Source organism: Burkholderia diffusa (assembly GCF_902499115.1).
Lineage (GTDB): Bacteria > Pseudomonadota > Gammaproteobacteria > Burkholderiales > Burkholderiaceae > Burkholderia > Burkholderia diffusa.
This window is the reverse complement of sequence record NZ_CABVPN010000035.1, coordinates 1-56,558: the sequence shown is the minus strand read 5'-3', so window position 1 is coordinate 56,558 and position 56,558 is coordinate 1. Positions and strand designations below refer to the sequence as shown.

Genomic DNA, 56,558 nt, shown 5'->3' with positions numbered 1-56,558 from the left:
GCCGCCCTTCTTCACGAGACGCGCGGCGCTCGCGAGGATCGACGCCTGCTTCGGCGTGAGTTCCTCGATCGACGTGCGCGTCTGGCGCCACTTGAGGTCGGGGTTGCGGCGCAGCGTGCCGAGACCGCTGCACGGCGCGTCGACCAGCACGCGGTCGATCTTGCCGGCGAGCCGCTTGATCTTCGCGTCGTGCTCGCTGTCGATCAGCACCGGATTCACGTTCGATAGCCCGCTGCGCGCGAGGCGCGGCTTCAGCTTCGTGAGGCGCTTTTCCGACACGTCGAATGCATACAGGCGCCCGGTCGAGCGCATCATCGCGCCGAGCGCGAGCGTCTTGCCGCCGGCGCCCGCGCAGAAATCGACGACCATCTCGCCGCGTCGCGGCGCGACCAGCGAGCACAGCAGCTGGCTGCCCTCGTCCTGCACCTCGATCTGACCTTCCTCGAACAGCTTCAGGCGCGTGAGCGCCGGCTTGCCGACGACGCGCACGCCGTGCGGCGCAAACGGCGTCTCGCCCGCGTCGATGCCGTTCGCGCGCAGCGCGTCGATCACCTGATCGCGCGTCGCCTTCTGCGCGTTGGCGCGCAGGTCCAGCGGCGCCGGGTAGTTCAGCGCCGCGGCGAGCTGCGCGAGTTCCTCGGCATCGAAACGGGCCGACAGCGCCTGGTAGATCCAGTCCGGCAGGTTCGTGCGCACGCGCACCGGCAGGCTCGCCGGATCGATCTTCGACACGTGCTCGAGCCACGCGGCCTCGGTGTCGGACACGAACGGCTTCAGCGCATTGCGGCCGAGGGTCTGCATCAGGCCGAGCAGCGTCAGGCGCCGCGCGGGGCTGCCCGTGCCACTCTCGGCCAGGTGCGAAAACTCCATCTTCCGGCGCAGCACCGCGAACACCGCCTCGGCGATCACGCCGCGCTCGGCGTGGCCGAGCTTCGGGTGCGCGCGGAAGAACCGGCTCGTGGTCGCGTCGGCCGGGCCGGTGAACTTCAGCACCTCGGCCAGCAAGGTCTCGGTCTGGCCAATCAGGAATCCGTGCAGCTTCATACGCCCTCGCTCGTTTCGGTATGCGGTTGATCCGCGAAAATCCAGCGCGCCTCATCCGGCGGCACCACTGCCCGGCCGTTCTCGAGGCGCAGGCGCCCCTCGACGAACCAGCGCACGGCACGCGGATACAGCACGTGCTCGACCGTCAGCACGCGCTGCGCGAGCGCGGCCGCGTCGTCGCCCGCGCGCACGGGCACCGCGCCCTGCGCGACGATCGCGCCGCTGTCGAGTTCGGGAATCACGAAATGCACGCTCGCGCCATGCAGCGCGACGCCGGCATCCAGCGCCTGCTGGTGCGTGTGGATGCCCTTGAAGCTCGGCAGCAACGACGGATGGATGTTCAGCAGCCGGCCCTCATATCGTCTGACGAAATCAGGCGTGAGGATGCGCATGAAGCCGGCGAGCACGACGAGATCGGGCGCGAAACGGTCAATCTCGGCGGCGAGCGCCGCGTCAAAGCTGTCGCGGCCGTCGAACGAGCGATGGTCGACCACCGCGGTCGCCACCCCGTGCGACGCGGCAAAAGCCAGGCCGGCCGCGTCGGGCCGGTTGGCGATCACGGCAGCGACCTCGGCCGGCCAGCGTTCCTGCGCGCACGCGCGGACGATGGCCTCCATGTTGCTGCCGCGACCGGAAATCAGGATCACGAGTTTTTTCATCCGCGAATTTTACCATTCGCCCCCGCGTTTCCCCCCTTCTCGGCCGCCGGGCCGCCCGAACGTTTATAATCTTCTGCTTTGCGGCATCCCACCGCCCATTCCCCGACCGCTGCATCCGCTATCGTGAAAGTCTTCCGCGGCCTGCCCAACGCCGAGAGCCGTGCCCCGTGCGCGCTGACGATCGGCAACTTCGACGGTGTCCATCGCGGCCACCAGGCCCTGCTCGCGCGCGTGCGCGCGGCAGCGGACGCGCGCGGCCTGCCCGTGTGCGTGATGACGTTCGAGCCGCACCCGCGCGAATTCTTCAATCCGGCCGGCGCGCCGCCGCGCATCGCGATGCTGCGCGACAAGCTCGAGGCGCTGCGCGATCACGGTGTCGACCGCGTCGTCGTCGAGCACTTCAACCACACCTTCGCGAGCCAGTCGCCGCAGGCGTTCGTCGAACGCACGCTGGTGAACGGGCTGCACACGCGCTGGATGATGGTCGGCGACGATTTCTGCTACGGCGCGAAGCGCGCGGGCACCTTCGACACGCTGAAGGCGGCCGGCGAACAGTACGGCTTCGAGGTCGAGCAGATGGGCACGGTCGCCGGCAGCGACGGCACGCGCATCTCGAGCTCGGGCGTGCGCGCCGCGCTCGCCGCGGGCGATCTCGGCGCGGCTGCGCAGGCGCTGGGCCACGGCTATGCGATCAGCGGCCACGTCGCGCACGGGCTGAAGCTCGGCCGCGACCTCGGTTTCCCGACGCTGAACCTGCCGATCGCGCACAAGCGGCCGGCGCTCGCGGGCATCTTCGTCGTGCAGGTGCACGGCCTCGGCCCCGACCCGCTGCCGGGCGTCGCGAGCCTCGGGCTGCGCCCGACCGTCGACGATTCCGGCCGCGTGCTGCTCGAAGTCCACCTGCTCGACTGGCACGGCGACGCGTACGGCAAGCTGATCCGCGTTGAATTCCTGAAGAAGCTGCGTGACGAGGCGAAGTACGACGATCTCGAGGCGCTGTCGCGCGCGATCGCACTGGACGTCGCGAACGCGCGCGCGTACTTCATCGAGCGCGACCGTGCGCCGGGCAGCCGCGCGACCGGCTTCTCGACGTCGGCAACCGACCGAATTAGCTGATCCGGACGGCGGCGCCTGGCGCCGCACCCTCGCGCCGCCCACTCGCGCGCATCCCCGATTCACGACGCCCGAGCGTCCCCCGATTTAGATAGCGATCCCATCATGAGCAACAAGAAAGCCGATTCGAAACCGCAGGCCAAGTATCCGGTCAACCTGCTCGACACGCCGTTCCCGATGCGCGGCGACCTGCCCAAGCGCGAGCCGCAGTGGGTCAAGGAATGGGAAGAGCGCGGCATCTACGAGAAGATCCGCGCGGCCAGCCAGGGCCGGCCGAAGTTCATCCTGCACGACGGCCCCCCGTATGCGAACGGCGACATCCACCTCGGTCACGCGGTCAACAAGATCCTGAAGGACATCGTCGTCAAGTCGCGCAACATGGCCGGCTTCGACGCGCCGTACGTGCCGGGCTGGGATTGCCACGGGATGCCGATCGAGATCCAGATCGAAAAGCAGTTCGGCAAGTCGCTGCCGGCGGCCGAAGTGATGAGCAAGGCGCGCGCGTACGCGACCGAGCAGATCGAGAAGCAGAAGGTCGGCTTCAAGCGCCTCGGCGTGCTCGGCGACTGGGCGAATCCGTACAAGACGATGAACTTCGTCAACGAGGCGGAAGAGATCCGCGCGCTCGGCAAGATCATCGAGAAGGGCTATGTGTATCGCGGGCTGAAGCCGGTGAACTGGTGCTTCGACTGCGGCTCGGCACTCGCCGAGGCGGAGGTCGAGTACAAGGACCGCACCGACCCGACGATCGACGTGATGTTCGCATTCGCGGAACCGGAAAAGACCGCGCAGGCGTTCGGCCTGCCGGCGCTGCCGCGCGCCGAGGGCGGCATCGTGATCTGGACCACCACGCCGTGGACGATCCCCGCCAACCAGGCGCTGAACCTCCATCCGGAAATCGTCTATGCGCTGGTCGACACCGAGCGCGGGCTGCTGATCATCGCGCAAGAACGCGTCGAAGCCTGCATGACCGACTTCAAGCTGACCGGCCGCGTCGTCGCGACCACCCCCGGCGTGAAGCTCGCGAACCTGCGCTTCCACCACCCGCTCGCATCGGCCCACCCCGGCTACAAGCGCACCGCGCCCGTCTACCTCGGCGACTACGTGACGACCGATACCGGTACCGGCGTCGTGCACTCGTCGCCCGCGTACGGCATCGAGGACTTCCAGTCGTGCAAGGCGCACGGGATGACCGACTCGGACATCATCAACCCGGTGATGGGCGACGGCCGCTACATCGAATCGCTGCCGCTGTTCGGCGGCCTGTCGATCTGGGACGCGAACCCGAAGATCGTCGACGCACTGAACGCGGCCGGCTCGCTGCTGCGCAGCGAGAAGTACACGCACAGCTACATGCACTGCTGGCGCCACAAGACGCCGATCATCTACCGCGCGACGTCGCAGTGGTTCGCCGGCATGGACGTCACCCCGCGCGACGACGGCAAGACGCTGCGCGAAACCGCGCTCGAGGGCATCGAGGCGACCGCGTTCTACCCGTCGTGGGGCAAGCAGCGCCTGTTCAGCATGATCGCGAACCGTCCCGACTGGACACTGTCGCGCCAGCGCCAGTGGGGCGTGCCGATGGCGTTCTTCGTGCACAAGGAAACCGGCGAGCTGCACCCGCGCACGCTGGAGCTGCTCGAGGAAGTCGCGAAACGTGTCGAGCAGTCGGGCATCGAGGCGTGGCAGACGCTCGACCCGCGCGAGCTGATCGGCGACGACGCGAACCTGTACGAAAAGAACCGCGACACGCTCGACGTGTGGTTCGATTCGGGCACGACGCACTGGCACGTGCTGCGCGGCTCGCACAAGGATCAACTGCAGTTCCCGGCCGACCTGTACCTCGAAGGCTCCGACCAGCACCGCGGCTGGTTCCACTCGTCGCTGCTGACCGCGTCGATGATCGACGGCCGCGCGCCGTACAAGGGCCTGCTCACGCACGGCTTCACGGTCGACGGCGAAGGCCGCAAGATGAGCAAGTCGCTCGGCAACGGCATCGACCCGCATGAGGTCGCGAACCGTCTCGGCGCGGAAATCATCCGCCTGTGGATCGCGTCGACCGACTATTCGGGCGAGCTCGCGATCTCCGAGGAAATCCTGAAGCGCGTGACGGAAGGCTATCGCCGCATCCGCAACACGCTGCGCTTCCTGCTCGCGAACCTGTCGGACTTCGACTATGCGCAGCACGCGGTGCCGGTCGACGAATGGCTCGAGATCGACCGCTACGCGGTCGCGTTCTCCGCGCAACTGCAGACGGAACTGCTCGGCCACTACGAGAAGTACGAGTTCCACCCGGTCGTCGCGAAGCTGCAGACGTACTGCTCGGAAGACCTCGGCGGCTTCTACCTCGACGTGCTGAAGGACCGCCTGTACACGAGCGCGGCCGATTCGCGCGCACGCCGCTCCGCGCAGACCGCGCTGTACCACCTCACGCACGGCCTGCTGCGCGTGCTCGCGCCGTTCCTGTCGTTCACGGCGGAAGAAGCGTGGAAGGTGTTCCAGCCGGCCAGCGACACCGTATTCACGGAAACCTACTACGCGTATCCGGAAGTTGCCGGCTCGGCCGCGCTGATCGAGAAGTGGGCGCTGCTGCGCGACGTACGCGGCAACGTGACGAAGGCGCTCGAGGAGGCACGCACCGCGAACCGCATCGGTTCGTCGCTGCAGGCGGAAGTGGCCGTGCATGCGAGCGGCGCGCGCTACGACGCACTCGCGAGCCTCGGCGAAGACCTGAAGTTCGTGCTGATCACGTCGGCGGCAACGGTCGTGAAGGTCGACGACGAAGCGCAGGAAAGCGTCGACGTTGCGGCGTCGAAGTACCAGAAGTGCGAACGCTGCTGGCACTATCGCGAGGACGTCGGCGCGCACGCCGATCATCCGACGCTGTGCGGCCGCTGCTTCTCGAACCTGTTTGAAAACGGCGAAACCCGGAGCGCTGCTTGAATATGGCGAAGACTGTGTCGAAACCGGCCAGCGGCGCGCTCGCGCCCTGGCTCGGCATTTCGCTGATCGTGATCCTGTTCGATCAGCTGTCGAAGATCGCGATCCTGAAAACGTTCGCATACGGCGCGCAGCATGCGCTGACGTCGTTCTTCAACCTCGTGCTGGTGTACAACCGCGGCGCCGCGTTCGGCTTCCTGTCGACCGCGAGCGGCTGGCAGCGCTGGGCGTTCACCGCGCTCGGCATCGGCGCCACGCTCGTGATCTGCTTCCTGCTGCGCCGTCACGGCCAGCAGCGGCTGTTCAGCCTGTCGCTCGCGCTGATCCTCGGCGGCGCGCTCGGCAACGTGATCGACCGGCTGATCTACGGCCACGTGATCGACTTTCTCGATTTCCACGTCGGCGCCTGGCACTTCCCGGCGTTCAACCTCGCCGATTCCGCGATCACGATCGGTGCGGTGCTGCTGATCTACGACGAACTGCGTCGCGTGCGCGGCTCGCGCTGAGCGCGCATACTCGGTGTCGACGGCCGGCTTCGCGCCGGCCGTTCCGTTTGACCCTTGGAGGCCTGAGTTGGCACACGCAGAACTCGCAGGAAAACACCTCGTTCTCGGCCTGACGGGCGGCATCGCCTGCTACAAGATCGCCGAACTCACCCGGCTGCTGACGAAGGCAGGCGCGACCGTGCAGGTCGCGATGACCGAAGCCGCGACGCAGTTCATCACGCCCGTCACGATGCAGGCGCTGTCCGGCCGGCCCGTCTACACGAGCCAGTGGGACGCACGCATCGACAACAACATGGCGCACATCGACCTGTCGCGCGAAGCCGACGCGATCGTGATCGCGCCCGCGTCGACGGACTTCCTCGCGAAGCTCGCGCACGGGTTCGCGGACGACCTGCTGTCGACGCTGTGCGTCGCGCGCGACTGCCCGCTGCTCGTCGTGCCCGCGATGAACCGCCAGATGTGGCAGAACCCGGCCACGCAGCGCAACGTCGCGCAGCTGCGCGCCGACGGCGTGTCGGTGCTCGGCCCCGATTCGGGCGCTCAGGCCTGCGGCGAAGTCGGCGACGGCCGCATGCTCGAACCCGAGGCGATTTACGAAGCGATCGTCGCGCACTTCGCGCCGAAGGTGCTCGCGCACCGGCGCGTGCTGATCACGGCCGGCCCGACGTTCGAGCCGCTCGATCCGGTGCGCGGCCTCACGAACCGCTCGAGCGGCAAGATGGGCTTCGCGCTCGCGCGCGCCGCGCAGCAGGCCGGCGCCGATGTCCATCTCGTCGCGGGGCCGGTCGCGCTCGACACGCCGTGGGGCGTGACCCGCCAGGACGTGCAGACGGCACAGCAGATGTACGACGCAGTGATGCAAGCGGTGTCCGACGCCGACATCTTCATCGCGGTGGCCGCGGTCGCCGACTGGCGCGTCGATCATCCGGCCGAGCACAAGATGAAGAAGACGGCCGACCGCAAGATGCCGGCGCTCGCGTTCGTCGAGAACCCGGACATCCTCGCGTCGGTCGCGGCGCTGCCCGATCCGCCGTATTGCGTCGGGTTCGCGGCCGAAAGCGGCGACCTCGACGTGCACGGCGACGAGAAGCGCAAGCGCAAGAACGTGCCGCTCCTGGTCGGCAATCTCGGCCCGCTGACGTTCGGCCGCGACGACAACGAAGTCGTGCTGTTCGAGGCGGCCGGCCTCACGCGCCTGCCGCGCGCACCGAAGGACGAACTCGCGCACGTGCTCGTCGCGGAAATCGCGAAGCGCCTGCCGGACAACCGCCTGATCTGATCACCCGCGCAGCGGCCCGCACCGCCGCGCCCTTCCCGACCGATTCGACGACCGCATGAAACTCGATCTGAAGATTCTCGACGCGCGCATGCGCGATTACCTGCCCGCCTACGCCACCACCGGCAGCGCGGGCCTCGACCTGCGCGCGTGTCTCGACGCACCCGTCACGCTGCAGCCGGGCGAAACGACGCTCGTGCCGACAGGCCTCGCGATCCACCTCGCGGATCCCGGCTACGCGGCGCTGATCCTGCCGCGCTCGGGCCTCGGCCACAAGCACGGTATCGTGCTCGGCAACCTCGTCGGCCTGATCGATTCCGACTACCAGGGCCAGTTGATGGTCTCGACGTGGAATCGCGGCCAGACCGAATTCGTGCTGAAGCCGTTCGAGCGGCTCGCGCAGCTCGTGATCGTGCCGGTCGTGCAGGCGCAGTTCAACATCGTCGACGACTTCGCGCAAAGCGATCGCGGCGAAGGCGGCTTCGGCAGCACCGGCCGACACTGAACGACACCATGCAAAAAAGGGGCCTCGCGGCCCCTTTCCTTTTTCCGTTACCGCTCACCGATCGGCCGTCTGCGCGATCCGCGCGGGCACAAGCTCGCGTCGCCGCGCCTGCGCGATGCTTGCATAGATCACCATCGCGACGAGCACGCCGAGCAGCACCGCCGACGATCCGACCGTGCCGAGCGCGAGTCCGCCCTTGGCAACCGGTTTCGTCAACAGGTCGCCGACCGTCGCCCCGAACGGCCGCGTGAGCACGAATGCGGCCCAGAACAGCAGCACGCCTGAAATGCGCGTGAAATAGTGGGCCAGAACGATCAGTGTGAGCAGCCCGCCGATCAGCAGCGCGCCGCCGCCGAAGCCGAGGCCCGAACTGTCCGCGAGAAAATCGCCGAGCGCCGTGCCGAGCGTGTTCGAGAACAGGATCGCGATCCAGTACAGCAGTTCGACCTTGCGCGTGCGGATCAGATCGACCGACAGCGATTCGCCGCTCAGGCGCCACACCGCGAAGATTGCCAGCAGGATCGCGACGAGAATCGACGAGCCGGCCGCATAGCCGAGGCCGAGTGTCCGGTCCATGAAATCGGACATCGTCGTGCCGGCGGTGCTCGTCGCGACGATTACGGCCCAGTAGATCGCCGGGCGATACTGCGTCGTTCTGAGCTGTGCGCCCAGCGTCACGAGAAAGAAACCGAACAGCAGGATCGAGCTCACCGCATAGCCGACGTTCAGCGTCATCGACAGCAAGTCGCCGCCGGTCTCGCCAAGCGTCGTCGCGCAGATCTTCATGATCCAGAACGCGAGCGTGATTTCAGGAAGTTTGTTCATTCGAACCCCTTTTTGCAGGAAAGCGGCGAGCCGGCGCGTGCCGGCCCGCGTTGCAGACAGGATCGAATGCTAGTCTCCGACGGCTTAACGAAACCTTAGCGAACGCGACGAACGGTATGGCCGGCGAGCGGGGCCGTAGGCGGCCGCGCGGGCACCGTCAGCGTGCGTGTTCGTGCCGGTAGTGCAGCGCATACGCGAGCGTCAGCAGCACGACGAACACGACGCCGACCACCATCGTCATCCGGAATTCGCGCGTGAACGCGGTCGTCAGCAGGATCGCGCCGACGAGCCCGGCGCCGAGCAGGCTGCCGAACGGGTGCCCCCACATCCGGAACGGGAGCGTCGGGCCGCGATATTGCGCGCGAAAACGCAGGTGCGTGACGAAGATCATCAGCCACGTGAACAGCGCGCCGAACATCGCGATCGCCATCATCACGGTGAACGCGGTATCCGGCGACAGCGCGACCAGCACGGCCGCGACCGCGACGCCGCTGGTCGAGATCCACAGCGCCGCACGCGGCACGCCGTTGTTGCCGAGCCGGCCGAACACGGCCGGCGCGAGCCGCGCGCGCGACAGGCTGAACATCATCCGCGTCGTCACGTAGAGCTGGCTGTTCATCGCCGACAGCGCCGCGATCAGCAGCACGAAGTTGATTACGCCGGCCGCATACGGCACGTGCGTTGCGGCCATCACCTTCACGAACGGGCTCTCGTCGGTGCCGGCCTGCGTCCACGGCACGATCGCGAGCATCAGCGCGAGCGTGAGCAGGTAGAACAGCACGAGGCGGTACACCGTCGAGCGGAACGCGCGCGTGACCGCGTGCTGCGGATCGCGCGCCTCGCCGGCCGCGATCGCGACCGCCTCGATGCTCATGTAGCTGAAGATCGCGACGATCACCGCGACCCAGGTGCCCCACGGCCCCTTCGGCATGAAGCCGCCGTGCGCGGTGTAGTTCGCGAAGCCAATGCCCGATGCGGTCGGCGCCGACCACACGAAATAAGCCCCGAGCACGATGAACACGACGATCGCCGCGATCTTCAGCAGCGAGAACGCATATTCGACCGAGCCGTACAGCGTGACGCTCGCGAGATTCACCGCGATCAGCAGCGCGGAGAAGCCGATCACCCAGTACCAGCCGGGCACGGCCGGGAACCAGTACTTCATGAAGACGGCGATCGCGCTGATTTCGGTGCCGATCGCGAACACGACCGCGAACCAGTACGCATAGCGCACGAGAAAGCCCGCGAGCGGGCCGACGTAGTGCTCGGCGTACGCGCCGAACGAGCCGGCCGTCGGATGCGCGACCGTCATTTCCGCGAGCGCGCCCATCAGCAGCAGCGCGATCAGCGCGCCGATCGCGTACGAAACCAGCACGCTCGGGCCCGCGAGCCCGATCGCGAACCCACTGCCGAGGAACAGCCCCGTGCCGATCGCGCCGCCGATCGCGATCATCGCCATCTGCCCCGACGTCAGCGCATGGCGCAACCCTTGTTCGCGCGCGACGATGTTGTCGAACGACCGTTGTTGTTGTGTCACCGCGTTACCACTCCCCTGCACCACCATCGCGCCACCGGCGCCAGATAAAACGAAACGGCGCGGAAAACTTCCCGCGCCGTTCGCATGAACAACGAATTATCGCTTACTCGACTTCGACCGTCTCTTCGTTCGGCTTGTGCGGCGGATTCGCCAGCTTGTCGAACGACAGCTGCACCTTGTCGTTTTCGTCGACGTCGACCGTCACGTGACCGCCATTGACGAGCTTGCCGAACAGCAGTTCATCGGCCAGCGCGCGACGGATCGTGTCCTGGATCAGCCGCTGCATCGGCCGCGCGCCCATCAGCGGGTCGAAGCCGTGCTTCGCGAGATGCTTGCGCAACGCGTCGGTGAAGAGCGCGTCGACCTTCTTCTCGTGCAGCTGCTCTTCGAGCTGGATCAGGAACTTGTCGACCACGCGCATGATGATTTCCTCATCGAGCGAGCGGAAGCTGATGATCGCATCCAGGCGGTTGCGGAACTCCGGCGTGAACAGGCGCTTGATGTCGGTCATCTCGTCGCCCGTTTCACGGCGCGTCGTGAAGCCGATCGTCGCCTTCTGCATCGACTCGGCGCCCGCGTTCGTCGTCATGATGATGATGACGTTGCGGAAATCCGCCTTGCGGCCGTTGTTGTCCGTCAGCGTGCCGTGGTCCATCACCTGCAGCAGCACGTTGAAGATGTCCGGATGCGCCTTCTCGATCTCGTCGAGCAGCAGCACGCAGTGCGGCTTCTTCGTGACGGCTTCGGTCAACAGGCCACCCTGGTCGAACCCGACGTAGCCCGGCGGCGCGCCGATCAGGCGGCTCACCGCGTGACGCTCCATGTATTCCGACATGTCGAAGCGGATCAGCTCGATGCCGAGCGTGAACGCAAGCTGGCGCGCCACTTCGGTCTTGCCGACGCCCGTCGGGCCGGAGAACAGGAACGCGCCGATCGGCTTGTCCATCTTGCCGAGACCGGCTCGCGCCATCTTGATCGACGCAGCGAGCGCGTCGATCGCCGGATCCTGGCCGAACACGACGCTCTTCAGGTCGCGATCGAGCGTCTGCAGCTTGCTGCGATCGTCCTGCGACACGCTCTGCGCCGGCACGCGCGCGATCTTCGAGATGATTTCCTCGATCTCGCTCTTGCCGATCGTCTTCTTTTGCTTCGACTTCGGCAGGATGCGCTGCGCGGCGCCCGCTTCGTCGATCACGTCGATCGCCTTGTCCGGCAGGTGACGGTCGGTGATGAAGCGTGCCGACAGCTCGGCCGCGGCCGACAGTGCACCCGACGAATACTTGACGCCGTGATGCTCCTCGAACCGCGACTTCAGCCCGCGCAGGATCGCGACCGTCTGCTCGACGGTCGGCTCCGTCACGTCGACCTTCTGGAAGCGCCGCGACAGCGCCGCGTCCTTTTCGAAGATGCCGCGATATTCGGTGAACGTGGTCGCGCCGATGCACTTGAGCGTGCCCGACGACAGCGCCGGCTTCAGCAGGTTCGATGCGTCGAGCGTGCCGCCCGAAGCGGCGCCCGCGCCGATCAGCGTGTGAATTTCGTCGATGAACAGGATCGCGTGCGGCCGTTCCTTCAGCTCCTTCAGCACCGTCTTCAGACGCTGCTCGAAGTCGCCGCGATACTTGGTGCCCGCGAGCAGCGCGCCCATGTCGAGCGAATACACCTGCGCGTTCGCGAGGATGTCCGGCACTTCACCGCGCGTGATGCGATAGGCGAGCCCTTCGGCGATCGCGGTCTTGCCGACGCCGGCTTCGCCGACGAGCAGCGGATTGTTCTTGCGGCGACGGCACAGCACCTGCACGACGCGCTCGACCTCCGGCTCGCGGCCGATCAGCGGATCGATGCGGCCGTCCTTCGCCATCTGGTTCAGGTTCTGCGTGAACTGCGCGAGCGGGGTTTCCTTCTGCGCGTTCGCGTCTTCGCTTTCCGCGTTCGCGTCGGTCGACTTCGCGGCTTCGCCGCCGTTCGTCTTCGCGATGCCGTGCGAAATGAAGTTCACGACGTCCAGGCGCGTGACGCCCTGCTGCTGCAGGTAATAGACGGCGTGCGAGTCCTTCTCGCCGAAGATCGCGACCAGCACGTTCGCGCCGGTGACTTCCTTCTTGCCATTCGACGTCGACTGGACGTGCATGATCGCGCGCTGGATCACGCGCTGGAAACCGAGCGTCGGCTGGGTATCGACATCGTCGGTGCCCGGGACGGTAGGTGTGTTGTCGTGGATGAAATTGCGCAGGTTCTGACGCAAGTCCTCGATGTTGGCCGCACACGCGCGCAACACCTCGGCTGCCGTCGGATTATCCAGCAGGGCCAGCAACAGATGCTCGACCGTAATGAACTCATGGCGCGCCTGGCGTGCTTCCATGAACGCCATGTGCAGGCTGACTTCCAATTCCTGGGCAATCATGCTTCCTCCATCACGCACTGCAGCGGATGCCCGGCCTGCCGCGCATGGGTAACGACTTGCTCAACCTTGGTCGACGCGATGTCCCGCGTATAGACCCCACATACCCCTCGCCCTTCACGATGGACCTTCAGCATGATCTGCGTGGCCGTCTCGCGATCCTTCTTGAAATACTCCTGTACGACCATCACGACGAACTCCATCGGCGTGAAGTCGTCGTTCAGCAGCACCACCTTGTACATCGAAGGCGGCTTGAGCTTCTGCTGCTTGCGTTCCAGGACGGTGCTGTCCTGCTTGTCCGGGATAATCGCCATACACCCATTCTAAACAACTCGGACAGGCCCGCAATCCTGCCATTACCCGACCGACCGGCCGGCGCCCTCCCTGGTTCCCGACGACTCGCGATCGTCTTCGCACCATACGAAAGCCGGCTGCGGTGCCGGCTTTCACGCTTGGCGCGGAACACGAACCGTCAGGGGGAAACCGCACCGGACGTCGCATCCGCATCCAGTATCCCACAAGCCGGGACGACTCGATCGCGTGTCACTCGAGCCTGGTATATGAGCCGATTATGCGACTTTTCAAGTCCGCGCGCTCGGCGGCATGCTGCAAAGCAAAGCCGGAAAAACCCTGAAAATGGGTTCTTTACAACGGCCCTCTAACCGTCTAAAAATTCCGCTTGACACTCAAATAAAGAGCGCCAACAATCAAGCTGGCACTTTTTTCAACTCGTCGGTTGGCGAAATGAAAGAGGCCGAAGGTGAGCTTGTGAGGGGGGAACGGCTGTATTTTCCGGTCGTTTAGCTTTTCGAGCGTGCTCGTGGTAAGTAGCAGCGACTGTGTGACAGGGGAAGTAGGAAAATGGCAACTGGTATCGTTAAGTGGTTCAACGACGCGAAGGGCTTCGGTTTCATCACTCCCGACGAGGGCGGTGAAGATCTGTTTGCGCACTTCTCGGCCATCAACATGCAGGGCTTCAAGACCCTGAAGGAAGGCCAGAAGGTGAGCTTCGAGGTCGTTCAAGGGCCGAAGGGCAAGCAAGCGTCGAACATCCAGGCCGCGTAAAGGCACCGGATATCAGACGAAGAAACCCGGCATTGCGCCGGGTTTCTTTTTTTTCAGACCAGCCACGCGTTAATTCGATTGGCAGGCCTTTTCGTTCAATCCCGATAATTGAACATGCATTGTCCTGTTTCACGCGCAAATCGAATGCCGACATACGCGTGAAACATATTCAATACTCGTTACACGACCTTCAGCGTGCCCATCATGCCGAGATCCTCGTGTTCGAGAATATGGCAGTGAAGCATGCGCTCGCCGGGCATGTCCTGCATGACGAGTATCGTCACGGTCTCGCCGCTGCGCACGTTCACGGTGTCGCGCCACGCGCGGAATGGTTCGCTCGTGCGCGTGCCGCCCGATGCGCGCTCGATCACCTGGAATTGCGTGCCGTGCAAATGGAACGGGTGATCCATGTCGGTGGCGTTGCGAATCGCCCAGCGTTCGACGTCGCCTCGGCGGCTCGTCAGCGTCGCACGGTGCGGCGCGTAGGTCGCGCCGTTGATCGTGAAGCGCATCCCGGCCGGGCGACCATGCGCCGGGCTGTTCATCATCGCGTCCATGTCCATCTCTTCGCCGAACGCGACTTCCTTGTGCGCGACCGGTTCGCCGAGGGCGGGCACCGCGCGCAGCGTGGCCGGCAGCGCACGGGCGGCGGCCGGTGCGAACGTGACGTCGGCGAGCGGCAGCGCCGGATCGGGCGGCAGGCTGCCGTGGCCGCCGTCGTGCGACATCGCCATCTTGCGGCGGTCGTATTCGGCAGCCTGCAGCACCGCGTGTGACGCGCGATCGCCGGCGCGCACCAGCAGTTCCGCACGCTCGCCCGGCGCGAGCAGCAGCGACGTCACGCGGCGCGGCGCATCGAACAGCCCGCCGTCGGTGCCGACCTGCTCGAACGCGCGGCCGTCGTCGAACGCAATGCGCAGGTAGCGCGCGCTGCACGCGTTCCACACGCGCCAGCGCTCGTCGCCCGAGACGTCGATCCGCGGCCGGCGCGCACCGTTGACCAGCACGAACTGGCCTTCGCGGCCGTTCATCCAGTCCATCATGTCGTTCGGCGGGATCGTGCCGTCGCGCGCGAGTTTCAGGTCGGACACGAACAGGTTGCGCTCGGGCCAGCCGGCGAGCGGATCGTCGGCGGCACGCACGACGAACGGGCCGGCCAGCCCGCGGAACACCTGCTCGGCGGTCATCATGTGCGGATGCGGGTGATACCAGTACGTGCCGGCGCTCCCCTTCGGCAGCGTGAAGCGATACACGCGCGACGCGCCCGGCGCGACGGGATCGGACGGGTTGCCGTCCTGGTCGGGCGGCACCGGCAGGCCGTGCCAGTGGATCGTCGACGGCTGCGGCAGCTTGTTCACGAAGCGGATTTCGACCGTGTCGCCCTCGCGCACGTCGATCAGCGAGCCGACCACCGGCCCTTGCGTGCCCGCGCCGAACTGCCAGAACGTCGTCGGACGCGCACCGTGCAACATCGGACGCGCGACCGGCTGGGCGACCAACGTCGCGCGGAACGTGCCCGGCTCGCGGCTTTCGTTCGCAAGCGTGCGCAGCGACGCGAGCGGCGCGCCGGCCGGCAGCGCATCGGCCGCCGCGAGCGCAGCCGGCGCCGATTTCGCGTGTTGCGCGTGGTCTGCCATCCCTGACATGCCCGGCATGTCGTCCATCTGATCCATGCCTGCCATGCCCGCATGGTTGGCATGCTGCGCCCAGGCGGTGCGCGCAAACAGCGATGCCGCCGCGACGCCGATGGCGTGCGACAGGAAGGTTCTCCGTATCATCAATCGTTCCTCGTTATTCATGCTGCGTCGCGCCGCCGTCGCGACACTCGCGCCGGCGGGCACGGAGAAGCGCTCGTGCGCGACGCGAATCCTGATGCCCGCGTCATCATAACCGCAGCCCCCGGCTGAGGCACGGAAGCAGCGGACGAGCGTCGATACAACGCAGGGCGACCGGTCGGACGAACGGACCGGCTTGCGATCATCGAGCGTTTTCGATCGTCGCCGGGTGCTGCGGCACCTCGCCGCATTCATCGCAATTGGAGCCGACCGCCGGCCTTCGCCGACCGCTTTCGCCACGCCCGGTCGAGACAGTTCGCCCCTGCCGCTCATCCCGCGATCGGCATGCCGCGCGGCACCCACGCATGAACCCGCCAATTTTTCACGATGCGGAATAAGTCACTGCGTTATAAAAATTCGTGGTGCATGGCACAAATTCGCTGTTTCGCGATGCCAAAAAACGTTCCGCGATACAAAACGCGCGCAATAAGCCTCTGTTTTTACGAGAGATTTTTTGTTTCGAGAAAGCGCTCTACGCGCACCATCGGGCGCCGCCCCGGACGTAGACTTTGTTCCATGCACTGACGCTTCGCCACGACGGTCGATATGGACCCCGGCGCAAGCAGCCAGTCGGGCCACAGCCGGACGAGCCGGCGGGCGGCACAACAGAATCGCTTGTGATCAGAAAGGGAGAACGGAAATGAAGGGATTTCGCTTTGGTTCAGCGCTCGGGTCGTTCTATATCCTGCCGGGTAACGGCGGCTGGGAAGCGACGTTCGGCAACGCCCTGCTCGGCGCGTTCTCGTGCCCGGAAGTGGCGGCCGACCACATCTCCCGCGGCGATTGCGAGCAATTGTCCGAACTGGATACGGCCACGCTCGAAGTGCCGCACGAAATCGCGGAGTGGGAAATCGTTCACGTCTGAATGGCACGCCGGCAACGAAAAACGCCCCGGGTGACCGGGGCGTTTTCATGTTCGGCGGAACAGCGAGCCGCATCGGCCGCTGCCGTTGCCGTGGCGCGCGCGGGAGCGCGGCCTGCGTCAGGCGACTGCGTCGACGATGCCGTTCAGCGTTGCGCTCGGGCGCATCGCCCGGCTCGTCAGCTCGACGTTCGGACGGTAGTAGCCGCCGATCGCCTGCGCGGTGCCCTGCGCGGCCGACAGTTCTTCCAGGATGCGCGCTTCGCTGTCGGACAGCGACTTCGCGACGCCTTCGAACTGCGCCTTCAGCGCGGCATCCTCGGTCTGCTCGGCCAGCGCCTGCGCCCAGTAAAGGCACAGATAGAAGTGGCTGCCGCGATTGTCGAGGCCGCCGACCTTGCGCGCCGGCGATTTGTTCTCGTCCAGGAACTTGCCGGTCGCCTGGTCGAGCGTCTTCGCGAGCACGAGCGCCTTCGGGTTCTGGTACGCGTTGCCGAGGTGTTCGAGCGACGCGGCCAGCGCGAGGAATTCGCCGAGCGAATCCCAGCGCAGGAAGCCTTCCTCGACGAACTGCTGCACGTGCTTCGGTGCCGAGCCGCCCGCGCCCGTTTCGAACATCCCGCCGCCGGCCATCAGCGGCACGATGGACAGCATCTTCGCGCTGGTGCCGAGTTCCATGATCGGGAACAGGTCGGTCAGGTAGTCGCGCAGCACGTTGCCCGTGACCGAGATCGTGTCCTTGCCCGCGCGGATGCGCTCGAGCGAGAAACGCGTCGCATCTTCCGGCGTCATGATGCGGATGTCGAGGCCATTCGTGTCGTGATCCTTCAGGTAGCGTTCGACCTTCGCGATGATCTGCGCGTCGTGCGCACGTGCCGGATCGAGCCAGAACACGGCCGGCACGCCGGTCGCGCGGGCGCGGTTCACCGCGAGCTTGACCCAGTCCTGCACCGGCGCGTCCTTCGTCTGGCACATGCGCCAGATGTCGCCCGACTCGACCGCGTGCTCGAGCAGCACGTTGCCGGCTTCGTCCGTGACGCGCACGACGCCGTCGGCCGGAATCTGGAACGTCTTGTCATGCGAACCGTATTCCTCGGCCGCCTGCGCCATCAGGCCGACGTTCGGCACGCTGCCCATCGTGACCGGGTCGAATGCGCCGTGCTGCTTGCAGTCCTCGATCACGGCCTGATAGACACCCGCGTAGCAGCGGTCCGGAATCACGGCCTTCGCGTCGTACAGTTCGCCGTCCGGGCCCCACATGCAGCCCGACTCGCGGATCATCGCCGGCATCGATGCGTCGACGATCACGTCGCTCGGCACGTGCAGGTTCGTGATGCCCTTGTCCGAGTTGACCATCGCGAGGCGCGGACGCACTGCGTATTCGGCCTTGACGTCGGCTTCGATCGCTTCGCGCGTGTCGGCCGGCAGGTCCTTCAGGCGCGCGTACAGGTCGCCGATGCCGTTGTTCGGGTTGAAGCCGACCTGCGCCAGCACCTCCGCGTGCTTCGCGAGCACGTCGCGGTAGAACACCGACACGAAGTGACCGAACAGGACCGGGTCCGAGACCTTCATCATGGTCGCCTTCAGGTGCACCGAAAACAGCACGTCCTGCGCCTTCGCGTCGGCGATCTGCGCTTCGATGAAGCTGCGCAGCGCCTTGCGGCTCATCACCGATGCATCGATGACTTCACCGGCCTTCACGGCCGTCTTTTCCTTCAGCACCTTCTTCACGCCGTCGGCCGTCGTGAGTTCGATCTTCACGCTGCCGGCATCGGCGATCAGCGCCGACTTCTCGCTGCCGTAGAAGTCGCCTTCGCTCATGTGCGCGACGTGCGCCTTCGACGTGGCCTTCCATGCGCCCATCTTGTGCGGGTGCTTGCGTGCGTAGTTCTTGACCGACAGCGGCGCGCGACGGTCGGAGTTGCCTTCGCGCAGCACCGGGTTCACCGCGCTGCCCTTGATCTTGTCGTAGCGGGCCTTGACGGCCTTCTCTTCGTCGGTCGACGGCTCTTCCGGGTACGCCGGCAGCTTGTAGCCCTGCGCCTGCAGTTCGGCGATCGCGGCCTTGAGCTGCGGCACCGATGCGCTGATGTTCGGCAGCTTGATGATGTTCGCTTCCGGCTTCAGCGTGAGCTGGCCCAGTTCGGCCAGATCGTCGGAACCCTTCTGCTCCGGCGGCAGGACGTCGGCGAATGCCGCGATGATGCGGCCGGCGAGCGAGATGTCGCGCGTTTCGACGGCGACGCCCGACGAGCGCGTGAAGGCCTTGACGATCGGCAGCAGCGAATAGGTCGCGAGCGCCGGCGCTTCGTCGGTGAGGGTGTAGATGATCTTGGGCGAAGTGGACATGGTCGATGCGTTGCTACGTGAAAATTTGGGACTGAGGGGCGCCGACGGTAATCGGCGGGGAGCGACCGGGTCGATCGCGAAAGGGGCGTGCCGGCTAGCCGGGCGGTGGTGTTGCGAGGGCCGTCATGTTCTACCTTGCAGGGCATGCGGGCCGCATCGCGGCGCCGCGGCCCGCATGCCGGACCGCCCTGCCAACAAACCTGCCGTTCATGAAACGCCCCGGCGCCGGCAGTAGGCGCCGGGGCTGCCGGCTATCCGCCGGCCCGCCCCGGAAGGGGACTTACATGTTCTCGATCAGCACTTCGCCGAAGCCGGAGCACGACACCTGCGTCGCGCCTTCCATCAGGCGCGCGAAGTCGTACGTGACGCGCTTCTGCAGGATCGACTTCTCCATCGCGGCGATGATCGTGTCGGCCGCTTCCGTCCAGCCGAGGTGGCGCAGCATCATTTCCGCCGACAGGATCTCGGAACCGGGGTTCACGTAATCCTTGCCCGCGTACTTCGGTGCCGTGCCGTGGGTCGCCTCGAACATCGCGACCGAATCAGACAGGTTCGCGCCCGGCGCGATCCCGATGCCGCCGACCTGAGCGGCCAGCGCGTCGGAGATGTAGTCGCCGTTCAGGTTCAGCGTCGCGATCACGTCGTATTCGGCCGGACGCAGCAGGATCTGCTGCAGGAACGCGTCGGCGATCGAATCCTTGATGACGATCTCGTTGCCCGTCTTCGGGTTCTTCACGCGCATCCACGGGCCGCCGTCGATCAGCTCGCCGCCGAATTCCTTCTGCGCGAGCGCATAGCCGGCGTCACGGAACAAGCCTTCCGTGAACTTCATGATGTTGCCCTTGTGCACCAGCGTGACCGACTTGCGATCGTTGTCGATCGCATACTGGATCGCCTTGCGCACGAGACGCTCGGTGCCTTCGGTCGACACGGGCTTGACGCCGATCCCCGAGGTTTCCGGGAAGCGGATCTTCTTCACGCCCATTTCTTCCTGCAGGAACTTGATGACTTTCTTCGCCTGCTCGGAGCCCGCGGCCCATTCGATGCCCGCGTAGATGTCTTCCGAGTTCTCGCGGAAGATCACCATGTCGATCTTTTGCGGCTCGCGCACCGGCGACGGCACGCCCTTGAAATACTGGACCGGGCGCAGGCACACGTAGAGGTCGAGCTCCTGGCGCAGCGCGACGTTCAGCGAACGGATGCCGCCGCCGACCGGGGTCGTCAGCGGCCCCTTGATCGACACCACGTATTCCTTCAGCACCTGCAGCGTTTCGTCCGGCAGCCACACGTCCGGACCGTACACCTTCGTCGCCTTCTCGCCCGCGAAGATCTCCATCCAGTGGATCTTGCGCTTGCCCTTGTAGGCATGCGCGACCGCCGCATCGACGACCTTGATCATCACCGGCGTGATATCGAAGCCCGTACCGTCGCCTTCGATATAGGGAATGATCGGCTGATCGGAAACATTGAGCGAGAAGTCCTTGTTGACGGTGATCTTGTCACCGCCCTCCGGAACCTTGATGTGCTGATACGGCATGATCGACTCCAGTGACGTGGCTGAGCAGGTGATGCTGGTCGAAACTGCGCGCGCGGCGAGGTGGCCCTGCCACCCTCGTGACGGCAACAGCGAGCGCTATTCTAGCGCCCCAACCGGGGCCGGCGGCACGAAGCGCGACGCTGCGTATCAAGTCTTCCCTTATGTCTTATATAAGACAGAGGACTTGCCGTTCCGTATTATGCATTAAGATTCCGCCATTTGCCATAGACCGCCCGTCCCGCTTCCGCCGCGGCACGCCGGGCGGACGCCCGCCATGACCCTGATCGCCCTCAACAAGCCGTTCGGCACGATTTGCCAGTTTTCCGCGCACGAGACGCGGCCGTCGCTCGGCGACTGGGTAAAAGCACCCGGCGTCTACCCGGCCGGCCGGCTCGACGCGGACAGCGAGGGCCTGCTGCTGCTCACCGACGACGGCGCGCTGCAGGCGCGCATCGCCGAACCACGCCACAAGCTCGTCAAGCGCTACTGGGCGCAGGTCGACGGTGCGCCGGGCCCGGCCGACCTGAAGGCGCTCGCGCGCGGCGTCGATCTCGGCGACTACGTGACGCGCCCGTGCCGCGCAGAATTCATCGAACCGCCGGACACGCTGTGGCCGCGCAATCCGCCGATCCGCTATCGCGCCGCGATCCCGACCACGTGGATCGAACTTGCGATCACCGAAGGCAAGAACCGGCAGGTGCGGCGGATGACTTCCGCTATCGGCTTCCCGACGTTGCGTCTCGTGCGCGTCGGCATCGGCGCGCTCGACATATTCGCGCTCGGCATTGCACCGGGCGAAACAATCGCGCTCCCACCGCGCGCCCCGTGGGACGGTTTCGCACGCGCAGAATGACACATTCCGGACGCGCGAATTTTTCGTCATCTTTTTCGTCAACCGCCTGCGAAGATCGCGCGTTAAACCACGCAGATGCCAACCTTAGCTATCCGGCATTGGCAGCCGAACCCGTGTTTGCGTCACGAAAGCGACGTTTTTATCGAATACGATTCGGCGCCCGCAGCGCAATGAGAAATTTCTCGAAGCGTCTGTCAACCGAAAGGTGGATGGCACCGTTAGACGACATGACTCCTATTGCCGGGTCATTTGGTTAATTAACTAAAGCTGAGGAACACAACATGAACAAACTGATCGCCGCTCTGGTCGCTGGCCTCTTCGCAACGGCAGCTTTCGCACAAGCTTCGGCTCCGGAAGCTGCTTCGGCTGCTGCTCCGGCAGCTGCTTCGGCACCGGCAAAGCACGCTGCCAAGAAGCACCACGCAAAGAAGAAGCACCACGCAGCTAAGAAGGCAGCTAGCGAAGCCGAAGCACCGGCAGCTGCTTCGAACTAAGTAAGCAAGCTGTAATAACGCAGTCAAGAACACGCAGTCTTGCCGTTCTTACGGCGTTGAAAGGCAGATCACCGCGAGGCGATCTGCCTTTTTCTTTTTTGTGCCCGCCGGCGCGCTTCGCGTACCATGCGGGTCTCGTTTTCCCGATAGGAGCCCTGCTGTGCGATTCTCCCTGCGCTCGTCGCTCGGCCGCCTTGCGCGCGCCGCCGTGTTTCCCGCCGCGCTCGCCGTCCTCGCGCTCGGCATGCAGACCGCCCACGCGCAGATGCCGCCCGGCGCCAAGCAGCCGAGCGAGTTCCCGCGCGCGAAGCTGCGCGCCGGCATGTACGTGATCGACGCGGCCGTCGCCGCGAACGACGCCGACCGCGAACAGGGGCTGATGTACCGGTCGCAGCTCGCACCGAACGAAGGCATGCTGTTCGTGTTCAACGAGAACGCCGTGCACTGCTTCTGGATGAAGAACACGCTGATCCCGCTGTCGATCGCGTTCATCCGCGCGGACGGCACGATCACCGACATCGACGAGATGAAGGCCGAGACGACCGACAACCACTGCCCGCGCAACAACGGCGTCTACGCGCTCGAAATGAGCAAGGGCTGGTTCGCGGCGAAGGGCATCAAGCCGGGCATGAAGCTCGAAGGCCTGCCCAAGGCCCAGTAACGGCCGTTGCCGCGGCGCCGCCGCACGTCGACCGAAGCCGGCCGCCCATCATTCGTTGTTGGGCGCCGGTTTTTTTTCGCCGGCCGATGGCGACGCGCGCCTTGATTCGGCCAACGCTGCCCGCATCTGCAAAAGCCTCGGACAAGCGCTATGCTTTAAATCTCGCTTGTTTCAGCCCGGGCCGGTGCAGCCGGCCCGCTTACGATCCGAACCACCAGGAGGTTCACGTGCCCCGCAAAACCCCCATCGAGCGCTATCGCAATATCGGGATCAGCGCTCACATCGATGCCGGCAAGACCACGACGACCGAGCGCATCCTGTTTTACACCGGCGTGAGCCACAAGATCGGTGAAGTGCACGACGGCGCGGCCACGATGGACTGGATGGAGCAGGAGCAGGAACGCGGCATCACGATCACGTCGGCCGCGACCACGGCCTTCTGGAAGGGCATGGCCGGCAACTATCCTGAACACCGGATCAACATCATCGACACCCCCGGGCACGTCGACTTCACGATCGAGGTCGAGCGCTCGATGCGCGTGCTCGACGGTGCGTGCATGGTCTACGACTCGGTTGGCGGCGTGCAGCCGCAATCCGAAACCGTGTGGCGCCAGGCGAACAAGTACAAGGTGCCGCGCATCGCGTTCGTCAACAAGATGGACCGCGTCGGCGCGGACTTCTTCCGCGTGCAGCGCCAGATCGGCGAGCGCCTGAAGGGCGTCGCCGTGCCGATCCAGATTCCGATCGGTGCGGAAGATCATTTCCAGGGTGTCGTCGATCTCGTGAAGATGAAGGCGATCGTATGGGACGACGAAAGCCAGGGCGTGAAGTTCACGTACGAGGAGATCCCGGCGAATCTCGTCGAGCTCGCGCACGAATGGCGCGAGAAGATGGTCGAAGCCGCCGCGGAAGCCAGCGAGGAACTGCTCGAGAAGTACCTGCACGACCATGAATCGCTGACCGAGGACGAGATCAAGGCCGCGCTGCGCCAGCGCACGATCGCGAACGAGATCGTGCCGATGCTGTGCGGCAGCGCGTTCAAGAACAAGGGCGTGCAGGCGATGCTCGACGCGGTGATCGACTACCTGCCGTCGCCGGTCGACGTGCCCGCGATCCTCGGTCACGACTTCCACGATCCCGAAAAGCCGGCGGAACGTCACCCGAGCGACGACGAGCCGTTCTCGTCGCTCGCGTTCAAGATCATGACCGACCCGTTCGTCGGCCAGTTGATCTTCTTCCGTGTGTATTCGGGCGTCGTCGAATCGGGCGACACGGTGCTGAACGCGACGAAGGACAAGAAGGAGCGGCTCGGCCGGATCCTGCAGATGCACGCGAACGAGCGCAAGGAAATCAAGGAAGTGCGCGCGGGCGACATCGCGGCGGCGGTCGGCCTGAAGGAAGCGACGACGGGCGACACGCTGTGCGATCCGGCCAAGCCGATCATCCTCGAGAAGATGGAATTCCCGGAGCCGGTGATCTCGCAGGCCGTCGAGCCGAAGACGAAGGCCGACCAGGAAAAGATGGGCCTCGCGCTGAACCGTCTCGCGCAGGAAGATCCGTCGTTCCGCGTGCAGACCGACGAGGAATCCGGTCAGACGATCATCTCGGGGATGGGCGAGCTGCACCTCGAAATCCTGGTCGACCGGATGAAGCGCGAGTTCGGCGTCGAGGCCACGGTCGGCAAGCCGCAGGTCGCGTATCGCGAAACGGTGCGCACGACGGCCTCCGATGTCGAAGGCAAGTTCGTCAAGCAGTCGGGCGGGCGCGGCCAGTACGGGCATGCGGTGATCACGCTGGAGCCGAACCCCGGCAAGGGCTACGAGTTCCTCGACGAGATCAAGGGCGGCGTGATTCCGCGCGAATTCATCCCGGCCGTCGACAAGGGCATCACCGAAACGCTCAAGAGCGGCGTGCTCGCGGGCTACCCGGTCGTCGACGTGAAGGTGCACCTGACGTTCGGCTCGTACCACGACGTCGACTCGAACGAAAACGCGTTCCGGATGGCCGGCTCGATGGCGTTCAAGGAAGCGATGCGTCGCGCGAAGCCGGTGCTGCTCGAGCCGATGATGGCGGTCGAGGTCGAGACGCCGGAGGATTTCATGGGCAACGTGATGGGCGACCTGTCGAGCCGGCGCGGCATCGTGCAGGGGATGGAGGACATCGCGGGCGGCGGCGGCAAGCTGGTGCGCGCCGAAGTGCCGCTCGCCGAGATGTTCGGCTATTCGACGTCGCTGCGCTCGGCGACGCAAGGTCGTGCGACGTACACGATGGAGTTCAAGCATTACGCTGAAACGCCGGCGAACGTGTCGGAAGGCGTGATCAACGCGAAAGTGAAGTAAGCGCGGGGTGCGCGCCCAGCTGCGCGCAGACCTCAGGCCCGTCCGGTTCCGGACGGGCTTTTTTTCATCCGTCCAGCGCAGCACGGCGGATGGCCGACGCCCCGACGCCGCTTTTGATCGGCACGCCAGGCCATTTTTGCGCATGCCACAATACATCGCGATTCGTCCGATGGAACCACCCCGATGCCGCCCACCCCTGCCCTGCGCCGCCTGTTGATGCTGTATGCCGGCCTGATCGCCGCGAACGTCGCCGTCTGGCTGTGGGCGCTCGCGGTGCTGCACGACCGTCCGCTGCTGCTCGGCACCGCGGCGATCGCGTACGGGCTCGGGCTGCGTCATGCGGTCGACGCCGATCACATCGCCGCGATCGACGTCGCGACGCGCAAGCTGATGCAGGACGGCCAGCGTCCGGTGACGGTCGGCCTGTTCTTCTCGCTCGGCCACTCGACGATCGTGGTCGTCGCGACGCTCGGCATCGCGCTGAGCGCGTTCGCGCTGCGCGACCGCTTCGACGCATTCCGCGAAATCGGAGGCACGATCGGCACGGCGGTATCAGCAACCTTCCTGCTCGTGCTCGCGTGCATGAACCTCGTGATCCTGCGCGACGTGTGGCGGCGCTATCGCGGCGCGCCGGACGCGGCTCACGGTGCCGCGCACGCGCATCGCGCGGGCGGCCTCGTGTCGCGGCTGCTGCGCCCGCTGTTCCGGTTCGTGTCGAAAAGCTGGCACATGTATCCGGTCGGCGTGCTGTTCGGCCTGGGTTTCGATACTGCAACAGAAATCGCGTTGCTCGCGATCGCTGCCGCGCAGGCAAGCCACGCGCTACCGATCCATTCGGTCATGCTGTTTCCTGCGCTGTTCGCGGCCGGCATGACGCTGATCGACTCTACCGATAACGTGCTGATGATTCATGCGTACGGCTGGGCGATGGACGACCCGCGGCGCAAGCTGCTCTATAACGCGAGCATCACGCTGCTCTCGGCGGCCGTCGCACTGGCGGTCGGCGGGATCGAGGCCGCAGGCCTGCTCGCCGACAAGCTGTCGCTGACGGGCCCGGTCCGCGAGGCGCTCGACGCACTTGGCGCGCGCTTCGGCGCGATCGGTTACGGCATCGTCGCGCTGTTTCTCGTCGCCTGGATCGCGTCGATCCTTTGCCATCGCTGGCCGCGTGCTGCCGACACGACGGCGCGATAGACGTAGTCAGACGTTTCATTTCGGAAACAAAACGCTCACGACGGCGTATCACACGCTGTCGCGCGATACGTGCGCGCCTTGCGCCACGGGCACGGCCGGTCGGTGGCACGAATCTCGCAGTTAGGGATTCGCACGGCGGGCCCGCGTGCCGATTCGTGTTCCCGGCTGGCTTCTGACGCCGGTCCGACACGCATCGGCCGCCGATACGACAATGCATCGTTGCTGGTCCCCTGCATCACACGTTGATGGTCGCGCGTGACGAGGCATCGCGCGCATCGGGGAGATCAATAATGAGCAGAACGAATCAACTGTCCCGTACGGCGGGATGGTGCTATCGCACGACCCTGCTGGCCGCGGCCGCGTTTGCATGCTGCTGTTCTTACGCGATTGCCCAGGATTCGATGCCCGGCGTCGCGTCCGACCCGACCGCCAGCGCAGACCCCGTCATGATGCTCGCCGACGACACGGCGTCCTGTGCCGCCAGTCCGGCTGCTTGCGCGGTCCACATATATGCCGGCCGAGGCGCTGTGGGCAGCGGCGCCGGAAGCACCTCTGGCGGTAGCAGCCCAGGTAGCAGCGGTAATGGTGGAAGCGGTGGAAGCGGCACCGTCGGGCCTGCTGGCGTCGGTGGATCGACCGGGGCGACATCCGGTGGTACGAGCGGAACAGGTCGTAGCGGCGGTGCATCAGGCAACGAGGGTAAAGGTGGTGGTACTTCGGGTGGCGGTACCTCGGGTGGCGGTACCTCGGGTGGCGGCACCTCAGGAGGCGGTACCTCGGGTGGCGGTACCTCGGGTGGCGGTACCTCGGGTGGCGGTACCTCGGGTGGCGGCACCTCGGGTGGCGGTACCTCGGGTGGCGGTACCTCGGGTGGCGGTACCTCGGGTGGCGGTACCTCGGGTGGCGGTACCTCAGGAGGCGGCACCTCAGGTGGCGGTACCTCGGGTGGTAATGGTGGCCACGGCGGCGGTGGCAATGGCGGCGGCAACGGCGGCGGCAACGGCGGTCACGGTAACGGCGGCGGTAACGGCGGTAACGGCGGTAACGGCGGTCACGGCAACGGCGGCGGCAACGGCGGCGGCAACGGCGGCGGCAACGGCGGTCACGGTAACGGCGGTGGCAATGGCGGTGGCAATGGCAGCGGTAACGGCGGCGGCGGCAACGGCGGCAACGGCGGCAACGGCGGTGGCAGCGGTGGCAGCGGTGGCAGCGGTGGCAACGGTGGCAACGGCGGCAACGGTGGCAGCGGTGGCAGCGGTGGCAGCGGCGGCAGCGGCGGCAGCGGTGGCAACGGCGGCAACGGTGGCCACGGCAATGGCGGCGGCAACGGCAATGGCAACGGGAGTGGTGGCGCCGGCAACGGCGGTGCCAACGGTGTCGGCAACGGAAACGGCAATGGCGGCAACGGTGGATCGGCCGGTGGCCATGGTCACTGACCGATGCATCGCCTGACCCGGCAAGGTCAGAGCATTTCGAGCGCGCGCTTGCTGCGCGGCGGACGGAAGTAGCCGTCGAGTTGCGCGCGCTCGTCATCGCTCAACTCGAGATCGAGCGCCGCGCGATTGTCGCGGACGTGTTCGATCCGCGACGCCTTCGGGATCGCGAATACACCCGGCCGAGAGAGCACCCAGGCAAGCGCGACGCGCATCACCGATACACCGCGTTGCCGCGCGATCTCGTCGAGCGGCGAACGCTTCGGCAGCCGCCCGTGATCGACCGGGCTGTAGGCCATCGCCGGCATCCGGTGCTTGGCGAGCCATGGCAGCAGGTCGAATTCCGGGCCGCGCCGCGCGATGTTGTAGAGGATCTGGTTGGTCGCGCACGCGCTGCCGCCCGCCTCGTCGACGAGTTCCGCCATGTCGGCCGTGTCGAAGTTGCTGACACCCCAATGGCGGATCTTGCCCGCGCGCCGCAGCGCCTCGAATCCCTCGACCGTCTCCTCGAGCGGCACCGAACCACGCCAGTGCAGCAGGTACAGGTCGAGACGGTCGGTACGCAAACGCTTGAGGCTCGCGTCGCACGCGGCGACGACGCCACGCCTGCTCGCATGATGCGGATACACCTTGCTGACAAGGAACACGCCGTCGCGCAGTCCGGTCAGCGCCTCGCCGACGAGCGCCTCGGTCGCGCCGTCTCCGTACATCTCGGCGGTGTCGACCAGCGTCATCCCGAGCGCGATAGCCTCACGTAATGCGGCGATCTCGTCCGCGCGACGCGCGGGCCGCTCGCCCATTTCCCAAGTGCCCAGGCCGAGCTTCGGAATCGTCTCGCCGTCCGGCAGGACGACCGTGGCGATCGTGTCTGTCATGCGCTCCTCGCTGCGGATTGGTGGCCGCGCACCCGCGGCCGTAGCATCGAATACGACGCATCAGTGTAGTCAATCGGCGCGGCGTCCACCTGCTGCACGGCAAAAACCGGATATAACGGCGCCGCATGATGACTTAGAATGGCCGGCAATCTGATCGATACCCATTCCATGAAGGCACCCACGGACGACCGCTGGCAGGACCTGCGCCCCGACCCCGAGAACGATACGCCGCTCTACCTGCAGCTCGCCCGCAAGCTCGGCGACGCGATCCACGACAATCGCTGGGCGGCCGGCGAGGCGCTGCCGTCCGAACGCGTGCTGTCCGAAGCGCTCGGCGTGTCGCGCATCACCGCGCGCAAGGCGATCGCGCTGCTCGTCGAGCAGGGCTTGATCCGCCGCACGCAAGGCGCCGGCAACTTCATCCAGCCGCGCTACGAGGATCCGCTGTCGCGGCTGTCGAGCTTCAGCGAGATGCTCGAGCGCCGTGGCTTCAAGCCGAGCTCGCAGTGGCTCGAACGTGAGATTCAGCCGGCGAACCGGGACGAAGTCATCCAGCTCGGCCTGTCGCCGGCCGCATCGGTTACACGGCTGAAACGCCTGCGCCTCGCCGACGGCATCGTGATGGCCGTCGAGAACTCGACGTTCCCCGCCACGCTGATTCCCGATCCGCAGGCGATCGGCGGTTCGCTGTACAGCTATCTCGAAGCACGCGGCACGCCCATCGTGCGCGCGCTGCAGCATTTCCGCGCGGTCAACGCGACCGACGAGATCGCGCAGCAGATGGGCATCGCGCCGCACGACGCGCTGCTGCTGATCACGCGAATCGGCTATACGGCCGACCAGCGCGCGATCGAGCTCACCGATACCTACTGCCGCAACGACTACTACGACTTCGTCGTCGAGCTGCGCAAGTAATGCGCACGGTGCCGCCGGCGCTCATTGCCAGCGCGCTTCGTCCGTGCCGAGCGGCACGGGCGGCCGCGTGAATCGCGGCGGGGTCGTCGACAGACGTTCGGCCGGACGCACGGCATCGATCATGCCGAACGGCGAAGCGGTCCGGTCGATCCGGTCGCGCACGTCGTCGAACGTGAAATCCGGCGCATGCAGGCCGTCCGGCACGGTGCCGAACGATTGCAGCCAGCGTCCCGTCTGCGCGAGCGACAGCCGCACGTGCCAGCTCCCCCCTTCCGTTGCACGGCGCGCGAGCGCGATCATCGCGCCGAACGCCGCGAGATAACCGGTCGCATGATCGAGCGCCTGGCACGGCAGATGGCGCGGGCCGTCCGCGTGCGCGGCATGCTGCTCGCACCAGGCGATACCGCTCGCCGACTGCACGAGGCTGTCAAAGCCGCGCCGCATCGACCACGGCCCCGCATGCCCGTATGCGGACACCGACACGCACACGATGCCGGGTCGCAATTCCGCCAGCGCCTGCGGCGAGAACCCGCGCGCCGCGAGCGCGCCGGGGCGATAGGCCTGCAGGAATACATCGGCGTCGCGTGCAAGCTCGCGCAGCGTGGCAACGCCGGCCGCCTCGCGCAGGTCGATCCACGTCGAGCGCTTGCCGCACCCGTTGTCGATCACGAGCGATGCGATGTTCGGCAGGTGCGGACCGTTGACGAGCAGCGTCTGTGCACCGTGCGATGCCAGCGTGCGGCCCGCGACCGGCCCCGCGATGATGCGCGTGAGATCGAGCACGCGCACGCCCGCGAGCGGCTGGTCGGGCTCGCCGCGGCCGATCGCCTCGACGGGCGCGTCGCCGATCCGCTCGATCTCGAACAACGGCAGCGACGCGAGCGCGCGTGCCTGGTCGTGCGACGCCCATTCGTCAGGGGTTCTGATCAATGCCGCGCACAGGCCGGCCTCGGCCAGCGCGGTATCCAGCGCCGCGCCGTCCCACGTGCGGATCGCCGCCGCAACGTCGTCACGCTGCGGGCCGCAGCCGAGCACGTCGAGAATCCCGTGCAGGTGATGCGGAAAGTTCGCATGCAGCTGGATCCAGCGTCCGTCGCGCGTGTCGTAGAAACCCGTTACCGGATGGCGCGGCTCGGGCGGCAGGCCGTCGTCCACGCGCAGGTAGCGTTCGCTGCGAAATGCGACGAGCGCGTCGCGCATCGACACGTCGACGCGCTGCGCCACGCCCGTGCGCAGCCGGTGGCATTCGGCCGCCGCGAGCCCGGCTGCCGCGATCGTCGCGGCGGCGAGCGTGCCGACGTGGAACGTCGACGGCAGCGTGGGGTCCTGCCCCGTCACGGCCGCGCGGGCCAGCGCGCCGGGTTCGCCGCGTGCAAGTTGCCACAAGCGGGACAATGCGAGTTCGGGTGTCATGGTGAAAGCGAGCCGTTGAGGAGACGGATTCGAGTCTAGAATTCGCGACGGGCGCGATCAATCTTGATTGCGCGAATCAATACATAACGAATAGTTGTAGCCGGGCCGCGCTACATGCGCCCCGACAGGAGCGATCGGCATGACGTCCCTCAGCGCGCCGGAAGCCGCCGGCATCCTTGGTGTCAGCGTGAGCACCCTTTACGCGTATGTGAGCCGCGGCCTGCTGCGCTCGCTGCCGGACGGCGCGAGCAAGCGCCGCCGCTACGACGCGGACGAGGTGCGCCTGCTCGCGCGCCGCCGCGCCGATGCAAAACGCGCGGGCGGCGTCGCCGAACGCTCGCTCGACTGGGGCGTGCCCGTGCTCGAATCACGGATCACGCAGATCGCCGGCGGCCGCCTGCACTATCGCGGCGCCGATGCGATCGCGCTCGCGAACGACGCGACGCTCGAGGAAACGGCCGCACGACTGTGGGATTGTCCGCCCGCGCGGCTGGGCGCGGCATCGCTTGCGTCGACCGGTTTCGACGCCGCGCAGTGGGACGACTGGGCTCGCCGCTGGGCACATCTCGCGCCGCTCGAGCGCACGCTGGTGCTGCTCCCCGCCGCGGCCGCCTCGCTGCCGCGCCTGTGGGCGCAAGGGCGCGACGCGCAGCTCGACTCGGCCACGCTGCTGCTGCGCGTGACGACGGCCGCGCTGGCCGGCATCGCGCCGAGCGACGCGCCCGTGCATCGGCAGCTCGCCGCAGCATGGCGGCTCCGGCGACGCGACGAAGCCGACCTGCTGCGCCGCGCCCTCGTGCTGTGCGCCGATCATGAACTGAACCCGTCGACCTTTGCGGTGCGCTGCATCGCGTCGACCGGCACCCACCTGTTCGGTGCGATCGCGGGCGGGCTCGCAGCGCTGTCGGGCCCGCGCCACGGCGGCGAGACGTTCCGCGCGGGCGCGCTGCTCGACGAAGCGGCGCGTGCCGCCGACCTCGACCGCTACCTCGCGCTGCGCGTCGCGCACGACGAACGGGCGGACGGTGCGCGCACCGCGCTGTCCGGTTTCGCGCACCCGCTCTATCCCGACGGCGATCCGCGCGCCCGCGCGTTGCTCGACGCGCTGCACGCGATGCTGCCCGACCGGACGCCGCTACGCATGGCCCGTGGGCTCGCCGCGCGCGTCGAGGCGGCGACCGGCCTGCGACCGGCGATCGATTTCGCGCTCGCGGTGCTGGAACGCTCGCTTGCGCTACCCGAGGGCGCCGCGTTCACGCTGTTCGCGGCTGGCCGCACCGCGGGCTGGATCGCACACGCGCTCGAACAATATGCGGACGGCAAGCTGATCCGGCCCCGCGCGCGCTACGTCGGCAGCGACGCGGCTGCCTGACCACGGCCGGCGCGCCATGCGGCGAACCGTCGCCACGCGATCGGCTCGGCCCGCAGGTCCGGCGCCGCCTGCGGGCCGAACGCGAACACCGCACCGCCCGCCGCCGCGCTGATCCATACGCGCATGCCGGGCAGCAGCGCCAGCGTCTCGCCGGCGCGCAGCCAGTGATCGTCCGGCCGGCCCTCGATCGTCACCCACAGGTCGCCGTCCGCGACCTGCAGCGCGGTGCGATCGACGATGCGCCACCGCCCGGCCGGCTCGTTGCCGTCCATCTCGTAGAGTCGCAGTTCTCGCATGGCCGCCTCCGGGTCGCGTGGGTTCGAGGACACCAGTATTTCGGACAGCGTCGCACCCCGGACAGATACGCCCGCAGACACTTTCGGCTGAACTGTACCGGTCGGCTGACGGACGGGCGTCCGGCGCACCCGCGCCGATCCTGCGCGGCACGGCGGCTTTGCCTACAATGGCGGCTGTCCCGCGCCACTGGTCCGCCCCCATGTTCCAACGCCCGCCCGCCGCCGCTCCCGGCGAAAAGAACCTCACCGTGATGCTCTGGCTCGTTGCGACGGGCTTCTTCATGCAGACGCTCGATGCGACGATCGTCAACACGGCGCTGCCGTCGATGGCCGCGAGCCTCGGCGAATCGCCGTTGCGGATGCAGTCGGTCGTGATCGCGTACTCGCTGACGATGGCGGTGATGATCCCCGTCTCGGGCTGGCTCGCCGACACGTTCGGCACGCGGCGCGTGTTCTTCAGCGCAATCCTGGTGTTCTCGCTCGGTTCGTTGCTGTGCGCGAACGCGCATACGCTGTCGCAGCTCGTCGTGTTCCGCGTCGTGCAGGGGGTGGGCGGCGCGATGCTGTTGCCGGTCGGGCGGCTCGCGGTGCTGCGCACGTTCCCGGCCGAGCGCTACCTGGCCGCGCTGTCGTTCGTCGCGGTCCCCGGGCTGATCGGTCCGCTGATCGGGCCGACGCTTGGCGGCTGGCTCGTGAAGATCGCGTCGTGGCACTGGATCTTCCTGATCAACGTGCCGGTCGGCATCGCCGGCTGCGTCGCGACCTTCTACTCGATGCCCGACTCGCGCAACCCGGCCGTCGGCCGCTTCGACCTGAAGGGCTATCTGCTGCTGACGATCGGGATGGTCGCGATCTCGCTGTCGCTCGACGGGCTCGCCGATCTCGGCATGCAGCACGCGGCCGTGCTCGTGCTGCTGATCCTGAGCCTTGCGTGCTTCGTCGCGTACGGGCTGTACGCGGTGCGCGCGCCGCAGCCGATCTTCTCGCTCGAACTGTTCAAGATCCACACGTTCAGCGTGGGCCTGCTCGGCAACCTGTTCGCGCGGATCGGCAGCGGCGCGATGCCGTACCTGATTCCGCTGCTGCTGCAGGTGAGTCTCGGTTATTCGGCATTCGAGGCCGGGCTGATGATGTTGCCGGTCGCGGCGGCCGGGATGTTCTCGAAGCGGATCATCACGCGTCTGATCACGCAGCACGGCTACCGCAAGGTACTGCTCGCGAACACGATCATGGTCGGCGTGATGATGGCAAGCTTCGCGCTGATGCGCGACTCGGTGCCCGTCTGGGTGAAGGTCATCCATCTCGCGCTGTTCGGCGGTTTCAACTCGATGCAGTTCACCGCGATGAACACGTTGACGCTGAAGGACCTCGGCACCGGCGGCGCGAGCAGCGGCAACAGCCTGTTCTCGCTCGTGCAGATGCTGTCGATGAGCCTCGGCGTCACGGTCGCGGGCGCGCTGCTGGCCACCTTCACCGGGATGCTGCGCACGGTGACGCCGAGCAACACGCTGCCCGCGTTCCACGCGACCTTCGTCTGCGTCGGGATCATCACGGCCGCGTCCGCATGGATCTTCGCGCAGCTCGCGCCCGAGATCCGCGGCCGCGCGCAGCACAAGACCGATCCGTCCGAGCGCGCGTGACGCACCGCGTGCGCCGTGCCGGGAAACCCCACGACGGCGCGCGGCGCACCATGTCGGTGCAACATGGCTGCGCCGCGCGGCACCCGGCGACCGCGACGGGGCGTGGCACGGGGCCCGATGCCGTGCATGCTTCTTGCTGGCCTATTCTCTAGGTAAACTGGCAGTCTTCCTTCGGCCGACATCATGAGCATGATCGACATCGATCCACCCGGCTTTCAGCCGCCCCGCCCCGTCGCCGGCGACGACGGGAAGCGGCGCACCGTGCTGTACGGTGCGTACACCGTGTTTAGCGTGTTCCAGCCCGTTTTCTCGGTGTCGCACCGCCGCGCGATCGGTTACCACGCGTCGCTGCGCGCGCACGACGAGGACAGCCGCCAGGTCGCGTCGCACGAGGTGTTCACGCAGGCGGCGCGGCGCGGCGACCTGCTCGAGCTCGGCCGGCTCGCCGAATCGCTGCATCTCGGCAACTTCCACGCGTTCGACAGTCACGACGAATGGCTCTTCCTGAGCCTGCATCCGGCCGCGCTGATGGACACCGTCTACGGCGACGCGCTGCTCGCGAACCTGAAGGCGCTCGGCCTGCCGCCGCATCGCGTGGTGCTCGAAGTGCCCGAGCAGGCAGGCGGCGAGACGCCGCGCTATGCGGCGATCGTCGACGGCCTGCGCAAGGCCGGCTTCCTGATCGCGCTCGGCGGCTTCGGTGCGAAACATTCGAACATCGACCGCGTGTGGCACCTGCATCCCGACATTGTCACGCTCGACCGCGGGATCCTCGCGCAGGCGAGCGAACACTCGCATCTCGAGCGCGTGCTGCCGGGGCTCGTGTCGCTGCTGCACGAATCCGGCCAGCTCGTGCTGATGGGCGGGCTCTCGACCGAGCGCGACGCGCTGATCGCGCTCGAATGTGACGTCGATTTCGTGCAAGGGCAATACTTCGCGGGGCCGAGCGTCGACCCCGTGCAACCGCAGGCCGCCGCGGGCTGCATGGATACGCTGTCGGCCGCGTTGCGGCTGCGCGTCGCGCAACGCGAGCGCACGCAGGCCGAACGCCTCGCGCCTTATGTCGCCGCGCTGGAGGAAGCGAGCCAGAAGCTCGTCGCGGGCGAACCGCTGATCGACGCCGCCGGCGCCGTGCTCGGGTTGCCGGAAACCGCGCGCTGCTTCCTGCTCGATGCATCGGGCCGCCAGATCGGCGACAACGTGCTCGCGCGCGGCAGCGTGTCGCAGCGGGCCAAACGCTTCCGGCCGCTGCTGCATTCGGAAGGCGCGAGCTGGGAGCGTCGCCCCTACTTCATCCATGCGATGCGCGCGCCGGGCCGCGTGCATCTGACGCCGCCGTACCTGTCGATCAACGAAGCGCACCTGTGCGTGACCGCATCGATCGCCGCGCCGGCCGCGACCGGCATGCAGGTGCTGTGCGTCGACATCAACTGGGAAGCGGCGCTCAACCGCGACTGAGTTCGCGCGCCGCGCTCATGCGGCGCCATCGACGTCGTCGTCCCGGCGCGCGATCAGCCGATGCACGCGCTTGCCGGATGACGCGCTGACCACCTCGTGCTCGTCGATCACGTGCATGCCGGGGCCGAGCGCCGCATGCATGCGCGCCGAATCGAGCGGTGTGTACAAGCGGCCGCGCTCGTCGCGCAACGCGCCGTTGCCGGCCACCCGCCAGCTCAGGTACAACGTGCCGCCGGGCATCAGCAGCGCAGCCAGGCGCGCGGCCGCCGCAGCGGCATCCGCCTGGTCGAGATGCATGACGACCGTCTCGCACAACACGTTTCGAAACGCGCCGGACGGCACGCCCGCGAGCGCCGGCAGCGCAGCCAGTTCGAACGTCAGCGACGGGTGACGCAAGCGAGCCTCGGCGAGCAGCGCCGCGCTCGCATCGTAGCCGCGCACGTCGAATCCTTGCGACGCGAGCCACGCAGTGTCGCGCCCCGCGCCGCAGCCGACGTCGGCGGTCGGCCCCGGCGAGAAATATTGCTCGAGCAGCGCATACATGTCGTCGGGGGCGGCCTGGTCGAGCCAGTCCTGCGCGTATTGCGCGGCATGGGCTTCGTAGGCGTCGAGAGTCGGGCGATCCACCATGGCGATTGCTCCGCATACGCGTCCTGTCGTGCGACGCACTCCGCATCTTAGCCGTTGCGCATCGCGCGTGGTGTAACGCGGGATTATGCCGCCCTCATGTCGCCCGCGCGATGCGCGTGCGCGGTCAACTCGGCCCACAACGCATCGCCGCGCCAGGCGGGCCGCGATGCCGAGGTTTCGGCGTCGTGAACGAGCGCGCACAGCCGCGCGTTGACCGGCGCCTGCGCACCGAAGCGCGCGGCCAGCCGGACGATCTCGCCGTTGATCCACTCGACTTCGGTCGCACGGCGCATGGCGAGATCGTCGGACATCGACGAACGCGCAAGCGGATCGATCGCGAGCATCCGGCCGCCCAGCGCGCGAAACACGGGATCGGGCGAGTCGAGCACGGCGGGAATCCAGGCAGCCGGCAACGGCGTGAGCCGCGCGGGCCGGATCGCGGCGCGCGCCAGCACGTGCAGCGCTTCGCGTTGCGCCAGCGCGACGCAGCGTCGATACGCGCGTTGCGAGAGTTCGTCGCGCAACGGCAGGTTCGCGAGCGCATTGACCGCGTTGTTCAGGTTCAGCAGCAGCTTCGCCCACTGCACAGCACGCATGTCGCGGTGCAGCGCGAGCGGTAGCCCGGCACGGGCGAACGCGCCGGCGAATGGCTGCAGCGCGGGTGACGCGTCGGCCGCGAGCACGCCGGCCGAGCCCTGGTGAAACGCGCCGGGCCCGCGTTCGATCACGTTGAACGGCACCATGCCGGCCAGCACGGTCGCTTGCGGCAGCGCATCGCGCAACACGTCGGCGTTGTAGAGACCGTTCTGGAAACTGACGACGATCGTGCCGGGCCGCAGCACGTCGGCCAGTTGCGCCGCGGTGTCCTGCGTCGCGGCCGACTTCACCGCGACAAGCACGAGCCGCGCGGCGGCCGCGGCGGCCGGATCGGTCGAGAATTCGACCTCGGACGGCGCGAGCGTCGCGCGATGGCCGCGCCGGTCTGTCAGGGTCAGCCCGTTTGCGCGAATCGCGTCGCCGATCCGTGCGCGGCCGACGAGCGTGACAGGCGTCCCCGCCGCCGCGAGCCGGCCGCCGAGATAGCAGCCGACCGCGCCCGCGCCGAACACGCAGACCGGCGCGGCCGACGTGTCAGACATGCGAGTGCACGCCGCCGTGGACCGGGCCCGCGCGCCGCTCGACTTCACGGCGCACGTCGCCGCGCAGGCCCACGAAGAACGCGACTTCGGCGACGACGAACAGCGGCCCAACCATCAGGCCGACCAGGTCGTCGACGAACGCGGGCTTGCGCCCTTCGAACCAGTGTCCGACGAACTGCACGATCCAGCCGACCACGAACGCGCCGACGCCGATCGCGAGCCATTGCGCGGTCGGCAGCAACGCGAGCGTCTGCGCAGCCCACACGCCGAGCGCAAACAGCGCGGTCATCGCCAACCCGAAGCGCAGGTCGAGACGCAGGTAGAACGCCGCGAACGCCACGGCGAGCAGCAGCGCCGGCGACAGCGCGACGCCCGCCAGCACGCCGATCGCCGGCCGTGACAGCAGCACCTCGACCGCGAACACGATCATCGGAATGCCGACCAGATGCGTCGCAATGTTGCGCACGTCGCGATGGTAGGCCGCATACTGGGAAAGGTGATCCTCGAGCGTCTTCATGGTGTCTCCTGAACGATCATCGAGCGCTATGATGCGCGTCACGCCCGACAACCTCTGTCAGCTACCCGACATCGCGTGCCCATGCCCTCGCCGCTCGCCCCGTACCTGCCGCAGATCGAAGCGCACCCGTGGTTCGCCGCGCTGCCGCCCGCGTTGCGCGAGGCGCTGCTCGCCCGCGCCGCGTTGCGGCACCTGCCGGCCGGCCAGGCGCTGTTCCGCCGCGGCGACCCGCCGTGCGGGCTGTATGCGGTGCTGGCCGGTTCCCTCACCATAGGCGCGGTCGATCCGCAGGGCAAGGAAGCGCTGCTGACGGTCGCCGACCCCGTCACATGGTTCGGCGAGATCGCGCTGTTCGACGGCCAACCGCGCACGCACGATGCGATCGCGCTCGACGACACGCTGCTGCTGCACGTCCCGCAGGCCGCGCTCGTCGCGATGCTCGACGCGACACCGCAATACTGGCGGCAGTTCGCGCTGTTGATGGCGCAAAAGCTCCGGCTGAGCTTCCTGACCGTCGAATCGATGAGCGTGATGCCGGCCGCGCAGCGGCTTGCCGCGCGACTGCTGATGATCGCCGACGGCTACGGCGGGATCAGCGCCGGCCGCACGCGCATCCGGATGTCGCAGGAAAAGCTCGCGGCAATGCTCTCGCTCACGCGGCAGACCACCAACCAGCTGCTGAAGGCGCTGCAGGCCGACGGCATCGTGCGGCTGCATGTCGGCGAAATCGAACTCGTCGACGTCGACGCGCTGCGCCGCGCGAGCGGCCTGCCCGGCGGTACGCCGTGACGGCGCCCTGACGCCGCCGTGAAATCGTCGCAACGCCGCATTCCCGCCGTCATGGCATTGCGCTATCGTGGCGGCTCGTTCGCCCTCCCCGCATCCGCTCTTGAACACGTCCACCGTCACTACTCCGTCCCGTCATGCGTGGCCCGTATTCGTCGCATTCCTGCGGCTCGGCCTCACATCGTTCGGCGGGCCCGTCGCGCATCTCGGCTACTTCCGTGACGCGTTCGTCACGCGACGCGGCTGGCTGACCGAGCGCGCCTATGCGGATCTCGTCGGCCTGTGCCAGTTCCTGCCGGGGCCGGCGAGCAGCCAGGTCGGGATGGCGATCGGTCTGTCGCGCGCAGGCTATGCGGGGATGTTCGCCGCATGGCTCGGCTTCACGCTGCCGTCCGCGCTGCTGATGATGCTGTTCGCGCTCGGCGTCCACGCGACGGGCATGCCGGTCGCGGCAGGCGCCCTGCACGGGTTGCGCATCGTGTCGGTCGCGGTGATCGCGCAGGCGGTGTGGGGCATGGCGCGCACGCTTTGCCCGGATGCGCGCCGCGTCACGCTGATGGCGATCGCGACCTGCATCGCGCTGCTCGTCCCGGCCGCGTGGCTGCAGGTGGTCGTGATCGTCGCGGCAGGCGCCGCCGGTCTCATGCTGCTGCCGCAGCCCGAGCGCGGCGCCCACGAGCCGTTGCCGCTGCACGTGTCACGCCGCGCGGGGCTGCTGTGGCTGCTACTGTTCGCCGCGCTGATCGTCGTGTTGCCGGTCGCGGCAAGCGCGCTCCACTCGAACACACTCGCCGTCGTCGATGCATTCTTCCGCACCGGCGCGCTGGTGTTCGGCGGCGGCCACGTGGTGCTGCCGCTGCTGCAAGCGGCCGTCGTCGCGCCGGGCTGGGTCGGCGACTCGGCATTCCTGGCCGGCTATGGCGTCGCGCAGGCCGTACCGGGGCCGCTCTTCACGTTCTCGGCCTTCCTCGGTGCGTTGCTGCGCGACGCGCCGAACGGCTGGCTCGGCGGGATGATCGCGCTGGTGTCGATCTTCGCGCCGTCGTTCCTGCTTGTCGCGGGCACTGCCCCGTTCTGGGAACGCCTGCGTCGCAGCACGCGTATGCAGGCCGCGCTCGCGGGCGTGAACGCGGCGGTCGTCGGGCTGCTGCTTGCCGCGCTCTATCATCCGGTGTGGAGCAACACGATCGTGTCGCCGCGCGACTTCGCTGCCGCGCTCGTCGCGTTCGTCGCGCTCGTGTTCTGGCGCGTGCCGCCGTGGGCCGTCGTGATCGCGAGCGCGGCGCTCGGCTCGTTGTCGGGGATGATCGTCTGAGCGGGCGAATGCCGCGCGTCGATTCATGCCCGATCAAAACAAAAAAGCCCTCGTGACGAGGGCTTTTTTTGGGGGATGCCGCGCGCCGCAGAGGCGCGGGATGCCCGGACTTACGCGAAGTTCTTCGCTGCGAAGTCCCAGTTCACGATGTTCCAGAACGCTTCAACGAACTTCGGACGTGCGTTGCGGTAGTCGATGTAGTACGCGTGCTCCCACACGTCGATCGTCAGCAGCGGCTTGTCGGCCGTCGTCAGCGGCGTGGCGGCGTTGCTCGTCGAGACGATGTCGAGCGAACCGTCGGCCTTCTTCACGAGCCATGCCCAGCCCGAACCGAACGTGCCGACCGCGGCCTTCGTGAACGCTTCCTTGAATGCGTCGTACGAACCCCACTTCGCATTGATCGCGTCGCCGAGCGCGCCCGACGGTGCGCCGCCGCCGTTCGGCGACAGGCTGTTCCAGAAGAACGTGTGGTTCCAGATTTGCGCGGCGTTGTTGAAGATGCCGCCCGACGACTTCTTCACGATCTCTTCCAGCGACAGGTTTTCGAATTCCGTGCCCGGGATCAGATTGTTCAGGTTCGTCACATATGCCTGGTGATGCTTGCCGTAGTGGTACTCGATCGTCTCTTTCGAGATGGTCGGCGCGAGTGCGTCTTCAGCGTACGGGAGCGGCGGGAGCGTATGAGCCATGGCGATTCCTTCGTTGAGTATGTAGGGAGGCTGTGTTGAATGCTGCCGAGCGTCCGATTGTAGGCGAGTCCGAATATCCCCGCAAACTCACGGGCATTTATCCGCGGTATGCAGAAAATCGCCGCTGGCGCTTCATCCGGCAGGACGAGACGGCGATGCGCAGCATCCGTTCCCGCGCCCGGCGTTCGATACGTCCGGACCGCCGGGCGCGCGACCTTCGTTTCGCTTACGCCGTCGTCGTCAGATCGTGTCGGTCAGCCGCGGCTGCACGTCGGCGAGCGACACGTCGGCCGAGCCTTCGGCGAGATGCACGGTGAGTCGGCGCTGCGGCTTCAGCGCGCTCGGCGCCCGCACCGCGCGGCCGGTCTGCGCGTCGATCAGCGCCGCATAGCCGCGCTCGAGCGTGCGCTGCGGGCTCAGCACCTCGAGCCGCGCCGCGCAGGCCGACACGCGCGCGGTATCGCGCTCGTGACGGCGCTGCATCGCCACCGCCAGACGTTGCGACAGTCCGGCGAGGGCCTGACGCGCCTGCGCCGGGTCGGGCCGCGCGCGCTGCCAGCGCAACTGCGCGAGCGCGAAACGCGCACGCGCGTCGCGCACCGGCCGCGACGCCGCCGATGCGAGCCGCACCGCCAGCTGTTCGACGTGGGTACGTTGCCGCTGCAGCCGTTCGGCCGGGCTGACGAGCCGGCGCGCGAGCCAGTCGAGCTGCTGCGCACGCTGCTCGAGCCCGCGCTCCAGGCTGCGCGCAAGCGCGCGCTGCCGGTCGGCGACCTCGCGCAACAGCAACGCGCGCTGCGGACTCGCGAGTTCGGCCGCGCCGGTCGGCGTCGGCGCGCGCAGGTCGGCCGCGAAGTCCGCGATCGTGAAATCGGTTTCGTGGCCGACGCCGCTGACGACCGGCAGTTCGCTCGCCGCGATCGCACGTGCGAGCGCTTCGTCGTTGAACGACCACAGATCCTCGATCGACCCGCCGCCGCGGCACACGAGCAGCACGTCGACCTCGCGCCGCGCGTTCGCGGTCTGCACGGCCGCGACGAGCTTTTCGGCGGAACCGGCCCCCTGCACGGGCGCCGGATAGACGATCACCGGAATGTGCGGCGCGCGGCGCGCGAGCGTGGTCAGCACGTCGCGCAGCGCGGCGGCCTGCAGCGACGTGACGATGCCGATCGCGCGCGGGTGCGCCGGCAGCGGCCGCTTGCGCTCGGCTGCGAACAGCCCTTCGGCCTCGAGCTGCGCCTTCAGCCGCAGGAATGCCTCGTAAAGACGCCCCTGGCCCGTGCGCCGCACGGCTTCGACGTTGAGCTGCACTTCGCCGCGCGGCTCGTACATCGTGACGACCGCGCGCACCTCGATCCGGTCGCCTTCGCGCGGCGTGAATTCCGCGTACTGCGCGCGACCGCGAAACATCACGCAGCGCATCTGCGCCTGCTGGTCCTTGATCGAGAAATACCAGTGGCCGCTGGCGGCGCGCGTGAAATTCGACACTTCGCCCGAGATCCACAGCAGCGGGAACGAGCGCTCGAGCATCGTCGAAATCGCGCGATTAAGCGCCGAAACGGGAATCACTTCGTCGCCGCCGCGAGTCGCGCCGGGAGCGGAAAAAGGAGAGTCGGAAAGCATGGGCGGTCGGATGAATGCTGGCGGCGACACGATAGTCCGACACGCGCGCGGCGTCCAGCACCGCCCGCCCGCACTGCAACACGCTGAAGGTGTCCACACTCTGGTAATCGTCCGCCAAAAACACTTGAAAACCTCGGAAAAAACCAGACAATTCCGTATAACGCATTGATTTTTATATATTTTTAAACCTTGAAGTTTGATTCGACGCCGATTCGATGTCCATCCGACGGGCGTTTGACGCGAACGGGCGGGGAGTTTTTCACAGAGTTATCCACAACCCGCTCCGATCCGCCCCCATCGGATGCGTCGCCCGGCCGCGCTTGCCGCGCCCGCGTGCGGCGCGCTAGAGTGCCGCCTTCCGAAGACCTTGCGGCATGCGCCGCCCAACGGAGAATCCGCATTGATGAATCCGTCCCACGCTGCGGCGCACGACGCGCCGCGTCCGGCCCGATGAGCGCGCCCGGCGGCCCGCTCGCGCGGCTCGAAGCACGCCTCACGCGCGAATGGCAGCGACGCGGCGCCCTCGCCTGGGCGCTCACGCCGTTCGCCTGCGTGTTCGGCCTGTGCGCGGCGCTGCGCCGCACGGCCTACGCGCAGGGCTGGAAGCAACCGGTCGACGTCGGTGTGCCCGTCGTCGTGGTCGGCAACGTGACCGTCGGCGGCACCGGCAAGACGCCGACCGTGATCGCGCTCGTCGACGCGCTGCGCGCGGCCGGGTTCACGCCGGGCGTCGTGTCGCGCGGCTACGGCGCGAACGTGAAGGCCCCCATCGCGGTCACGCCCGCATCGCGCGCGAGCGCGGCCGGCGACGAACCGCTCCTGATCGCGCGCCGCACCGGCGCGCCCGTGTGGGTATGCCCCGACCGCGTCGCGGCCGCGCAGGCGCTGCGCGCCGCGCACCCGAACGTCGACGTGATCGTCAGCGACGACGGCCTCCAGCACTACCGTCTCGCACGGACGGTCGAGCTCGTCGTGTTCGACCATCGCCTCGGCGGCAACGGCTTTCTGCTGCCGGCCGGGCCGCTGCGCGAGCCGCTGTCGCGCCACCGCGACGCGACGCTCGTCAACGATCCGTACAGCGGCGCGCTGCCGCCGTGGCCCGATACCTATGCGCTCGCGCTCACGCCGGGCGCCGCGTGGCACCTCGACCAGCCGGCGCTGCGCCGTCCGCTGTCGCAGTTCGCGAACGAGCGCGTGCTCGCCGCGGCCGGCATCGGCGCGCCGGAACGCTTCTTCGCGACGCTGCGCGCGGCCGGCCTCGCGCCGGCGACGCGCGCGCTGCCCGACCACTACGCGTTCCCCGACAATCCGTTCGTCGACGACGCGGTCGATGCGATCCTGATCACCGAGAAGGATGCAGTAAAATTGGGCGCTTCCTGGCGCGACGCTCGGCTGTGGGTCGTCCCCGTCGAAGCCGCGCTCGATCCTCGCCTCATTGCCCTCGTTGTGGAGAAACTCCGTGGACGCTCGCCTGCTTGAAATCCTTGTGTGCCCTATCTGCAAAGGCCCGCTCCACTATGACCGCGCCGCGCAGGAGCTGATCTGCAACGCGGACAAGCTCGCCTACCCGATCCGCGACGGCATCCCCGTGATGCTCGTCGACGAAGCACGCCAGACCGTCGAAGGCACGCCGGTCGACCCCGCCGGCCCGGCCGGCAGCTGACGCCTCAACGCTACGCCGGCGCCTGGCCGCGGTTCGCTGCGGCCGCGTGCCGGCCCCTGCCCCGGGCGGCCTGCCTTCGACGCGCCGCCCGCCCCGCCCTCCTCACCGCCCAGCCCCGATGACTCATCCGCAGCCCTTCATCGCCGTCATTCCTGCCCGGCTCGCGTCGACGCGCCTGCCGAACAAGCCGCTCGCCGATCTCGGCGGCAAGCCGATGGTCGTGCGCGTCGCCGAGCGCGCGCGCGAAGCGGGCGCGCAGCAGGTGCTCGTCGCGTCCGATGCACAGAGCGTGCTCGACGCGGCCCGCGAGCACGGTTTCGAAGCCGTGCTGACGCGCGCCGATCATCCGTCCGGCACCGACCGGCTCGCGGAAGTCGCCGCGACGTTCGGGTGGAGCGACGACACCGTCGTCGTCAACGTGCAAGGCGACGAACCGCTGATCGACCCGGCACTCGTGCGCGACGTAGCGTCGCACCTCGCCGCGCATCCGGACTGCGCGATCGCGACCGCGGCGCACCCGATCCACGCCGCCGCAGACGTGTTCAACCCGAACATCGTGAAAGTCGCGCTCGACGCGCGCAACGTCGCGATGTACTTCTCGCGCGCGCCGATTCCATGGAGCCGCGATGCGTACCAGCCGCACTGGCCCGACGTCGCGGCCATGCCGGCGCCGGCCTTTCCGGTCCATCGTCACATCGGCCTGTACGCGTATCGCGCGCGTTTTCTGCGCACCTATCCGTCGCTCGCGCAGGCGCCGATCGAGCAGGCCGAGCAGCTCGAACAGCTGCGCGCGATGTGGCACGGCGAGCGCATCGCAGTGCTGATCACCGAGCATGCACCCGAAGCCGGCATTGACACGCCGGCCGATCTCGCACGCGTGCAGGCCCTTTTTCGGCCGGGTTCAAAATAACCCGTGGCATAATCAGGTGATTGTGCGAGCCGTCCGCGACCCGCGCGTCCACGCTTGACCCCGCCACGGCCCGCCCCGGCAGTCGCGCGTCGCTTTTCGCCGACGCGCCGCATCAGACCGGTCCGCCGCGTGCAAGGCAAGCCCCGCGTACGTTGTCGCCGACGCTTTTGCGTCTCGCCACACGAATCTACATACTGGAGATATCACCATGCGTTTGATCCTGTTGGGCGCGCCCGGCGCGGGAAAGGGCACCCAGGCAAACTTCATCAAGGAAAAGTTCGGCATCCCGCAAATCTCGACGGGTGACATGCTGCGCGCGGCCGTCAAGGCCGGCACGCCGCTCGGCATCGAGGCGAAGCGCTTCATGGACGAAGGCAAGCTCGTGACGGACGACCTGATCATCGGTCTCGTGAAGGAGCGCCTGAAGGAAGCCGATTGCGCGAACGGCTATCTGTTCGATGGCTTCCCGCGCACGATCGCGCAGGCTGACGCAATGAAGGAAGCTGGTGTCGCGATCGATTACGTGCTCGAAATCGACGTCCCGTTCTCGGAGATCGTCGAGCGCATGAGCGGCCGCCGCACGCACCCGGCGTCGGGCCGCACGTACCACGTCAAGTTCAACCCGCCGAAGGTCGAGGGTGTGGACGACGTGACGGGCGAACCGCTGATCCAGCGCGACGACGACAAGGAAGAAACCGTCAAGAAGCGTCTCGAAGTGTACGAAGCGCAGACCAAGCCGCTCATCAAGTATTACGGCGACTGGGCGCAGCGCGGCGAGGAAAACGGCCTGAAAGCCCCGCAGTATCGCAAGATCTCGGGCCTCGGCAGCGTCGATGAAATCCGCGAGCGTGCGTTCGACGCACTGAAGTAAGCACCGCGTCGTGCACCGCAAGCCGCCCTTCCGGGCGGTTTTTTTTTCGTCTGCCGCGACCGTTTCGTCTGACCTGGATTCGCACGACCGTGCCGCACTGGCCGGCGTACGACGGCGCCCCGTACAATCGATCGAACGCGTGCGCCGCGTGGGCCGGCGCACCGCCTTTCCTCCGATCGACCGGCATCGGACCCAACCAAGGAGAAAGTGATGGAGATTCGCGGCAACGTCTTTCTGATCACGGGCGGCGCATCGGGCCTCGGCGCCGGGACGGCCCGCATGTTCGCGCGTGCCGGCGGCAAGGTCGTGCTCGCCGACCTGAACGAGGCGGCCGGCACGGCGCTCGCGAGCGAGCTGGGCGGCGTGTTCGTGCGCTGCGACGTGTCGAGCGAGGCCGATGCGCAGGCGGCCGTCGACGCCGCGACGCGCGCGGGCACGCTGCGCGGCCTCGTGAACTGCGCGGGCATCGCGCCCGCCGCGAAGACCGTCGGCAAGGACGGCGCGCATCCGCTCGACGTATTCGCGAAAACGATCAACGTGAACCTGGTCGGCACCTTCAACATGATCCGGCTCGCGGCCGCTGCGATGGCTGCGACCGCGCCGAACGACGGCGGCGAGCGCGGCGTGATCGTCAGCACCGCGTCGGTCGCCGCTTACGACGGCCAGATCGGCCAGGCCGCATACGCGGCGTCGAAGGCCGGCGTCGCAGGCATGACGCTGCCGATCGCACGCGATCTGTCGCGCCACGGCATCCGCGTGATGACGATCGCGCCCGGACTGTTCGAGACGCCGATGCTGCTCGGCATGCCGAAGGACGTGCAGGACGCGCTCGGCGCGATGGTGCCGTTCCCGCCGCGGCTCGGCAAACCGGACGAGTACGCGATGCTGGTGCGCCAGATCGTCGAGAATCCGATGCTCAACGGCGAAGTGATCCGCCTCGACGGCGCGATCCGGATGCAGCCGAAGTAAGGGCCACGCAATTGCAAATGAAAAACGCCCGCGATGCGGGCGTTTTTACGTTCGGGGCTCCGGGGAGACGTGACGGCTCAGTCCTCGCCGTCGCGCTGCATCCGCTGCCGCAACTCGGTCACCTGCGATTCGACGACGGTCGCGTCGTCCGCATCGGGCCGCTCGCCGAGATACTGCTCGAGATCCTCGAGCGCTGGGCGCAGATAGTCGAGCCGCGCATAGGCGAAGCCGCGGTCGCGCACCTCGTCGAGTTGTTCCGGCAGCAGGATCACGAGCCGCTGCTGCACGGCAAGCAGCCGCTGCCAGCGTTCCGTCTGCAGGTAGATCGTCTTGAGGTTGCGCAGCATCCGCGCGATGATCTCGCGGCTCGTGGCCGGCTGCAGCAGCGCGCGCAACGCGCTGTCGACCGCGCCCGCCGCACGCGCGACGTACGGCTCGAGCATCTCGACCATTTCAGCTTCGGACAGCGAATGGCCGTTGGTCGGATCGATGATCAGGTCGCCATCCGGCAGCGTCACGCGCAGCAGGAAGTGGCCGGGGAACGACACGCCGCGCGCCGGCACGCCGATCTGCTCGGCGAGTTCCAGGTAAAGCACCGACAGCGAGATCGGGATCCCGCGCCGCCGTTTGAGCACGGCGTTCAGGTGGCTGTTATCGGGGTCGTAGTAATCGTTGTGATTGCACGCGAAGCCGAGCTCGCGGAAGAAGAAGTCGTTCAGCGCGGCGACGCGGCCCTTCAGGTCCGCATCGTCGGCGAGCCGCCGGCGCAGCCGCGCCGCCAGCATGTCGAGTTCGGCCAGCGTGCCCTGCAGGTCGAGGTCGGGATACGCGTCCTGCGCCAGCGACAGCGCGGCTTCCGTGACGGGCAGACTGTCGTCGTCCGCCACGAGCGTGCTGAAGTAGTCGAGGACGCGGGTCATTGCGGTCATCACTTGGCGCGCCTTCTGAAGTAAGCGTATTTGAAGCCCATCACCCACAACATACCGAAATATAGTGCAGCGAACAGCACCAGGCACGCCGCCATCAGCGCGATGCGATCGAGCGGCTGCGCGCGCATGCCGGTCCAGTCGAAGCTGATCGCGCACCAGTGCATCAGGCCCGCGAGCACGAGCGCCGCGCCGAGCAGTTGCACGAAGAAGCGCAGCCAGCCCGGCGACGGCTGGTAGATGCCGCGCTTGCGCAGCCCGAGGAACAGCAGCAGCGAGTTCAGGCATGCGCCGACGCCGATGCTCAGCGTGAGGCCCGCAGCGCCGATCAGCGGCACGAACACGTAGTTCGAGATCTGCGTGACGATCAGCACGCCGATCGCGATCTTCACGGGCGTCTTGATGTCCTGCTTCGCGTAGAAGCCCGGCGCGAGGATCTTGATCAGGATGATGCCGACGAGGCCGATCCCGTAGGTCGCGAGCGCGCGTGCGACCATCGTGACCGTATGCGCGTCGAACTTGCCGTAGTTGAACAGCGTCGCGGTGAGCGGCGTCGCAAAGAAGAACAGCGCGAGCGCGCTCGGCGCCGCGAGCAGGAACGTGACGCGCAGCCCCCAGTCGAGCAGCGCCGAATATTCGGTCGAATCGGCGTCGACGTGCGCCTTCGACAGGCTCGGCAGCAGGATCGTGCCGAGCGCGACGCCGAGCAGCGCGGTCGGGAATTCCATCAGGCGGTCGGCGTAGTTGATCCACGACACGGCGCCCTGCCCGAGCCGCGACGCGATGTTGGTGTTGATGATCAGCGACAGTTGCGCGACCGACACCGCGAACGTCGCGGGCACCATCTTCGCGAGCACGCGCTTGACGCCGGGATGACGCAGCGCGCGCACCGGGTTGAGGCCGATCAGCGGCACCATGTCGATCTTCTTCAGCCCCGGCAGCTGCACGATGAACTGCAGCACGCCGCCCACGATGACGGCCCATGCGAGCGCATAGACCGGCACCTTCAGGTGCGGCGCGACGAACACGGCCGCGGCGATGAACGCGACGTTGAGCAGCACCGGCGCGAACGCCGGCAGCGAGAAGCTCTTGTAGGTATTCAGCACGCCGGACGCGAGCGTCGTCAGCGAGATGAACACGATGTACGGGAACATGATCCGCGTCATCGTGACCGCGAGCGGGAACGCCTGTCCGTCGGTATGCAGGCCGGACGCGACCGCGAACACGACCCACGACGCGCCGGCGATCCCGAGGACCGACAGCACGGCGAGCGCCCAGGCGAGCACGGTCGACATCGCGTCGACGAGCGCCTTGGTCGCATCGTGCCCCTGCTGGTTCTTGAATTCGGCCAGGATCGGCACGAACGCCTGCGAGAACGCGCCTTCGGCGGACAGGCGGCGCAGCAGGTTCGGGATGCGGAAAGCGACGTAGAACGCGTCGGTGTATTGACTGGCGCCGAACGCACGGGCGATCAGCGTCTCGCGGGCCAGTCCGGTCACGCGCGACAGCAGCGTGAAGCCGCTGACCGTCAGCAGGGCTCGGAATAGATTCATGGGGCGCTTATTATACGGACGTTGCGTGCCCCGGCACGGACGGATGCCGAAAAGGGCCCATGTCGCCGGCGCCCCCGTCCGTCCGACATCACGTTGACCTTGCCACGCGCTTGATTTTGTTGCTATAATCGCCGGTTTCTGAGCCTGTTACATGCACGGCGCCTGTCGTTTTCATGTCTCGGCCTCGGTTAAAATCACCGTTTTTTATGCGCCCCTGGGCAATCGCTCTCAGGGGACGGATCGAAAAGCAGCGCTTGGCCGTCAGGCTCCAAGCTCTGGAAACAGGACAGGATAAGGAACCGTCATGGCTAACTCCGCACAAGCACGCAAGCGCGCCCGCCAAGCCGCGAAGGCAAATTCGCACAACTCGGCGCTGCGCTCGAAATTCCGTACCGCGATCAAGTCGGTTCGCAAGGCTGTTGAAGCCGGCGACCAGGCAAAGGCTGCCGAGCTGTTCAAGGCTGCCGTGAAGACGATCGACACGATCGCCGACAAGAAGATCGTTCACAAGAACAAGGCCGCTCGCAGCAAGAGCCGCCTCGCCGCAGCCGTCAAGGGCCTGCAGGCAGCAGCGTAAATCCGGCGCGCCCGCTCTCGCGGGCGTTCCTGTTTCCTGCGATCACGAAAAAGCCCGCCTAGGCGGGCTTTTTTGTTGCGCGTCGCCTGCGCATCGCGCCGGGCGACCGTCAGGCGCGGGCGCGGGATGCCCCCTCGCCCGCCGAATTCACTTCTTCTCGTTGTAGTCCGGCAACTCGCACGCCTCGGTGACGACGAGGTTGTTGTCCTTCGCGAAGTTCAGCACGAAATCGAACGCCATCGGCTCGATGTCGCGCAGCCGGGAATCGAGGATCACGCATTTCAGGTCGCCGAGCATCGTCGGGCGCACGTACAGCGAATATTTCAGGCGCGCGTTCGGCCCGCTCGCACCCGGCCCGAAACAGGCCATCACGCCGGCCAGACGCTCCGACCAGTCGCTCGGGCGAAACTTTTTCCCGTCTTTCGTGATGCCCTGGATGAAGAATTCGGTCGGAGGGGTTTCAGCCATGTGGTTACCCAAGTGACGGCCCGGCGATGTCCAGGCGACGGCGCCTGGATACGCGAACACAAAGCTGGAGTGGACGACGACAGACGCGCTCCGATATCCCGAAAACAGGCCGTCGCTGCGTGCCGCCGACGCGCCGCACCGGATTTGTGCAGCGCATGGCTTGTGTCCGGCAGAGCGCGAAGAGCCTTGCCTGCCGGGCTGGAGAAAACTTTTGAATTATACCGCAGCGCGACATCGCGCGTCGTCTCGCGCCCCCTCTTCCGGCATCCTCCAGTGTGCGCCACGATCGCGCCCCGGTTTTCGGCGCGGCTCGTCAAAGCACAGAAAATCCTTTATGCTGCTTTGAGTTATCCACACCCGACGGCGGCGCCGTCCGGCTCCGCTGCCGGTTCAGACCCGCCGTATTTCGTTTCATGACCGCCAAAACCATTCGTCACTACCTGCAGTTCAAGGATTTCTCGCTGGAAGACTACGAGTACGTGCTCGAACGCACGGGTATCCTGAAGCGCAAGTTCAAGAACTACGAGACCTATCACCCGCTGCACGACCGCACGCTCGCGATGATCTTCGAGAAGAGCTCGACGCGCACGCGCCTGTCGTTCGAAGCCGGCATCTTCCAGCTCGGCGGCCACGCGGTGTTCATGAGCACGCGCGACACGCAGCTCGGCCGCGGCGAGCCGGTCGAGGATTCCGCGCAGGTCATCTCGCGGATGGTCGACATCATCATGATCCGCACGTTCGAGCAGGAGGTCATCAAGCGCTTCGCGGAGAACTCCCGCGTGCCGGTGATCAACGGCCTGACCAACGAATACCACCCGTGCCAGGTGCTCGCCGACATCTTCACGTACTACGAGCACCGCGGCCCGATCGCCGGCAAGACGGTCGCGTGGGTCGGCGATGCGAACAACATGCTCTATACGTGGATCGAAGCCGCGCAGATCCTCGGCTTCAAGCTGCGCCTGTCGACGCCGCCGGGCTATGCGCTCGACATGAAGCTCGTGTCGCCGGACAGCGCGCCGTTCTACGAGGTGTTCGACGATCCGAACGAAGCGTGCAAGGGCGCCGATCTCGTGACGACCGACGTGTGGACGAGCATGGGCTTCGAAGCCGAGAACGAAGCGCGCAAGCAGGCATTTGCCGACTGGTGCGTCGACGAGGAAATGATGGGCCATGCGAACGCGGACGCGCTCTTCATGCACTGCCTGCCCGCGCACCGCGGCGAGGAAGTGACGGCCGGCGTGATCGACGGCCCGCAGAGCGTCGTGTGGGACGAGGCGGAAAACCGCCTGCACGTGCAGAAGGCGCTGATGGAGTTCCTGCTGCTCGGCCGGCTCAAGCACTGATCGCAGCACCCCGCAGCACCCGAGCACCGCCGGCATCCGGCGGCATGCAAAAAAGCGCCGATCGTCGATCGGCGCTTTTTGTTTGTACGCGGCGGAAGCGAATGAAATGCGCGGTACGAAAGACCGCGTTACAGGCACACCGGCTCGGGTTCGAGCTCGACACCGAACCGCTCGCGCACGTCGTCCTGGATCGCGCGCGCCAGCGCGAGGACCTCGACACCCGTCGCGCCGCCGTGATTCACCAGCACGAGCGCCTGCCGGTCGTGCACGGCCGCCGCCCCCAGCGCGCGCCCTTTCCAGCCGCAGCGGTCGATCAACCAGCCGGCCGCGAGCTTCACCTGCCCGTCCGGCTGCGGATACGACACCACGTCCGGCACGCGCGCGCGCAGCGCGTCGAACTGCGCGGCATCGATCACCGGATTCTTGAAGAAGCTGCCCGCGTTGCCGAGCACGAGCGGATCGGGCAGCTTCGCGCGGCGGATCGCGACGACTGCATCGAACACGTCGCGCGGCGTTGCCGCGTCCGGCGCGATGCCGCGCGCGTCGAGCTCGCGCGTGACGTCCGCGTAGCCGAGCCGCGGCGTCCAGCGCTTGGGCAGCCGGAACGTCACCGATACGATCGCGAACCGGCCGCGCCCTTCCCGCTTGAAGAAGCTGTCGCGATAGCCGAACGCGCAGCGCGCGGCGTCGAAGCGCTCGCTGCGCCCCGTCGCGAGCTCGACGGCGACCAGCGAGTCGAAACAGGTCTTCATCTCGAGGCCGTACGCGCCGATGTTCTGGATCGGCGCGGCGCCGACGGTGCCCGGAATCAACGCAAGGTTCTCCAGGCCCGGCATCCCGTGCTCGAGCGTCCACGCGACGAACGCGTGCCAGGTCTCGCCGCCGCCGGCCTCGACGTACCACGCGTCGTCGTCCTCGCGCACGACGCGGCGGCCGGCGATCTCGTCGAGCAGCACGACGCCGTCGAAATCGCGCGTGAACACGACGTTGCTGCCGCCGCCGAGCACGAGCTGCGGCAGCGACGCGACGCGCTGGTCGCGGTGCAGCGCCTCGAACTGCGCCGCCTGCGTGATGCGCGCGGCAAAGCGCGCCTTCGCGGCGATGCCGAACGTATTGTGCGCAGCAAGCGGATGGTCGGGGAGCAGCGACAGGGCGGAATCGTCAGGAGGCATCGGCATTCGCGGTCACGTCCGCCGGGCGGCCTTACGGCCGGCCTTGGGCAAACGGAGGGGCATCGGTAAAATGGCAAACAGTCCGCAATTATAGCGAGTGCCCGCGCGCGAGCCGGGCGCACGCATCTCAAGGGAGAATGCCATGCCATCGTTCGACGTCGTTTCCGAAGCGAACATGATCGAAGTGAAGAACGCCATCGAGCAGTCGAACAAGGAAATTTCGACGCGCTTCGACTTCAAGGGCTCCGACGCGCGCGTCGAACAGAAGGAGCGCGAGCTGACGCTGTTCGCCGACGACGATTTCAAGCTCGGCCAGGTCAAGGACGTGCTGATCAACAAGCTCGCGAAGCGCAACGTCGATGTGCGCTTCCTCGACTATGGCAAGGTCGAGAAGATCGGCGGCGACAAGGTCAAGCAGATCGTCACCGTGAAGAAGGGCGTGACGGGCGACCTCGCGAAGAAGATCGTCAGGCTCGTGAAAGACAGCAAGATCAAGGTGCAGGCGAGCATTCAGGGCGACGCGGTGCGCGTGGCCGGCACGAAGCGCGACGACCTGCAGAGCGTGATCGCGATGCTGCGCAAGGACGTGACCGACACCCCGCTCGACTTCAACAACTTCCGCGACTGATCGACGCCATCGACCGCAGCGTCGCCGCTCACGCCGCGCCGCCGGGCCCCGCATGCCGGGCGCCCCTGCGGGCGGCAGCAGTCATCCCCTTCCTCAGGCCTTCCCGCCGTCCTGCGCGCCGCCGTCGGACGCGGCCTTCTTCTTCTCGCCGATCCGGCTTTCCTGCCCCGCCAGCAGCTTCGAGATGTTGCCGCGGTGACGCCACACGAGCAGCACGCTCATCGCGAGCACGGCCCACGCGACCGGGTTGTGGCCGGTGCCGAACAGGAACACGTCGAACACCGGTGCGAACACGGCCGCCACCAGCGCCGCGAGCGACGAATAGCGGAAGAAGAATGCGACGATCAGCCAGGTCAGCGCAGTCGCCAGGCCGAGCACCGGATGCACGGCGAGCAGCACGCCGGCCGCGGTCGCCACGCCCTTGCCGCCCTGGAAGCGGAAGAACACCGGATACAGGTGGCCGAGGAACACGGCGATCGCGACCCACGCAACGGCGACGTCAGGCAACCCGAAATGCCGCGCGAGCCAGACGGCGAGCCAGCCCTTGAATGCGTCGCCGACGAGTGTCAGGATCGCGGCCTTCTTGTTGCCGCTGCGCAGCACGTTGGTCGCGCCGGGATTCTTCGACCCGTACGAACGGGGATCGGCCAGGCCCATCGCGGCGCTGACGACGACGGCGAACGACACCGAACCGATCAGGTAGGCAACAAGTGCGGCGAGCAGGATCTGCATGCGGAGAACTCTTCTTTCAACGTATCGGTGAATTGGCGGCCAGACGCGCGGCATGCCGGCCAGTTGCGGCGGACGCCGTCGCGGCGAACCGCCGGGAGGCCGTTTCGGCCGGTCGTGCGGTCCGACCGGCCGAAACGGCGCCCATTCTACCGAACGAGCACGGCCTGCCACGAAGGTGAAACCCTCAGTCGACGCTCGCGCACTCCACGGGCGTCGCGCCGAGCAGCGTCGTGAGCACCGCCGGCGCGAGGCTGACGAGATAGCCGCGGCGGCCGCCGTTCAGGTAGATCGTCGGCAATTCGAGGATGGTCGACTCGACGTACACGGGCATCGTCTTGCGCGTGCCGAACGGCGACGTGCCGCCGACCAGATAGCCGGAATGGCGGTTCGCGACGTCGGGCTTGCACGGCTCGACGCGTTTCGCGCCGATCTGCCGCGCGAGGTTCTTGGTCGACACCGTGCGGTCGCCGTGCATCAGCACGATCAGCGGCTTCGCGTGCTCGTCCTCCATCACCAGCGTCTTCACGACGCAGTGCTCGTCGACGCCGAGCTGGCGCGCCGACTCGCCGGTGCCACCATGCTCGACGTAATCGTACGGATGCTCGCCGAAGGCGACGCCGTGACGGCGCAGCAGTTGGGTCGCGGGTGTCTCGGACACGTGTCTGGATTTGCTCATGGCGGCATTTTAATGGCGAACGACCGGCGGGCGGGCGTCAACCCACGATCGCACCGTCTCGTGTTCGCGGCGGCGTGCCGCGCACCGGCGGTATACTCGCGGCCCTTTTGCACCAGTATCCGGGGCGAGCACCCGTCACCGCGGCGCGCCTGTCCGTCAGTCCGTCCGCCCGTCATCATTGCGGACATCGCGAAGCGCTATTGCCCGATTGACCGATTGTGGCGCGCCCGCCGTCATGGCACGATCGTTCGCAAAACTGGCCGCGCCGCCGCCCGGCCCTTCTTCTGGAGACGCCATGTCCTCGCCTGTCCGTTCATCCGCGCCGCTCGACGTCCCGGCGTTGCTCGCCGCCTTGCCCGGCCGCATCGCCGACGTGCCCGCCCGCTGGGCCGCGCAAGCGCCCGCGCATCCGGCGCTGATCGAGGACGCGCGCCGCCTGTCGTACGGCGAGCTGTCGCGAGCGGTCGATGCGGCCGCCGAGCGGCTCGCGCGCCTCGGCGTGCATGGCGGCGATCGCGTGATGATCGTCGCGGAAAACAGCGTCGCGCAGATCGTGCTGCTGTTCGCGGCCGCGCGCGTCGACGCATGGGCGCTCGTGTCGAACGCCCGGCTGTCGGCCGGCGAACTCGATGCGATCGCCGCGCATGCGCGGCCGAAGCTGATCGCATTCGCGACCGAGGCGTCGCCCGATGCGCGCGCACACGCGGCACGCCACGACGCGACGCCGGCCGACACGCTGCCGGTCGACATCGGCGCGTGGTCGTACCGCGTCGACACGAGCGCGCCCGACGAACCGGTGGTGGCCGATGGCGCCGCGCAATGCGCGGCGCTGATCTACACGACCGGCACGACGGGTGCGCCGAAAGGCGTGATGCTGTCGCACCGCAACCTGCTGTTCATCGCGGCGACGTCGAGCGCGCTGCGCCGCGTGTCGCCGGACGACGTCGTCTATACGGTGCTGCCGGTGTCGCACGTGTACGGGCTCGCGTCTGTCTGCCTCGGCAGCCTCTACGCCGGGGCGACGCTGCGGCTTGCACCGCGCTTCTCGCCGGAGGCCGTGCGCATCGCGCTCGCCGACGAAGGCGTGACGATCTTCCAGGGTGTACCCGCGATGCACGCGAAGCTCCTCGAGCACCTGCACACGCACGCGCACGCGTGGCACGCGCCGCGGCTGCGTTTCGCGTATTCGGGCGGCTCGCCGCTCGACGCCAACCTGAAGGCGCGCGTCGAGCGCATGTACGGCGTGCCGCTGCACAACGGCTACGGAATGACCGAGAGCAGCCCGACGATCACGCAGACGCCGCTCGACGCGCCGCGTGCCGACTGCTCGGTCGGCGTGCCGATCCCGGGCGTCGAGATGCGGATCGTCGCGCCGGACGGCACGGACGTGCCGCAGGGTGAAGTGGGTGAAATCCGCGTGCGCGGGCCGAACGTGATGCTCGGCTACTACCGCAACGCGGACGCCACGCGCGCGGCCGTGTCTCCGGACGGCTGGCTGAGCACCGGCGATCTCGCGCGCCAGGAAGCCGACGGCTCGGTGACGATCGCGGGTCGCAGCAAGGAGCTGATCATCCGCTCGGGCTTCAACGTCTATCCGGTCGAAGTCGAACAGGTGCTGAACGCGCACCCGGACGTCGTGCAGGCAGCCGTCGTCGGCCGCGCGGTCGAGGGCAACGAGGAAGTGCTCGCGTTCGTCGAGCTGGTGCCGGGCGCGACCGCGACCGAGGACGCGCTGCAGGCATGGTGCGCACAACGGCTCGCGCCTTACAAGCGGCCCGCGCGCATCCGCGTGCTCGATGCGCTGCCCGCCGCATCGACGGGCAAGGTGCTGAAGCACAAGCTGCGCGAACTCGCGTGACGCGCGGGTGCGGGCCGCATCCCGCATGTGGCCGACGCGCGCCGCGCTAGTGTCCTGTTCCGCTGATTCGCGAGCAAAGTCGATGCAGCTTTTCGAGGATGGAATCGGCTGAGGCG

52 protein-coding genes (1 of these 52 running past the window's edge) are annotated in these 56,558 nt (G+C 67.3%); 27 read left to right on the top strand and 25 right to left on the bottom strand.

Translation table 11 applies throughout. The features are described 5' to 3' along the window. On the bottom strand, positions 1–1,044 hold the 5' portion of the coding sequence (locus BTE28158_RS28720) for an RsmB/NOP family class I SAM-dependent RNA methyltransferase (RefSeq protein ID WP_124621548.1). 219 nt of this gene lie to the left of the window's left edge; 1,044 of the gene's 1,263 nt are visible here — the first part of the coding sequence; its start codon is at positions 1,042–1,044; the stop codon falls past the left edge of the window. Next, complete coding sequence (gene purN / locus BTE28158_RS28715; RefSeq protein WP_059603964.1) at positions 1,041–1,703, bottom strand: phosphoribosylglycinamide formyltransferase; 663 nt, start codon at positions 1,701–1,703, stop codon at positions 1,041–1,043. The genes BTE28158_RS28720 and purN overlap by 4 nt, the downstream gene beginning before the upstream one ends. A 123-nt stretch (positions 1,704–1,826) precedes the next feature. On the opposite strand from purN, the gene BTE28158_RS28710 reads away from it, so the two are divergent. From BTE28158_RS28710 to dut, 5 genes are all read left to right on the top strand, one after another. Continuing rightward, the gene (locus BTE28158_RS28710) at positions 1,827–2,819 is read left to right on the top strand and encodes a bifunctional riboflavin kinase/FAD synthetase (RefSeq protein WP_059603965.1); all 993 of its coding nucleotides are present in this window, start codon (positions 1,827–1,829) and stop codon (positions 2,817–2,819) included. A gap of 102 nt (positions 2,820–2,921) precedes the next feature. Then, positions 2,922–5,759 carry an isoleucine--tRNA ligase gene (gene ileS / locus BTE28158_RS28705; protein WP_151048327.1) on the top strand — a complete coding sequence of 946 codons (2,838 nt, stop codon included), beginning with the start codon at positions 2,922–2,924 and terminating at the stop codon, positions 5,757–5,759. A gap of 2 nt (positions 5,760–5,761) precedes the next feature. Beyond that, a complete protein-coding gene (lspA, locus tag BTE28158_RS28700; RefSeq protein ID WP_059603968.1) occupies positions 5,762–6,262 on the top strand; it encodes a signal peptidase II in 501 nt (166 codons plus the stop codon). Positions 6,263–6,329: 67 nt separating this feature from the next. After that, on the top strand, positions 6,330–7,541 hold the full coding sequence (gene coaBC / locus BTE28158_RS28695) for a bifunctional phosphopantothenoylcysteine decarboxylase/phosphopantothenate--cysteine ligase CoaBC (protein ID WP_151048328.1): 1,212 nt from the start codon (positions 6,330–6,332) through the stop codon (positions 7,539–7,541). A 55-nt stretch (positions 7,542–7,596) separates the two neighbouring features. Beyond that, positions 7,597–8,043 carry a dUTP diphosphatase gene (gene dut / locus BTE28158_RS28690; RefSeq protein ID WP_151048329.1) on the top strand — a complete coding sequence of 149 codons (447 nt, stop codon included), beginning with the start codon at positions 7,597–7,599 and terminating at the stop codon, positions 8,041–8,043. Positions 8,044–8,097: 54 nt separating this feature from the next. Here dut and BTE28158_RS28685 read toward each other — a convergent pair whose 3' ends face one another. From BTE28158_RS28685 to clpS, 4 genes are all read right to left on the bottom strand, one after another. After that, on the bottom strand, positions 8,098–8,868 hold the full coding sequence (locus BTE28158_RS28685; protein ID WP_124621542.1) for a COG4705 family protein: 771 nt from the start codon (positions 8,866–8,868) through the stop codon (positions 8,098–8,100). Between the two features lie 157 nt (positions 8,869–9,025). Continuing rightward, complete coding sequence (locus tag BTE28158_RS28680; protein WP_151048330.1) at positions 9,026–10,405, bottom strand: amino acid permease; 1,380 nt, start codon at positions 10,403–10,405, stop codon at positions 9,026–9,028. Between the two features lie 103 nt (positions 10,406–10,508). Further along, a complete protein-coding gene (gene clpA / locus BTE28158_RS28675) occupies positions 10,509–12,809 on the bottom strand; it encodes an ATP-dependent Clp protease ATP-binding subunit ClpA (RefSeq protein ID WP_124621538.1) in 2,301 nt (766 codons plus the stop codon). Next, positions 12,806–13,120 (bottom strand): ATP-dependent Clp protease adapter ClpS, encoded by a 315-nt coding sequence (gene clpS / locus BTE28158_RS28670; protein ID WP_006398529.1) that lies wholly within the window; start codon positions 13,118–13,120, stop codon positions 12,806–12,808. Before clpS ends, clpA begins: the two co-directional genes overlap by 4 nt. 547 nt (positions 13,121–13,667) lie before the next feature. On the opposite strand from clpS, the gene BTE28158_RS28665 reads away from it, so the two are divergent. Then, a complete protein-coding gene (locus BTE28158_RS28665; RefSeq protein WP_004196460.1) occupies positions 13,668–13,871 on the top strand; it encodes a cold-shock protein in 204 nt (67 codons plus the stop codon). 179 nt (positions 13,872–14,050) lie between these two features. On the opposite strand, the gene BTE28158_RS28660 is transcribed toward BTE28158_RS28665, so the two are convergent. After that, positions 14,051–15,649, bottom strand: coding sequence for a multicopper oxidase family protein (locus tag BTE28158_RS28660; protein ID WP_151048331.1), 1,599 nt, complete (start codon positions 15,647–15,649; stop codon positions 14,051–14,053). A gap of 697 nt (positions 15,650–16,346) precedes the next feature. Here BTE28158_RS28660 and BTE28158_RS28655 point away from each other — a divergent pair. Beyond that, positions 16,347–16,571 carry a hypothetical protein gene (locus BTE28158_RS28655; RefSeq protein ID WP_006490888.1) on the top strand — a complete coding sequence of 75 codons (225 nt, stop codon included), beginning with the start codon at positions 16,347–16,349 and terminating at the stop codon, positions 16,569–16,571. A 117-nt stretch (positions 16,572–16,688) separates the two neighbouring features. On the opposite strand, the gene BTE28158_RS28650 is transcribed toward BTE28158_RS28655, so the two are convergent. Beyond that, positions 16,689–18,917: an NADP-dependent isocitrate dehydrogenase gene (locus BTE28158_RS28650; RefSeq protein ID WP_124621534.1), complete on the bottom strand. Its 2,229-nt coding sequence runs from the start codon at positions 18,915–18,917 to the stop codon at positions 16,689–16,691. Between the two features lie 280 nt (positions 18,918–19,197). After that, positions 19,198–20,454: an NADP-dependent isocitrate dehydrogenase gene (icd, locus tag BTE28158_RS28645; protein ID WP_044845581.1), complete on the bottom strand. Its 1,257-nt coding sequence runs from the start codon at positions 20,452–20,454 to the stop codon at positions 19,198–19,200. Between the two features lie 274 nt (positions 20,455–20,728). Here icd and BTE28158_RS28640 point away from each other — a divergent pair, with 274 nt between their 5' ends. From BTE28158_RS28640 to BTE28158_RS28620, 5 genes are all read left to right on the top strand, one after another. Then, positions 20,729–21,307 carry a pseudouridine synthase gene (locus BTE28158_RS28640; RefSeq protein ID WP_151048332.1) on the top strand — a complete coding sequence of 193 codons (579 nt, stop codon included), beginning with the start codon at positions 20,729–20,731 and terminating at the stop codon, positions 21,305–21,307. Positions 21,308–21,588: 281 nt separating this feature from the next. Next, the gene (locus tag BTE28158_RS28635) at positions 21,589–21,801 is read left to right on the top strand and encodes a hypothetical protein (RefSeq protein ID WP_072465376.1); all 213 of its coding nucleotides are present in this window, start codon (positions 21,589–21,591) and stop codon (positions 21,799–21,801) included. Positions 21,802–21,961: 160 nt separating this feature from the next. Further along, entirely contained in the window at positions 21,962–22,462 is a 501-nt protein-coding gene (locus tag BTE28158_RS28630; protein WP_059465624.1) for a DUF192 domain-containing protein, read from the top strand. A gap of 227 nt (positions 22,463–22,689) precedes the next feature. Then, complete coding sequence (fusA, locus tag BTE28158_RS28625; RefSeq protein WP_124621530.1) at positions 22,690–24,801, top strand: elongation factor G; 2,112 nt, start codon at positions 22,690–22,692, stop codon at positions 24,799–24,801. A gap of 183 nt (positions 24,802–24,984) precedes the next feature. Continuing rightward, positions 24,985–25,995, top strand: a complete 1,011-nt coding sequence (locus BTE28158_RS28620) for a HoxN/HupN/NixA family nickel/cobalt transporter (protein ID WP_151048333.1) — start codon at positions 24,985–24,987, stop codon at positions 25,993–25,995. 926 nt (positions 25,996–26,921) lie between these two features. On the opposite strand, the gene BTE28158_RS33135 is transcribed toward BTE28158_RS28620, so the two are convergent. Both BTE28158_RS33135 and BTE28158_RS28610 read right to left on the bottom strand, forming a co-directional pair. Then, on the bottom strand, positions 26,922–27,428 hold the full coding sequence (locus tag BTE28158_RS33135; RefSeq protein ID WP_174920216.1) for a hypothetical protein: 507 nt from the start codon (positions 27,426–27,428) through the stop codon (positions 26,922–26,924). Positions 27,429–27,457: 29 nt separating this feature from the next. Beyond that, on the bottom strand, positions 27,458–28,303 hold the full coding sequence (locus tag BTE28158_RS28610) for an aldo/keto reductase (protein ID WP_151048334.1): 846 nt from the start codon (positions 28,301–28,303) through the stop codon (positions 27,458–27,460). A 168-nt stretch (positions 28,304–28,471) separates the two neighbouring features. Here BTE28158_RS28610 and BTE28158_RS28605 point away from each other — a divergent pair, with 168 nt between their 5' ends. After that, a complete protein-coding gene (locus BTE28158_RS28605; RefSeq protein ID WP_059528318.1) occupies positions 28,472–29,218 on the top strand; it encodes a GntR family transcriptional regulator in 747 nt (248 codons plus the stop codon). 21 nt (positions 29,219–29,239) lie between these two features. On the opposite strand, the gene BTE28158_RS28600 is transcribed toward BTE28158_RS28605, so the two are convergent. After that, complete coding sequence (locus tag BTE28158_RS28600) at positions 29,240–30,631, bottom strand: CoA transferase (protein WP_151048335.1); 1,392 nt, start codon at positions 30,629–30,631, stop codon at positions 29,240–29,242. Positions 30,632–30,770: 139 nt separating this feature from the next. Between BTE28158_RS28600 and BTE28158_RS28595 the strand changes: the two genes are divergently transcribed. Further along, complete coding sequence (locus BTE28158_RS28595; RefSeq protein ID WP_174920213.1) at positions 30,771–32,003, top strand: citrate/2-methylcitrate synthase; 1,233 nt, start codon at positions 30,771–30,773, stop codon at positions 32,001–32,003. Here the strand turns inward: BTE28158_RS28595 and BTE28158_RS28590 are convergent. Continuing rightward, positions 31,976–32,299 (bottom strand): DUF2917 domain-containing protein, encoded by a 324-nt coding sequence (locus BTE28158_RS28590; protein WP_174920211.1) that lies wholly within the window; start codon positions 32,297–32,299, stop codon positions 31,976–31,978. The two genes, BTE28158_RS28595 and BTE28158_RS28590, sit on opposite strands and share 28 nt — an antisense overlap. A 200-nt stretch (positions 32,300–32,499) precedes the next feature. Between BTE28158_RS28590 and mdtD the strand changes: the two genes are divergently transcribed. Both mdtD and BTE28158_RS28580 read left to right on the top strand, forming a co-directional pair. Continuing rightward, complete coding sequence (gene mdtD, locus BTE28158_RS28585) at positions 32,500–33,939, top strand: multidrug transporter subunit MdtD (protein WP_059608008.1); 1,440 nt, start codon at positions 32,500–32,502, stop codon at positions 33,937–33,939. Positions 33,940–34,122: 183 nt separating this feature from the next. After that, positions 34,123–35,397, top strand: a complete 1,275-nt coding sequence (locus BTE28158_RS28580; protein WP_059608007.1) for an EAL domain-containing protein — start codon at positions 34,123–34,125, stop codon at positions 35,395–35,397. A 15-nt stretch (positions 35,398–35,412) separates the two neighbouring features. Here BTE28158_RS28580 and BTE28158_RS28575 read toward each other — a convergent pair whose 3' ends face one another. The 3 genes from BTE28158_RS28575 to BTE28158_RS28565 all read right to left on the bottom strand — a co-directional run bounded on the left by BTE28158_RS28575 (position 35,413) and on the right by BTE28158_RS28565 (position 37,683). Beyond that, a complete protein-coding gene (locus BTE28158_RS28575) occupies positions 35,413–36,027 on the bottom strand; it encodes a methyltransferase domain-containing protein (protein ID WP_124621518.1) in 615 nt (204 codons plus the stop codon). Positions 36,028–36,110: 83 nt separating this feature from the next. Further along, positions 36,111–37,166 carry a 2-dehydropantoate 2-reductase gene (locus BTE28158_RS28570; RefSeq protein ID WP_151051857.1) on the bottom strand — a complete coding sequence of 352 codons (1,056 nt, stop codon included), beginning with the start codon at positions 37,164–37,166 and terminating at the stop codon, positions 36,111–36,113. After that, the gene (locus BTE28158_RS28565) at positions 37,159–37,683 is read right to left on the bottom strand and encodes an Mpo1 family 2-hydroxy fatty acid dioxygenase (protein WP_151051855.1); all 525 of its coding nucleotides are present in this window, start codon (positions 37,681–37,683) and stop codon (positions 37,159–37,161) included. The genes BTE28158_RS28570 and BTE28158_RS28565 overlap by 8 nt, the downstream gene beginning before the upstream one ends. 81 nt (positions 37,684–37,764) lie before the next feature. On the opposite strand from BTE28158_RS28565, the gene BTE28158_RS28560 reads away from it, so the two are divergent. Beyond that, positions 37,765–38,472: a Crp/Fnr family transcriptional regulator gene (locus tag BTE28158_RS28560; RefSeq protein WP_059608003.1), complete on the top strand. Its 708-nt coding sequence runs from the start codon at positions 37,765–37,767 to the stop codon at positions 38,470–38,472. Between the two features lie 100 nt (positions 38,473–38,572). After that, positions 38,573–39,784, top strand: coding sequence for a chromate efflux transporter (gene chrA / locus BTE28158_RS28555; protein ID WP_151051853.1), 1,212 nt, complete (start codon positions 38,573–38,575; stop codon positions 39,782–39,784). A gap of 110 nt (positions 39,785–39,894) precedes the next feature. Here the strand turns inward: chrA and sodB are convergent, their stop codons facing one another. The 3 genes from sodB to BTE28158_RS28540 form a co-directional block, all read right to left on the bottom strand. Then, positions 39,895–40,473: a superoxide dismutase [Fe] gene (gene sodB, locus BTE28158_RS28550; RefSeq protein ID WP_044848579.1), complete on the bottom strand. Its 579-nt coding sequence runs from the start codon at positions 40,471–40,473 to the stop codon at positions 39,895–39,897. A gap of 240 nt (positions 40,474–40,713) precedes the next feature. Further along, complete coding sequence (gene xseA / locus BTE28158_RS28545) at positions 40,714–42,096, bottom strand: exodeoxyribonuclease VII large subunit (RefSeq protein WP_059608001.1); 1,383 nt, start codon at positions 42,094–42,096, stop codon at positions 40,714–40,716. Continuing rightward, positions 42,020–42,262 (bottom strand): hypothetical protein, encoded by a 243-nt coding sequence (locus BTE28158_RS28540; RefSeq protein ID WP_170296496.1) that lies wholly within the window; start codon positions 42,260–42,262, stop codon positions 42,020–42,022. The genes xseA and BTE28158_RS28540 overlap by 77 nt, the downstream gene beginning before the upstream one ends. A gap of 284 nt (positions 42,263–42,546) precedes the next feature. Between BTE28158_RS28540 and lpxK the strand changes: the two genes are divergently transcribed. The 5 genes from lpxK (at position 42,547) to BTE28158_RS28515 (ending at position 46,509) form a co-directional block, all read left to right on the top strand. After that, positions 42,547–43,575: a tetraacyldisaccharide 4'-kinase gene (lpxK, locus tag BTE28158_RS28535; RefSeq protein WP_059608000.1), complete on the top strand. Its 1,029-nt coding sequence runs from the start codon at positions 42,547–42,549 to the stop codon at positions 43,573–43,575. Then, positions 43,556–43,759, top strand: coding sequence for a Trm112 family protein (locus BTE28158_RS28530; protein ID WP_006750935.1), 204 nt, complete (start codon positions 43,556–43,558; stop codon positions 43,757–43,759). Before lpxK ends, BTE28158_RS28530 begins: the two co-directional genes overlap by 20 nt. A 118-nt stretch (positions 43,760–43,877) precedes the next feature. Then, positions 43,878–44,669, top strand: a complete 792-nt coding sequence (kdsB, locus tag BTE28158_RS28525) for a 3-deoxy-manno-octulosonate cytidylyltransferase (RefSeq protein ID WP_059527793.1) — start codon at positions 43,878–43,880, stop codon at positions 44,667–44,669. 208 nt (positions 44,670–44,877) lie between these two features. Further along, the gene (adk, locus tag BTE28158_RS28520; protein ID WP_059607999.1) at positions 44,878–45,540 is read left to right on the top strand and encodes an adenylate kinase; all 663 of its coding nucleotides are present in this window, start codon (positions 44,878–44,880) and stop codon (positions 45,538–45,540) included. A 210-nt stretch (positions 45,541–45,750) separates the two neighbouring features. Beyond that, entirely contained in the window at positions 45,751–46,509 is a 759-nt protein-coding gene (locus BTE28158_RS28515) for an SDR family NAD(P)-dependent oxidoreductase (protein WP_151051427.1), read from the top strand. 77 nt (positions 46,510–46,586) lie between these two features. Here the strand turns inward: BTE28158_RS28515 and BTE28158_RS28510 are convergent, their stop codons facing one another. Together BTE28158_RS28510 and murJ are read right to left on the bottom strand one after the other, a co-directional pair. Then, positions 46,587–47,429 carry a SirB1 family protein gene (locus tag BTE28158_RS28510; RefSeq protein WP_059608018.1) on the bottom strand — a complete coding sequence of 281 codons (843 nt, stop codon included), beginning with the start codon at positions 47,427–47,429 and terminating at the stop codon, positions 46,587–46,589. Between the two features lie 8 nt (positions 47,430–47,437). Then, the gene (gene murJ / locus BTE28158_RS28505; protein WP_420868025.1) at positions 47,438–49,033 is read right to left on the bottom strand and encodes a murein biosynthesis integral membrane protein MurJ; all 1,596 of its coding nucleotides are present in this window, start codon (positions 49,031–49,033) and stop codon (positions 47,438–47,440) included. Between the two features lie 259 nt (positions 49,034–49,292). Here murJ and rpsT point away from each other — a divergent pair, with 259 nt between their 5' ends. Next, entirely contained in the window at positions 49,293–49,565 is a 273-nt protein-coding gene (rpsT, locus tag BTE28158_RS28500; RefSeq protein ID WP_006482211.1) for a 30S ribosomal protein S20, read from the top strand. A gap of 147 nt (positions 49,566–49,712) precedes the next feature. On the opposite strand, the gene BTE28158_RS28495 is transcribed toward rpsT, so the two are convergent. Then, the gene (locus BTE28158_RS28495) at positions 49,713–50,033 is read right to left on the bottom strand and encodes a DUF3579 domain-containing protein (RefSeq protein WP_006762342.1); all 321 of its coding nucleotides are present in this window, start codon (positions 50,031–50,033) and stop codon (positions 49,713–49,715) included. A gap of 413 nt (positions 50,034–50,446) precedes the next feature. On the opposite strand from BTE28158_RS28495, the gene argF reads away from it, so the two are divergent. Further along, on the top strand, positions 50,447–51,376 hold the full coding sequence (gene argF / locus BTE28158_RS28490; protein WP_059607996.1) for an ornithine carbamoyltransferase: 930 nt from the start codon (positions 50,447–50,449) through the stop codon (positions 51,374–51,376). Between the two features lie 128 nt (positions 51,377–51,504). On the opposite strand, the gene murB is transcribed toward argF, so the two are convergent. Next, a complete protein-coding gene (gene murB, locus BTE28158_RS28485; protein ID WP_124621488.1) occupies positions 51,505–52,554 on the bottom strand; it encodes a UDP-N-acetylmuramate dehydrogenase in 1,050 nt (349 codons plus the stop codon). Between the two features lie 136 nt (positions 52,555–52,690). On the opposite strand from murB, the gene BTE28158_RS28480 reads away from it, so the two are divergent. Next, positions 52,691–53,176, top strand: coding sequence for a YajQ family cyclic di-GMP-binding protein (locus tag BTE28158_RS28480; protein WP_006762345.1), 486 nt, complete (start codon positions 52,691–52,693; stop codon positions 53,174–53,176). A 93-nt stretch (positions 53,177–53,269) separates the two neighbouring features. Here the strand turns inward: BTE28158_RS28480 and plsY are convergent, their stop codons facing one another. Continuing rightward, positions 53,270–53,908 carry a glycerol-3-phosphate 1-O-acyltransferase PlsY gene (gene plsY / locus BTE28158_RS28475; protein WP_124901002.1) on the bottom strand — a complete coding sequence of 213 codons (639 nt, stop codon included), beginning with the start codon at positions 53,906–53,908 and terminating at the stop codon, positions 53,270–53,272. 184 nt (positions 53,909–54,092) lie between these two features. Then, positions 54,093–54,584, bottom strand: a complete 492-nt coding sequence (gene ybaK / locus BTE28158_RS28470) for a Cys-tRNA(Pro) deacylase (protein ID WP_151051431.1) — start codon at positions 54,582–54,584, stop codon at positions 54,093–54,095. Between the two features lie 295 nt (positions 54,585–54,879). Here ybaK and BTE28158_RS28465 point away from each other — a divergent pair, with 295 nt between their 5' ends. After that, entirely contained in the window at positions 54,880–56,442 is a 1,563-nt protein-coding gene (locus tag BTE28158_RS28465; protein WP_151051433.1) for a class I adenylate-forming enzyme family protein, read from the top strand. Positions 56,443–56,558 lie beyond the last annotated feature (116 nt).

Bases quoted from the DNA above. Each gene is read 5' to 3' on its own strand.
- argF (WP_059607996.1), top strand. From the start codon at position 50,447: ATGACCGCCAAAACCATTCGTCACTACCTGCAGTTCAAGGATTTCTCG.
- BTE28158_RS28620 (WP_151048333.1), top strand. From the start codon at position 24,985: ATGCCGCCCACCCCTGCCCTGCGCCGCCTGTTGATGCTGTATGCCGGC.
- BTE28158_RS28560 (WP_059608003.1), top strand. From the start codon at position 37,765: ATGCCCTCGCCGCTCGCCCCGTACCTGCCGCAGATCGAAGCGCACCCG.
- BTE28158_RS28685 (WP_124621542.1), bottom strand. From the start codon at position 8,868: ATGAACAAACTTCCTGAAATCACGCTCGCGTTCTGGATCATGAAGATC.
- clpS (WP_006398529.1), bottom strand. From the start codon at position 13,120: ATGGCGATTATCCCGGACAAGCAGGACAGCACCGTCCTGGAACGCAAG.
- BTE28158_RS28590 (WP_174920211.1), bottom strand. From the start codon at position 32,299: ATGCGAGAACTGCGACTCTACGAGATGGACGGCAACGAGCCGGCCGGG.
- BTE28158_RS28575 (WP_124621518.1), bottom strand. From the start codon at position 36,027: ATGGTGGATCGCCCGACTCTCGACGCCTACGAAGCCCATGCCGCGCAA.
- BTE28158_RS28595 (WP_174920213.1), top strand. From the start codon at position 30,771: ATGACGTCCCTCAGCGCGCCGGAAGCCGCCGGCATCCTTGGTGTCAGC.
- ileS (WP_151048327.1), top strand. From the start codon at position 2,922: ATGAGCAACAAGAAAGCCGATTCGAAACCGCAGGCCAAGTATCCGGTC.
- BTE28158_RS28650 (WP_124621534.1), bottom strand. From the start codon at position 18,917: ATGTCCACTTCGCCCAAGATCATCTACACCCTCACCGACGAAGCGCCG.
- BTE28158_RS28515 (WP_151051427.1), top strand. From the start codon at position 45,751: ATGGAGATTCGCGGCAACGTCTTTCTGATCACGGGCGGCGCATCGGGC.
- BTE28158_RS28665 (WP_004196460.1), top strand. From the start codon at position 13,668: ATGGCAACTGGTATCGTTAAGTGGTTCAACGACGCGAAGGGCTTCGGT.
- BTE28158_RS28635 (WP_072465376.1), top strand. From the start codon at position 21,589: ATGAACAAACTGATCGCCGCTCTGGTCGCTGGCCTCTTCGCAACGGCA.
- BTE28158_RS28660 (WP_151048331.1), bottom strand. From the start codon at position 15,649: ATGATACGGAGAACCTTCCTGTCGCACGCCATCGGCGTCGCGGCGGCA.
- BTE28158_RS28610 (WP_151048334.1), bottom strand. From the start codon at position 28,303: ATGACAGACACGATCGCCACGGTCGTCCTGCCGGACGGCGAGACGATT.
- purN (WP_059603964.1), bottom strand. From the start codon at position 1,703: ATGAAAAAACTCGTGATCCTGATTTCCGGTCGCGGCAGCAACATGGAG.
- BTE28158_RS28510 (WP_059608018.1), bottom strand. From the start codon at position 47,429: ATGACCCGCGTCCTCGACTACTTCAGCACGCTCGTGGCGGACGACGAC.
- icd (WP_044845581.1), bottom strand. From the start codon at position 20,454: ATGCCGTATCAGCACATCAAGGTTCCGGAGGGCGGTGACAAGATCACC.
- clpA (WP_124621538.1), bottom strand. From the start codon at position 12,809: ATGATTGCCCAGGAATTGGAAGTCAGCCTGCACATGGCGTTCATGGAA.
- kdsB (WP_059527793.1), top strand. From the start codon at position 43,878: ATGACTCATCCGCAGCCCTTCATCGCCGTCATTCCTGCCCGGCTCGCG.
- BTE28158_RS28480 (WP_006762345.1), top strand. From the start codon at position 52,691: ATGCCATCGTTCGACGTCGTTTCCGAAGCGAACATGATCGAAGTGAAG.
- BTE28158_RS28465 (WP_151051433.1), top strand. From the start codon at position 54,880: ATGTCCTCGCCTGTCCGTTCATCCGCGCCGCTCGACGTCCCGGCGTTG.
- BTE28158_RS28565 (WP_151051855.1), bottom strand. From the start codon at position 37,683: ATGAAGACGCTCGAGGATCACCTTTCCCAGTATGCGGCCTACCATCGC.
- dut (WP_151048329.1), top strand. From the start codon at position 7,597: ATGAAACTCGATCTGAAGATTCTCGACGCGCGCATGCGCGATTACCTG.
- BTE28158_RS28570 (WP_151051857.1), bottom strand. From the start codon at position 37,166: ATGTCTGACACGTCGGCCGCGCCGGTCTGCGTGTTCGGCGCGGGCGCG.
- BTE28158_RS28640 (WP_151048332.1), top strand. From the start codon at position 20,729: ATGACCCTGATCGCCCTCAACAAGCCGTTCGGCACGATTTGCCAGTTT.
- lpxK (WP_059608000.1), top strand. From the start codon at position 42,547: ATGAGCGCGCCCGGCGGCCCGCTCGCGCGGCTCGAAGCACGCCTCACG.
- lspA (WP_059603968.1), top strand. From the start codon at position 5,762: ATGGCGAAGACTGTGTCGAAACCGGCCAGCGGCGCGCTCGCGCCCTGG.
- adk (WP_059607999.1), top strand. From the start codon at position 44,878: ATGCGTTTGATCCTGTTGGGCGCGCCCGGCGCGGGAAAGGGCACCCAG.
- ybaK (WP_151051431.1), bottom strand. From the start codon at position 54,584: ATGAGCAAATCCAGACACGTGTCCGAGACACCCGCGACCCAACTGCTG.
- plsY (WP_124901002.1), bottom strand. From the start codon at position 53,908: ATGCAGATCCTGCTCGCCGCACTTGTTGCCTACCTGATCGGTTCGGTG.
- mdtD (WP_059608008.1), top strand. From the start codon at position 32,500: ATGTTCCAACGCCCGCCCGCCGCCGCTCCCGGCGAAAAGAACCTCACC.
- xseA (WP_059608001.1), bottom strand. From the start codon at position 42,096: ATGCTTTCCGACTCTCCTTTTTCCGCTCCCGGCGCGACTCGCGGCGGC.
- BTE28158_RS28600 (WP_151048335.1), bottom strand. From the start codon at position 30,631: ATGACACCCGAACTCGCATTGTCCCGCTTGTGGCAACTTGCACGCGGC.
- rpsT (WP_006482211.1), top strand. From the start codon at position 49,293: ATGGCTAACTCCGCACAAGCACGCAAGCGCGCCCGCCAAGCCGCGAAG.
- murB (WP_124621488.1), bottom strand. From the start codon at position 52,554: ATGCCGATGCCTCCTGACGATTCCGCCCTGTCGCTGCTCCCCGACCAT.
- BTE28158_RS28580 (WP_059608007.1), top strand. From the start codon at position 34,123: ATGAGCATGATCGACATCGATCCACCCGGCTTTCAGCCGCCCCGCCCC.
- BTE28158_RS28655 (WP_006490888.1), top strand. From the start codon at position 16,347: ATGAAGGGATTTCGCTTTGGTTCAGCGCTCGGGTCGTTCTATATCCTG.
- BTE28158_RS28495 (WP_006762342.1), bottom strand. From the start codon at position 50,033: ATGGCTGAAACCCCTCCGACCGAATTCTTCATCCAGGGCATCACGAAA.
- BTE28158_RS28540 (WP_170296496.1), bottom strand. From the start codon at position 42,262: ATGCGTTATACGGAATTGTCTGGTTTTTTCCGAGGTTTTCAAGTGTTT.
- BTE28158_RS28605 (WP_059528318.1), top strand. From the start codon at position 28,472: ATGAAGGCACCCACGGACGACCGCTGGCAGGACCTGCGCCCCGACCCC.
- sodB (WP_044848579.1), bottom strand. From the start codon at position 40,473: ATGGCTCATACGCTCCCGCCGCTCCCGTACGCTGAAGACGCACTCGCG.